This is a genomic window from Paenibacillus sp. PastM-3 (assembly GCF_029893965.1).
In the GTDB taxonomy this organism is placed as follows: Bacteria; Bacillota; Bacilli; order Paenibacillales; family Paenibacillaceae; genus Paenibacillus_AQ.
The window spans coordinates 1-57,671 of record NZ_JARXXP010000015.1; the positions used below are offsets into that span (position 1 = coordinate 1).

The window sequence follows — 57,671 nt, forward strand, 5'->3', positions numbered from 1 at the left end:
TGTTGTTTTGGCATTGTAGAGTTCCGCTCCTTAACTTGATAGGTTTATTCTACAAGCCCTTATTTTTTATGTCCAACTAAGTGTAGACGATCCAGGTCAATTGGCGGGTGAATAAAGGGAAAAATCCCACTAAGTGAGCTGTAGATGGCCAGTTGGCGGGTGAATAAAGGGAAAAATCCCACTAACTGAGCAGGAAGAGGGTAGTTGGCGGGTGAATAAAGGGAAAAATCCCACTAACACGGTCCGTCCGGCCACCAGGGTACCGCTGCAAAAGCTGTAAGAAAAAAAGAGGAGTGCTCCCGGCGTATAGCCGAGGGGCACTCCTCTTTTGGTAGATGAATGATTGCTGTCTATAGCTGATCCTTTGCACCCAGTGGGCAGCGGCTTTTAAACGCCAGCCTTCATGAAGCTCTCCAGCTTATCGCGGGTCGGCAGGCCGTCCATGTCTCCTGGAGACATAACGGCCAGTGCGCCGATGGCATTACCGCGGCGTACGGCTTCGGCTACGGGGAGCTTTTCCAGCATGGCGCTGATTACGCCAACGGCGAATCCGTCCCCGGCACCTACTGTATCTACTACCTCTTCTACCTTAAAGCCGTTTACGTAGCCTTCTTCTCCGGTAGCCGTTTTGTAGTAAGCGCCTTCGGGACCCAGCTTGATTACAACGAGGGATACGCCGCGTTCCAGATAGTAAGCAGCAATTTCCTCCGGAGTTTCAAGGCCGGTCAAAATTTTGCCTTCGCCAAGGCCCGGCAGGAACCAGTCGCAGCGGGTAGCAAGATCATTGATTGCAGCTACCATGGTCTCTTTGTCAGGCCAGAGGGTCGGGCGCAGGTTCGGATCGAGGGAGACGGTTTTGCCGCTCTTTTTCATAAATTCCATAGCGTGCAGTGAGAATTCATGACAGGTCTTCGAGAGCGCTGAAGAGATGCTGGTTACATGCAGGTGGCCGGCGGAAGCGAAATAGGCTTCATCAAAATCAGCCAGGCTCAGCTTGGATGCTGCGGAATTTTTGCGGAAATATTCAACCTTGGGGTCTCCGGTAAGCACCTTGGACTTGATCAGCATTCCGGTAGGAGCTTCCTTTGTAAAAGTAATGCTGTCTGTATCAATATTTTCTCTGCTCAAAGCCATTGCAATGAACTGCCCGAAGTTGTCTTCACCGAGCTTGGTTACATAACCGGTTGTGTGCTCGAGACGGGACAAGCCGGTTGCCACATTGCTTTCTGCCCCGGCCAGCGCCTTCGAGAATGAGGTAACCTCATGCAGCGGCCCTGCTTCATTCGCATAAAACATTGCCATCGGCTCGCCAAAAGTGACAGCACTAAGTTGTTTGCTCATCGTTAAATTCCTCCCCAGGGCAATCCGGAGACTCCCTGTATAATGATTAGTAATTTGAAATTATCACATAAATCGGTTTTGTACAATAAGACAACGCTCTTTCCGACACCTGATTTTTCAGTACAAAAATGTGACAGAACAAAAACCCTTTATAAATAAAGGGTTTAGACAGTTTGAAAGGTAGGGTTATCTGCTGCGATAAAAAAACGTATTGACTGTTAGCACGATTATTATTACTATTTCCATAGAAGGTTTCGTAAGAAGGTTAGTAAATGAGATAAAAAAGTTTATCTAAATAAATATTCTTTTTTTATGTCTGTTTTTCATACTACGTTATAGTGAGAGGAAGTTAATCATGAAGAAAATAAAAGTATTGCAAAACCTTACCTCTGTCGGTGTAGTGGCAGTTATCCGTGCTGACAACGCTGATGATGCATTCAAGATGTCAGCTGCCTGTATCGAGGGCGGACTGACCAATATTGAGGTTACCTTTACAACTCCGGATGCGGATGTAGCAATCAAACGTCTGGTGGCTGAATACGGCAGCCGTGCTGTAATCGGTGCAGGTACCGTGCTTGATCCGCTGACAGCCCGGATTGCTATCCTGGCAGGGTCAGAATTTGTAGTGAGCCCTTCTTTTGAGGAAGAAACCGCCAAGATGTGTAATCTTTACGGCATTCCTTACATGCCGGGCTGCATGACCCTGAATGAGATGAAGGAAGCGCTGAAGCTGGGTGTGGATGTGCTGAAGCTGTTCCCGGGCAGCGCCTTCGGACCGGATTATGTGAAGGCTGTCAAAGGGCCGATGCCGCATGTTAACATCATGCCTACAGGCGGTGTGGATCTGAACAACATGGGTAAGTGGATTGCTAACGGCTGTATCGCTGTCGGCATCGGGGGTAACCTGACCGCTCCGGCCAAGGAAGGCCGCTACGACCAGATTACAGAGCTGGCTGCACAGTATGTGGCTAAGTATAAAGAGGTTAAGGGCCTGTAAAAGTTAGAGAGCAGCACCCGTGAAGATAAAATGATAATCCATTGACATTGACTGCCCTCCGTTTTATACGGTGAGGCAGTTTTTTGTATGTTTGGGATCCCTGCAAAGTACCTGAATCAGCTTCCTGCTAAAGCCCCGCTTTATGGGGTTATTTTTTATTTTTCCTACATCTAAATGAAAATCGTGATGGTTTCCCCGGCTTCCGGGCAATACTTACAGAAAAAGCAGCTTCCAGTCTGCTGATGCTCTGAGAATGCCCCTGAAGATGGAGGGACCCGTCATGCCCGGAAATGACAAGTATAGGACGCTGTACCGGACGTTAAATGAAGAAGAAGCGGAATACGTGCAGATTATTTCATCCGCCAGAGGCTGCAAAGTAACTGCCGGTAAACTGTATGCCCTGCATAGAAACCATAATCATCCGCAGCTTTTTGAACAGGGAGAAATGTATGTAGTGGATGACGATGGTAAGGACAACTACGCTGTGCTGATGCTGTGCACTACTATAATGTTTAAGTAATCCAGGCTGTCTCCGGGTAATCGTACTTATGGGGGCAGCCTGTTTGATTTCATTTTTGTCATAAACTTTTGCGAAAGAGTATTTGAAGATTATGCGCTTCCCTTGTATGCTTAGTAAGGATTATGGGCGGTTTACGGCCGGTTTACGGCCGTGCCCCGGAGCGGAACCGGTGCCGGCCCAAGGCGTATTATGTAAAGTTTGGCATCTCTAAAATATTGATTACAGGCTTGCAACAAATCCGCAGTCTTGCGCGTCAGTAAGATTGCATAGAGAGGGGGAACCTTCGTGGTGGAGCAGGGACTCATCAGAGCCGCTCAAGCGGGCGATCGCGACGCTCTAATCACCCTATTGCGGGAAATTGAAGGACATGTATATAAGACAGCCTTCTACATTTTGCATAATGAGCAGGATGCTCTGGATGCATCACAGGAAGCGCTCATCAGAGTGTATACCAAAATCGGTTCCTACGAGGAGAAGGCCCAGTTCAAAACATGGGTTCAGCGGATCGTGACCAACATCTGTATTGACAAATTCAGGAGAACGAAGCCTACTGTGTCTATCGACGAGCACGAAATGGTGTTCCAGGATAATAAACATAATGTAGAGCGTGAGGTGATGTCGGGTTATCTGGCGGAGGATATACGCGAGGCCATCGACCAGCTCCCTGAGCATCACCGGACGGTGATTGTACTGCGATATTTGCAGGATTTTTCTTACAACGAGATTGCAGACTGTCTCGACCTGCCGCTCAACACAGTGAAATCATACCTGTTCCGGGCCAGGCAACAGCTGCAAAATAGACTTCAGGAGTATCAGAAAGGTGGTGTATCAGGATGAAGTGTACGGAGGTGACAGAATGGATGCACCGCTATTTGGATCATGATCTCAGTCCCGAAGAGACTGTGGAAATGTACCGCCATATCGATAATTGTCCTTCCTGCGCGGAAGTCTTTGACCGGCTGACCCTGCTCTCTGAGCAATTGGAGCAGCTGCCGGATGTTAAGCCTCCTTTTAGTCTGGTTGACTCGATCCTGCCTCAGCTCGAGCAGATCGATTCCGGTATTCGGGGTTCAGATGCAGAAGTTCCGGAGCAAGACAGCAAGGTTGTACCGATGACACGTAAAGGTACTCATGGCAAAGAGGCCAAAGGAACTTCAAGAGCAGCTTCCATGGCAACGCGGACAGGCATTGGCGCAGTTGCTGCTGCGGTTATCCTGCTGTTTGCCGTATTTAATATGCCGGAGCGCTTACCTTCTGCAGATGTGGAAATGTCGCTGAACCAGGCGGCTGAGACAGCTTCGAGCAGCGAACCGCTGAGCAAGATGAATGCTGCCGATAATGCGGATACTACTGCGACCGGAGATGAGGCAGGCGATGCATCCCTGTATCAGATGGAGATCCAGCCTTCTGAAGGTGCAGATGCCTCGAACGGTGGCGCTGCGGCGGATACTGCTGCTCCGTCTCCGGTGGAAGCTGCGCCGACTGCACAATCCGGTGCGGCAGCCCCGGCAGCAACCGAGTCATCTTCCGCCAAGCGGAATACGCCGGCTGCGCGCAACACACAAGCAGCGACGCCGGCTCCAAGGGCGGATGCCAGAGTTAAAAGCGGGAATGCCAACAACGCATCAGACGCCCAGATGTTCAACAGCAGTGAGGCGGATATGCCTGCTGATACAGCGGACACACCTGCGCAGGAACCGCAGCAGCCTCCGGCTAGACAAGAGGCTGGTGCTATGGGACTTCTGCCGGCGCTTGTATCCCCTCACGGCTCGTGGAGCTCTCCGGACGGGCGTTATGCGGCAGAGCTTGCCGGCCAGCAGCTGGTAATATACAGCCTTCCGGCTGACGGACAGCCGGAAGAACGGACTGCGGTAACCTCACTTCCGCTGGAGGGGACCTGGGTATCCGGTTCCTGGTCAGGGGACAGCCTGCAATTTACTTATATAACCATGCAGGATGGTGTTGAAGTTACAGAGGTATATACAGCACCTGCAAGTCAGGCTACTCCGGCGCCATCTGCATCACCTGGCAGTCCGGCGACTGCAACCCCGGCACCGGCAAGTACGGCTCCGGCCAATAAATAATTACTTCGGTGGAACGTTTTGAGGGTACCCCGAATATGCTATGGTGAGAGGACAGGAATTACACGATTTGCGAGTTCCATCGGTATGACCGACGGAAGTGGGGTTTCTAGAGCCTTTTGCTTTCGCCGTTTATATAGATGCGCCGCTGAAACGGAGCAACTTTGGCCCTGGCTGCCGAGGTTGCTCCGTTTTTGCATTTTCGCGCTGGATGCCGGCTCTGGAGTTTTACAGCTGTTAAATTGACTATGCCGCAAGAGTGGCGGTAACAATCAAGACATCAGTCAGCAGTCAACAATGGACTGGAGTCTAAGCTTTTCCCGCAGTCGCAGCCATAGCAGATTCACAAAATTGCTATTATCTTCTACAGATCATGTAAGTACAAAAAAGCATCAAGCGCAACCTATACAGCCCGTTTTCTGTTAAACTAAAGACACGTATGTGTATTTGAGGGTTCGCCCGAATTGAAATGGAAAAGGAAGTGGCAGGATGGATGCCAAAACGGCGGCCAAGGACATCAGACAAGGAAAAATTTCACCGCTCTATGTGCTCTACGGCAGTGAAAAGTTCCGGATGAATGAATTTGCGGCCTTTCTGGAGGATCACCTGATCGCCAAAGAGGATCGTGATTTTGCAGTAATTCCCTTCGACCTTTCAGAGACGCCTGTCCAGGCGGTGGTGGAGGAAGCGGAGACCGTTCCGTTCATGGTGGAACGCAAGCTGCTGCTGGTGAGGGACGCCTCGCTGTTTACTGCGGGCAAAGAAAATACCAAGATCGAACACCGCGTTGAGCTGTTAAGTGATTATATGCAGGCTCCCGCTGATTTTAGCGTAATTGTATTTCTGGTTAATAACGACAAGCTGGATGAGCGCAAAAAGATCGTCAAAGCGGCCAAGGCAGCCGGAACCGTTCTGGCCTTTAATCCGCTGGGTGCAGAAGAGCTGCTCCGCTGGGTAGAGAAGGGGTTTAAGGACCGCGGCTGTGCCGTAGCGCCGGGGACTGCAGAGGCACTGGTAGCCAGTGCCGGTACCGGCCTGCAGGGCTTGTCTGCGGAGATGGACAAGCTGTCCCTGTTCGCCGGAGCCGGCGGGACGGTGGATGCAGCAGCGGTGGAGAGCCTGGTACACCGCGGTACGGAGCAGAATGTATTCACGCTGGTGGAGGATATTGCCAACCTGCGCCTCGACAAGGCGCTGGGTACGCTCTACGAGCTGCTGAAGCAGCGCGAGGAGCCGATCAAGATTGCCGCGCTGATTGCCCGGCAGTTCCGGATCATCCTGCAGGTGAAGGACCTGTCAGCCCTCAGTTACTCCCAGGGCCAGATCGCCTCGCAGATCGGTGTGCATCCGTATGCCGTGAAGCTGGCCGGAGAGCAGGCCCGCAAATTCGACAGCCAGCGGCTGCGCCAGATTCTGAGCGGCCTGGCTGATCTGGATTACCAGATGAAGACAGGTGCTATTGACAAGGTACTTGGTCTTGAAATGTTTATGCTGCGCCTGGGAGCGTAGCTCCCGGCGATGGTGCCGCCTCTGTCCGGCCCAAAGAGCCTGCCTTTACGCTGAATCAGCGGATAAGGCAGGCTCTTTTTTGGGAATATAAACAAAAAAACCTAACCGTATGCAGGATAACGGTCAGGTTCTTATAGTGCTCATTATGAAAGTCGCTAATTAGGCCTGAGCCTTAAGAGCGTTCAATTTCTTCGCCAAGCGGGATTTTTTGCGGGCAGCCGCATTTTTATGAACCAGACCTTTAGTTACGGCCTTGTCCAGCTTTTTGGAAGCAGCTTGGAAAGCAGTTTGAGCAGTTTCAACTTCCGTTCCAGCCAGTGCTACATCAGCAGTTTTCACAGCTGTACGAAGCGCGGATTTCTGGGAAGCGTTCAGAGCACGACGTTTCTCGATCGTCTTGACGCGTTTAACCGCGGATTTGATATTTGGCATTGCATTCACCTCCTGGAAGACATTCGAAATCATCAAATGATTCACAACTTAAAATATCTTAGCACGCCCGGGGGCAAAATGCAACACAAAAAGCGTATGGAAAACCGTTGGATGATCCCCGGGGCCGGCCGGATGAAAAGCTGTGCAGCTGGTCTTACCGGCGATAACGGATTAAACTTTGCCCGGCAGTGCGATTTATCCATGTCATCCTGCATAAACACAGCGCATCTCTCGCACACTACCGACACCAGGATAATCTTCCGCAAAGAGTTTTGCACGAAGGACTCATGGAAGACATGCTCACAAAACTTAGGTGTATGCTTCCGGAGCGAGTTTTGTACGAAGATACCCAAAGGAAGCTTATGCTAACAATACTTTTAGGAGGCTGAACTAGGATGGAACTGGATCTTCAGCTGTATTCGGTACGCACAGACCTGGCGGTGGAGGCGAAGGAACTTGCCCAGGGTCTGCACAAAACACCGATTCCCGGTGTTAATGAAGAAGTGGAGGAAGCGGACGGGATCAAGGTTACACGGCTTGGCGTTGCCACGGCTGCGGGCTCCCAGGCGATCGGAAGGGCGCTTGGAAATTACGTGACACTGGAGGTTCCGGCGCTGCGCGGCGGGGATACCGGGCTCCAGCAGAAGGTGTCAGTCGTGTTCGCGCGTGAATTTGAACAGTTTCTGAGCCGGATCGGGATCAGCAAGGAGTCCTCGGTGCTGATTGTCGGTCTGGGTAACTGGAATGTAACTCCCGATTCGCTGGGACCGCTGGTGGTGGAGAATGCGCTGATCACCCGGCAATTTTATGAGCTCGTTCCTGACCAGGTCTCTCCGGGATACCGCAACGTCAGCGCAATTGCTCCAGGGGTGCTTGGACTTACCGGTATTGAATCCAGTGAGGTCGTGCAGGGGATCGTGGACCGCACCAGGCCGGACTTGATCATTGCCATCGATGCGCTGGCCTCCCGCTCGCTTGAGCGGATCAACACGACAATCCAGATAGCCGATATCGGCATCCATCCAGGCTCAGGCATCGGCAACAAACGCCGCGGGCTGACCAAGGAAATACTGGGCGTTCCGTGCATTGCCATCGGAGTCCCTACAGTGTGCTACGCATCAACAATCGTCAACAACGTACTGGAGATGATGAGCAATCATTTTGGCCAGATGAGAGACGGCAGAGCGCACACCAAAGAGATTATGGGAATGCTGGACGATATTTCGGAGCAGGAACGGCTGCAGCTGGTAAAGGAGGTACTGGAGCCGCTCGGGCACGACCTCATTGTGACGCCTAAGGAAATTGATGAGTTTATTGAAGAGATCGCTAACATTGTAGCCAGCGGCCTGAATGCTGCCCTTCATGATGCGGTGGATCCGGGAAATGTCGGCGCGTACACCCATTGACCTGTTTTTAATATGAAAATTATGTATAGTCCGGATTATCCGTATGAGCAAAGCCCGAGCGGCAGCGCTTATGCGGTTTTTTTGCTCTATTAATTTGCCTCTACCTTGGTTCTACTACTCCATCCACGCTCATAGATTTGAAGTATAAGAGATTACAGAGGGCTGGAGGAGGACATAACAATAATGAACAGAAAATGGTTTCAGCTATGGAATATCGGCAGGCTGCGGGGAAAACTGCTGGACGTTCTGTCGCTGGGGAAGACGATGCTGCTGCTGGCCGGAGGTTCACTTGTTTTTTTCATGCTGCTTGGCGCCGGCGGACTGGCCGGAACGAAGCTGAACTCTTCACCTGTTCCTTCCATGAAAGGTCTGGCGGCATCCCTGTCCAGCGGGTTCTTTATGGAGCTGCTGGGCATGGAGGTGCCGCACCTGCCTAAAGGCGAAGAGCCGTCGGCTTTCTCTGCGCCAAAAGTAACGTCATTCGTGTTCCGCATGCTGACCAGTGTAGACCCCGGCAACCCCAAGAGCCTGCTGTCCCGTGAAGTGCCCGGACTTGCAGCCGATGATCCTTTCCTGCTGCGTGAAGGCTCGGGCGGTACAGCCGGCGCACCTGCAGACTATCATCCGGGGACGGATGAGCTGGCCGGCGCGGAGGATCAGCCAGATCCGGGAGCTGTAGAACCGGACCCTGGGGCAGCCGCTGATCCGGATACGGACAAGCCTGAGGATGATCCTGAAGTGCAACCCCAGCCGACAGCGGCGCCGGATAAGGGGGACTCTGCAGAGCAGGGAGGCAGCAGCGGAGCTGGCCGGGACAACGGTGCGGCCGGGGATACATCTATTAAAAGAGTACTGGTCTACCACTCTCATCCCCGCGAAGCGTATAATCCGCTGCTGGGAGCAGAAAATGACAATCCGAGTTCTGCATCCCCCTCCAAAAACGTGATGCTGGTAGGCTCCTACATTACCGACAGACTGGAGCAGCGCGGAATCGGTACAGTTCATGCCAAGGATGATTATGCGACGGAAGTGCCGGATTACAACTGGAACTTTTCCTATAAATATTCACGGATCACCATCAAGGCGGCCCTGGCCGCCAACCAGGAAATGACCGAGCTGATAGATATCCACCGTGATTCGCAGCGGCATGGCAAAACGACAGCCGTCATTAACGGAAAAAGCTATGCGCAGGTGTATTTCATTCTTGGCCACGCCAATAAAGACTGGAAGAAGAATGAAGCCTTCGCCAATTCCATTCATCAGCTGCTGGAGAAAAGTTATCCCGGGCTCTCGCGCGGCATCTGGGGTAAATCCTCCGGGAACGGGAATAACGGGGAGTATAATCAGTCGCTTTCTCCCAACAGTGTATTAATAGAAGTAGGCGGAATCGACAATAGTGCCGAGGAGCTTAAGCGGACAGCGGAAGTGCTGGCTGATGCGATTGCCGATGTATACTGGGACAGCCATGATGCGGAAAAGGCGGCTGCTCCGGAAAAAAGTACAGGATCTGAGAACTGATAAAGGAGTGAACCGGAATGTCCCGTTTCGGCAAAAAGCTGGTTGTGATCGGCCTGTGGGCCGGTATCGGCATATTGGTTGGTATGCAGTTTGGCGGAAGCGGCGCAGCGAGGACAGCACCGGTCGCTCCCGGCTGGAACGGAGCGGCGGTATTGCAGCAGACGGGGCAAGCCGCCGCTGCTGCATCCGGTACGGTGCAGAGCAGCCCGGCCTATGTCTATGTGCCGGTTGCCGTTGATCCGGTGACCGGCGCCTATACGGCACTTCCTGCGGCACAGCCGCCGGCAGCAGTCCAGACTCCTGCCGGCAGCGGCAGTATGCCGCAGCAGGAGGTGCAAGACTACAGCAGTTTGACTCCTGAGCAGATCCTGATCCCTGAAGTACAGCAGCCTGGCATTGATGTGCTGGCTGACAAAACGGCAGGCCTGCTCCAGCGGGCTTCCCAGAAAAGCATCCGCTGGATCGTCTCCCTGTTCGACTCGGCGGAGTAAACGTCCGTATGCGCACAGCATAATTGCATTATGACGAGAAAAGGCCTCCCCTTAGGCCTTTTTATATCCCCGCCTGCCTTACAGCCGTGGTTATCACGGCACTGTACTCCGCTTTCTTTACTTTCCCGGCTGCACGGGATTGATGGGGGAAGCGCGTACTGTTATAATAAGTGGATTAACATAAGGCTGTCTGTGGGGGTAAGGAATGACTGACGTTCAGAAAAGACAACAACAAATCCGCAATTTCTCGATTATTGCACATATAGACCATGGTAAATCGACTCTGGCCGACCGTATTCTTGAATATACGGGCGCACTCAGCTCGCGTGAAATGCAGGAGCAGGTGCTGGATCAGATGGATCTGGAGCGTGAACGCGGAATCACCATCAAGCTGCAGGCCGTTCGCCTTACTTACAAGGCTGACGACGGCCAGGAGTATCTGCTGAATCTGATTGATACTCCGGGGCATGTTGACTTCACTTATGAGGTCTCACGCAGTCTTGCTGCCTGTGAAGGAGCACTGCTGGTAGTTGACGCAGCCCAGGGGATTGAAGCGCAGACGCTTGCCAACGTATACCTTGCACTGGATAACAACCTCGAAATTTTGCCGGTTATTAACAAGATTGATCTGCCGAGCGCCGATCCTGAACGGGTGAAGCAGGAGATTGAGGATGTCATCGGGCTCGACGCCAGTGAGGCCGTACTTGCTTCGGCCAAGGCGGGCATCGGGATCAAGGAGATTCTGGAGCAGGTCGTCAAGCAGGTTCCGGCTCCTACCGGAAATGCCGGCGAGCCGCTGAAGGCACTGATTTTTGACTCCCACTACGATCCGTACAAAGGCGTTATCGTTTATGTCCGCGTAATGGACGGCAAGATCCGTGCCGGCTCAAAGATCAAGATGATGGCTACCGACAAAACATTTGAGGTTATTGAAGTCGGCGCCTTTATGCCGCGCATGACCATTGTAGACGAGCTTAACATCGGGGATGTAGGCTTTATCGTTGCCGGTATCAAGCATGTCGGCGATACCCGTGTCGGGGATACGGTAACGGATGCCAAGAATCCGACACCGCAGCCGCTGCCGGGCTACCGCAAGATCAACCCGATGGTGTACTGCGGTCTGTATCCGATCGAAACCTCGGATTACAACGATCTGCGTGAAGCGCTTGAGAAGCTGCAGCTGAATGACGCTTCGCTCAGCTTTGAGCCGGAGAGCTCCAGCGCGCTCGGCTTCGGCTTCCGCTGCGGCTTCCTCGGCCTGCTGCATATGGAGATTATCCAGGAGCGGATTGAGCGTGAGTTCAATCTGCCGCTGATTACAACGGCTCCAAGCGTTATCTACCGGATTATGCTGACTAACGGCGAAATGATGCAGATTGACAATCCGTCGAACTATCCGGAAATCGGAACCATTGATTATGTCGAAGAGCCTTATGTCAAAGCTGCAGTTATCGTTCCGAACGATTTCGTGGGAACAGTAATGGAGCTGTGCCAGAATAAGCGCGGGGAATTCGTGAACATGGAGTATCTCGACTCAAACCGGGTAACCATCACTTATCAGATTCCGCTCTCTGAAATCGTATATGATTTCTTTGACCAGCTGAAATCAGGCACGAAGGGTTATGCTTCGTTCGACTATGAGATTTCCGGCTACCGTCAGTCCAATCTGGTGAAGATGGACATTCTACTGAACGGCGAGCAGGTTGATGCCCTGTCGTTCATCGTCCACCGCGACCGTGCCTACAACCGCGGCCGCATTATCTGTGAGAAGCTGCGCGGCATCATTCCGCGGCAGATGTTCGAGGTGCCGATCCAGGCATCAGTCGGAACCAAGGTTGTGGCCCGTGAGACCGTTAAGGCGATGCGCAAGAACGTTCTGGCCAAATGCTACGGCGGTGACATTTCGCGTAAGCGGAAGCTGCTCGAGAAGCAGAAGGAAGGGAAGAAGCGCATGAAGCAGGTCGGCAGCGTAGAGGTGCCGCAGGAAGCGTTCATGGCGGTTCTGAAGATCGACGAATAGGTAAGCTGCGAGGCTTTCCATTTGCGGAACGTACCGTGTAATTAGTAAGGAGACACTGAAGGGAAGCCTGACGGCTTCCCTTTTCTGGCTATATAGATTGGCACTACTAAATAAAATTTAAAGGAGACAGCTATGACCGCTCATAACAATGGCCGTCCCCCTGAGGCTGTATATATTCATATTCCGTTTTGTACGAATAAATGCTTTTACTGTGATTTCAATTCCTATGTGCTGAAGGATCAGCCGGTAATGGATTATCTGCATGCGCTAGACCGCGAGATGGAGCTGACCGTGCAGCAGACTCCGCCGGGAGTGATCAAGACCATCTTTGTCGGCGGCGGGACACCGACGGTGCTGAAGCCGGATGAGATGGCTTATTTTCTGGCATCGGTCCGCCGGCATTTCCCGCAGTGGGATGACAATATCGAATTCTCGATGGAGGCCAACCCCGGCACTACGGATATCGAGAAGCTGACAGTAATGAAGGAAGGCGGGGTCAACCGCGTCAGCTTCGGGGTTCAGGCGTTCCAGAATGAGCTGCTGAGCGGAATCGGCCGGATTCATAACGTCGATGATGTCTACCGCAGCCTGGAGAATGCGCGCAGTGTGGGACTGAATAACCTGTCGGTAGACCTGATGTTCGGCCTGCCGAACCAGAGCGTGGGTATGCTGCGGGAGAGTGTCCGCAAGGCGCTGGAGCTGGATCTGCCGCATTATTCAATCTACAGCCTGAAGGTGGAGGAGAATACGCTGTTCCATACCTTGTTCAATAAGAACAAGCTGCCGCTGCCGAGTGAAGAGGATGAGCTGGAAATGTATCTGCTGCTCATGTCTGAAATGGAGAAGGCAGGTTATATCCAGTATGAGATCAGCAATTTTGCCAAACCGGGCATGGAGAGCCGTCATAATATAACGTACTGGCGGAATGAAGATTATTACGGCCTTGGTGCAGGGGCGCATGGCTACGTCAAACGTCAGCGGCATATCAATATCAAAGGCGTCAATCCCTATAATGAAGCTTCACGCAATGGCCTGCCGCGTCTGGATTCCTTTGAGATTTCGGAGCAGGAGGCAATGGAGGACTTTATGATGGTCGGCCTGCGTATGCGTGCCGGGGTATCAGGCAGTGCGTTCCAGGCCCAGTTCGGCAAAAAGTTGGAGGAAATTTTTGGTGCACCGCTGCATAAACTGCTGCATGCCGGGTTGTTGGAGCGGGACGGTGACACCTACCGGCTGAGCAAGCAGGGAATCCTGTTCGGAAATGATGTTTTCGGGGAATTTGTCGGACTTTTAACAGAGGTTTAATTTTAAAATACCCCTTGAATTGTAATTCACCCTGTTGTATATTTATTCATATTAACAACGAGGGGTGAGTTAAAGTGCTTGTCAAGACGGAAATGATCCGCCAGTCGGCTCCTGCGGGAGAATCTAAAGTGATATGCAGAAATGCTACGGTGGAGGATGTGGAGCCGCTGTACTTAATGATAGAGGAGTACGCCCAGCGCGGAATTATGCTCCCCCGTTCCAGGCAGGCACTAACCCGCCAGATCGACCAGTTCGTCATCGCTGAGATTGACGGCATGTTCGTGGGCTGCGGTTCGCTGTTCAGACTCGGGAATGATCTCGTTGAAGTCCGTTCCATTGGGCTGCGCGATGAAGGCAAGGGCAAGGGTGTCGGCTCCATGATCCTGGATAAGCTGACGGAAGAAGCCAGACGCCAGGGGATTCCCAAGATCATGGCGCTGACCTATGCGGTTGATTTCTTCCTCAGAAACGGGTTCACCGTAGTGGAGAAGGAGATTTTTCCCGAGAAGGTATGGACAGATTGCGTAAACTGCAAGAAGCAGCATGCCTGTGACGAAATTGCCGTAATGAAGAGATTAGATTAAGCAGGCAGCCGCATGCGGCCGCGTTACAATATACAAAAGCCGCTGTCCGTCAGGGAGCCAGTCCCGGGAACAGCGGCCTTTTTTAGGTTACTTGGCATAGATTAGCTTGCGCTGCTGCTCAATAAGCTGTGCAAGCTCAGGTATAGCATAGGCAGGAGGATTAAAAGAGGGAGACAGCGTATTATATATGATGGGCATGGCAGTCCCGTCCTTCAGCTCGATTTCGAGCCAATATTTATCGCCAACCCAGCCTTTGGTTTCCTTATATAGCTGTTCAAACGGAATATATTTCAGCATGGGGAACTCTTTTATAAAAAGATCAGCAGCCTCCGGTGTGAAGTCCATAAGGTGAGTTGTGCCGTCCATTCCGCTGATAAAGCGGACCGCTGTTATTTTGTCTGAGATATCAAGCAGATCATTGAGCGTCCTGGCATCAGGATTACTATCGGCCACGAACAGCCTGTCCCCCGCCCATAAACGGGCTGATGTCTTGTATCCGCTCACTTCATACAGCTCTGTGCCAACTTCCAGCAGAGTGGAATCGCCATCCCTCATCTCAGTACGCGGACACTGGTGGTCGGCTCTGCGGTAGGTGATTTTGCCAAGCTGTTGGCCTTTGACAGCATTGCCGGGCGGACTGTCATAGTCCTCGCTGTAGACAACACCACCCCACTGCAGTACTGAAGCATAATCCACATCACCGTAAAAGCAGTTGTTTTGGCCGGCAGTCCCTTTCAGGTTAAACAAAACAGCAGCGGCCAGGAGCAGCCCGGCTGACAGGATAATCCATCGGTATATTTTTCTATTCATAGAGCAAACCCCCATTTCTTCTATATTTTATATTCAGACGAAAGTCTGAGGCAGAGGTTGCGGAGGATTTCCGGAATCTGGATTAAAAATTGATAAAGCTGTAATCCAAATCCGGACTGAATCTGACTTGACAATCTCAAGGTCAGTTTGGTATTTTTGTATTAGTGGTTAGCACTCATCTGAGTAGAGTGCTAACGAATCGGAGCCACAGCCGATAGGAGGGAATAACATGTTAACTGAACGCCAGAGAATGATCCTTAATGCTATCGTGGATGATTATATTTCTTCCGCAGAGCCCGTAGGCTCGCGCAGCATCTCCAAACGTGGTGATGTGGGCTACAGCCCGGCAACCATCCGCAACGAAATGGCTGATCTGGAGGAATTAGGTTATCTTGAGCAGCCGCACACTTCGGCTGGAAGAATTCCTTCACATAAAGGCTACCGTTATTATGTGGATCATCTGGTGCCGTGGAATTCCGCAGGAACAGCAGAAATGGGCACGATCCGCGCCTTTTTTGCCGAGAAGCTGAATGCTACGGAACAGGTTATCCAGCATGCGGCAATGATTCTTTCCAATATGACGAATTACACTTCCATCCTCTTGGGACCGGAGGTTTTTCATACTTCACTGCGCCATTTTCAGCTCCTTCCGCTTGACGGCAATAATGCTGTGGCGATTATTGTTACCAGCACCGGGCAGGTAGAGAACCGTACGGTTCAGATTCCGCCGGAGATTTCCCTTTCCGAAATGGAAAAGGTAGTAAATCTGCTTAACAGCAAGCTGGTAAACGTACCGCTATACAAGCTGAAGAGCCAGCTCTATTCCGAACTGGGCGAGGAAATGCAGCGTCACATCTCCCATTACGAAGAATTGATGCAGGTGCTTGACCAGGCTCTCGAAAGCGATCATGACCAGCGTATCTATCTGAGCGGGGCAGCCAATATGCTGACCCAGCCGGAGTTCAAAGACGTTGATAAGGTCAAGACGATCCTTGATCTGCTGGAAGAGACGCCGACTTTGCTGAAGATGCTGTCCCCCGCATCCGGCGGAACCGGAATACAGGTCCGTATCGGGACGGAGAATAAGCATGAGGCCTTTGCCAACTGCAGTCTGATTACAGCAACATATTCACTGGACGGCAAGGCACTGGGCAGTATCGGCATTCTGGGTCCGACCCGGATGGAATACGCCCGTGTGATGGGCATCCTCGGGATTTTATCCCGGGATTTGACAGCGATGCTGGCACACTGGTATAAGTGAACAGAGTGTAATTGATTTGCGTGAATGAATTGAAGGAGGTGAAGACAACTTGAAAGAGGAACAGGTTCAGGATCCGAATGAATTGAAAGATGAAGCAGTAAATGAAGCCCAGGCAGCCGATGAGGCTGAAGCCGCGGCAGAGAGCACGGCGGACATCGAGGAGGCTTCAGACGGCGGTGTAGCCGTGAGGCGCCTCCAGGAGCTGGCAGAAGAAGCTCAGGCCCGTACGTTGCGTGTACAGGCGGATTTTGATAACTTCCGCCGCCGCACCCAGAAGGAGAAGGAAGAGCTGGCGCAATATGCAACTTCAAAGCTCGTTACGGAATTGCTTCCGGTACTCGACAACTTTGAGCGTGCACTGGTAACTGCTCCGGGCAACGCTGAATCTGAGGCCTTCACCAAAGGCATCAACATGATTTTCCGTCAGCTGGAAGGGGTATTGAAGTCTGAAGGCCTTGCGGCCATGGAAACAGTAGGACAGCCATTTAACCCTGAATATCATCAGGCGATTATGCAGGTGGAGAGCGAGGAGCACGAGGAAGGCATCGTGACGGAAGAGGTCCAGAAGGGCTATCTCCTGAAGGATAAGGTTCTTCGTCCGGCCATGGTCAAAGTCAGCATGTAGCCTGTCTATATACCTTGGGTAACAACATGCCTGTCACAGAAGATGCTGTGCCGGAAGCTTCCGGCCGTATTGTTATGTGCAGATCCCTATCATTATCAGCGTTATTCAATTAACTATCCATTTACAGGAGCCGGGGCTCCATAATATTTCTGAGGAGGCACATTACAGTGAGTAAAGTTATCGGGATTGACCTTGGAACCACCAACTCTTGCGTTGCCGTTATGGAAGGCGGCGAAGCTGTCGTTATTCCGAATCCGGAAGGCGCGCGCACAACCCCTTCAGTTGTAGGCTTTAAGAAAGACGGCGAGCGGATCGTCGGCGAAACAGCAAAACGCCAGGCAATTACCAATCCGGACCGCACAATCGCTTCGATTAAGCGTCATATGGGTACCAACCACAAAGAAAGCATCGACGGAAAGGATTATTCTCCGCAGGAAATTTCCGCAATGATCCTTCAGAAGCTGAAATCCGATGCTGAAGCTTATCTGGGACAGCCGGTTACCCAGGCCGTTATTACGGTTCCGGCCTACTTCAATGACAGCCAGCGTCAAGCGACCAAGGATGCAGGTAAAATTGCCGGCCTTGAAGTGCTGCGTATCGTGAACGAGCCTACTGCAGCTGCACTGGCTTACGGTCTTGAGAAGTCCGAAGACCAGACCATTCTCGTCTATGACCTCGGCGGCGGTACATTCGACGTATCGATCCTTGAGCTGGGCGACGGTTTCTTCGAAGTCAAGGCTACCAGCGGTGACAACCGTCTCGGCGGCGACGATTTTGACCAGGTGGTTATGGACTTCCTCGTAGCTGAATTCAAGAAGGAACAGGGCATTGACCTGAGCAAGGACAAGGCTGCTGTACAACGTCTGAAGGATGCTGCCGAAAAAGCGAAAAAGGAGCTGTCCGGCGTACTGACCACCACCGTATCCCTTCCGTTCATCACGGTTGTTGACGGCGTGCCTCAGCACTTGGAAGTTAACCTTACCCGCGCCAAGTTCGATGAGCTGACTGCAGGTCTGGTAGAACGCACACTGGGACCTACACGCCAGGCGCTTAGCGATGCCGGCATGACTCCTGCTGACCTGAACAGAATCGTGCTTGTCGGCGGTTCCACCCGTATTCCTGCCGTACAGGAAGCGATCAAGAAGCTTACCGGCAAAGAGCCGCACAAAGGCGTTAACCCGGATGAAGTAGTAGCCCTTGGTGCTGCTGTCCAGGCAGGCGTACTGACCGGTGATGTTAAAGACGTGGTATTGCTCGACGTAACTCCGCTGTCCCTCGGTATCGAAACTGCAGGCGGCGTGTTCACGAAGATGATTGAGCGTAACACTACAATTCCTACAAGCAAATCGCAGGTCTTCTCGACCTTTGCCGACAACCAGCCAAGCGTGGAAATTCACGTATTGCAGGGTGAGCGCCAAATGGCGAACGGCAATAAGACACTGGGACGCTTCATGCTGAACGAGATTCCGCCGGCACCGCGCGGCGTACCGCAGATCGAGGTTACTTTTGACATCGACGCCAACGGTATCGTTAATGTATCGGCAACGGACAAAGGCACGAACAAGAGCCAGAAGATCACGATCACTTCTTCGAGCGGCCTGAGCGATGCTGAAGTAGAACAAATGATGAAGGATGCCGAGCTGCACGCTGAGGAAGACCGCAAGCGTAAAGAACTGGTTGAAGCAAAGAACAATGCTGACCAGCTCGTGTATTCCACAGATAAAGTAATCAAAGATCTTGGCGATAAAGCGGATGCTTCCGAAATCGAGAAAGCAAATGCGGCTAAGGACAAAGTAAAAGCAGCGCTGGAAACCGACAACCTGGAAGAAATCAATGCAGCTACAGAAGCGCTGACCGAGATTGTACAGCAGCTGTCCGTGAAGCTGTATGAACAGGCTGCACAAGAGCAGCAAGGTGCTGAAGGTGCTCCAGAGGGCGCTAAGAAGGACAATGTTGTTGACGCTGACTACGAGGTTGTTGACGACGAGAAGAATCAAGGGTAACCTTAAACGATAAGTCTATTCTGTACGAAGGGAAGGTCAAGACCGGGGCATCCCGTGTTTTGGCTTTCCTTTTAACATGTCAGAGGCTACTTGAGTATTGATGTACGGAGGTGAAGGCAGTGGCAGATAAACGCGATTATTATGAGGTGCTGGGTCTCGGAAGAGATGCATCTGACGATGAAATAAAGAAGGCGTACCGTAAGCTGGCGCGCCAGTATCACCCGGACGTCAACAAGGCCAGCGATGCTGAGGCCAAGTTCAAGGAAGTAAAGGAAGCTTACGACGTTCTGAGCGACGGACAGCAGCGCGCCCGTTATGACCAGTACGGCCATATTGATCCTACTCAGGGTATGGGCGGCGGCTTTGGCGGCGGCGGAGATTTCGGCGGACTCGGCGATATCTTTGATATGTTCTTCGGCGGAGGCGGCGGGCGCCGTGATCCGAATGCCCCGCAGCGCGGCGGCGATTTGCAGTACACAATGACCATTGAGTTCAAGGAAGCGGTATTCGGCAAAGAAACCGATATTACCATTCCGCGTACAGAGTCCTGCGATACCTGCTTTGGCTCCGGTGCTAAACCGGGTACGAAGCCGGAGACCTGTTCCGTCTGCCACGGCAGCGGCCAGCAGGAACTCGTGCAGAATACCCCGCTTGGACAAATGCGTAACCGCCGTCCCTGCTCCCATTGCAGCGGCACAGGCAAAATCATCAAAGAGAAATGCCCGACCTGCGCAGGCCAGGGCAAGGTTAAGAAGCAACGCAAGATCCATGTACGCATTCCAGCCGGCGTAGATGACGGCGCACAGCTGCGTATGACCGGTGAAGGCGAAGGCGGTACACGCGGCGGCCCGGCGGGTGACCTGTACATTGTCATCCGTGTGAAGAACCATGAGTTCTTCGTGCGTGAGAACGATGATATCATGTGCGAGGTTCCGCTGACATTCGCCCAGGCGGCGCTTGGTGACGAGATTGAAATTCCTACCCTGACCGAAAAGGTGAAGCTCAAGATTCCTCCGGGAACCCAGACCGGCACCTTCTTCCGTCTCAGAGGCAAAGGGGTTCCGCATCTGCGCGGCAGCGGCACAGGCGACCAGCATGTGCGGGTAGTCGTTGTAACGCCAAGCAAGCTGAGCGAAGAGCAGAAGGAATTGCTCCGCCAGTTCGCTTCCTACAACGGCGAGAACACGCATGAGCAGGAGCAATCGTTCTTTGATCGTGTGAAGCGCGCCTTTCGCGGTGACTAAGTTTTGGAAATGAGCTTAAGAAACCCCCGGCTTCGTGCGACAACACGGAGCCGGGGGTTTCTAATGTTAGCGGTTGTTATAAAAAAAGGATCGTGCAGGGCCTTGTAGCCGGTGCACGATCCTTTTTGCCTTTCTGCCTGCTGAAGTTGACAGCAGGTGTGTTAACTAAAGACTACTCGATCAAACCGATTTTGTTCAGCAGCTGGTATAGAGCAGCAGCGGCTGCTTCACGGGTTGCCGGAGCAACCGGATTGAAGCTGGAACCTGTATCGCTGCCGATGATGCCGGCTGCGGACAGGGTTTGCAGGCTATCCTTCGCGTAAGGAGCCACTTTTGCGCTGTCCGTGTACGTTGTAAAGGAAGGATTAGCGCTCTTCAGTTCAGTTCCGGTTAATTTGAGCGCTCTGTCCAGAATCACTGCCAGCTCCTGGCGGGTTACATTCTGGGTTGGGGCAAATTTGCCGTTGCCGATACCCAGAATCAGACCTGCCTTGGAAGCAGCGGCCACATCCTGGGCATACCAGGCAGTGGAGCTGACATCAGTGAAGGTAACACTGGCATCAGTACGAAGCCCGAGTGCGCGGGTCAGGAGCGCAGTGAATTCCGCACGGGTCAGGCTGCTCTTCGGCGAGAAGGTCGTAGCCGAAGTACCTTGGATAATCAGCTTGTTGGCCAAGGCTTTGATTGCTTCAGCCGCCGAAGAAGCGGCGATGTCTGTAAATGCTGCGGCCGGCTTGCTTACTGCGGCGTAAGTCGAGAAGCCAGGGCGGCTTACAGTAACAATCGTTGTTCCGTCTGTCTGTGGTTTGAATACAGATGCAACCGGAGTAACTACGCCATCATCCTCGAAGAGAACACCGGCAGTATTCGGCTGAATTGTACCAGGTACAGTAAAGGATCTCTTAATGAAAAGATTCGTCGGTGTGTTCAGGTAAGTGCTGCCTGTTGCACTGGTCCAGGAAGCTTCAAAGGTAATTGGAGTTCCAATTACTGTAGAACCGGCTACGCTGGCTGTCAGCTTGCTGGCAGCTTCCGGAGCCTGCTTGATGTCAAGCTTGAAGTTCTGTCCTGCAGGTGCAGATTTCAGCAAGGATACAGGCAGAGCGACGGCAGAACCATTGACTGTAACTACAACACTGCTGTCGGCATGAATGCCTGCCAGCTGGGTTACCTGGGCTGCTGTCAGGTTCAGTTCAACTGCTGTGTCGGTTGTTGCAGGCAGCGCTATTACGACAGCGGTCTTGGCAGCTGCAGCGTTAGCCAGAGCAGTCTTCAGGTTGTCGTCGGTTACAGTAACAGTAGTCACTTTATCCTTGGACACAGTAACCGGAGTCAGGGTGGCCTGGGTCGTTCCTTCCTCAATCAGTGATGCTGCAGCAGCAGGCGCTGCCGGAGTTACTGGTGTTACTGCACCGCCGCCGCCATTTGAACCGCCGTCAGTACCTGTGCTTGGTGCCGGCTGATTAATGAAGCGGAATGAGGTATAGGTAGTATAGAATTCATCTTCGTATTGATTGATCTTGATAGGCAGTTTGGAATTATCTTCAGCATTGATACCCAGCACTTGAAGCTTATAAACCCCGTCTGTCAGATAGGCAACAGCGGGATTGCCGTTTGCATCAAGAATCGGATCCCCTTCACTGTCATATGGATGATAAGTGGCGCTGATAACTGTAGAGTAATCTCCCGGCTCAAAATATTTATCCGGAGAATCTGTAGCGGCAACCTGGAAATAACCCTTGGTTTTATCGTCCAGGCCTACGAGATCTACTTCATAATAATTGATGTCATCTGCTTTCAGCTTGTAGTTGAGGACAGCTCCTGAGTTGTTGTACATAATCGGTGTTGTAATCTTTGCTTCCTGGATACCAGTGCCCCAGTCAGGCTGATCCACGGATTCATCGACGTTAATTGCGAACGGCAAATGCAGGGTAGGCTGTCCCGGTGCTTCAAGAACGACATTACCTTGCAGCATCTGCGGTTCGGTTTTTGCAGACACATTAACGTTCAGATTGAAGTTGGAAGTACCATAAGCAGAGGCTGTTACTGTTGTCTTATCCAGCGTTGCAGTTACATTCTCAAGATCACCGTAGTTCCAGACTACAGAGGCAGAATAAGTAACCGCGCTGTTGCTTACGTTTTTAAGCTGCAGCTCTTTGGAAGCAACTGCGCCAGGCAGAAGTGTTCCGAAGCTGGTGGATGGATTGTAGTTAATTACGTTTTGTGCCGCAAAATTTTTGTCAAGAATAGTAATGGGCTCAAGCGCCTGTAACAGCGCCGGTGTCTTAATGGCATTCTCTACATTTGCCCGGCCTGGGCCTTGAATATACAGATCCTCAGGCTCACCCTTATAAAGGAGCTGATCTGCAGTATTGGCTAGAGCAGCACGGATATCAAACGGGGTGTATTCCGGATGTGCCTGTTTGATCAGGAGTGACAAGCCCGCCACGTGCGGAGTAGCCATACTGGTACCGCTGCTGCGGTGGTATGCTTCGGTATAATCTCCGCCATATGCCGGATAGGTGGACAATACACCGTCACCAGGAGCGACAATATCAGGCTTGATGCTGAGGTTTCCGTCCACGTTAGGACCCATGGAGGAGAAGTAAGTTATTTCATCACCTGCAGTCATCGTCTGCTTGTACTCATCTCCGAAGGTGAAGTAGACTGGCTTACCATCGTTCGCAAGAATGGCTCTGGCCAGTGCACGTCCCTTGGAGCCTTCAATGTCGAAGGTTGGAATGTAGTCATACCCGTCGCCGAGATTGCTGCCAATGAACCCGTCGCGTCCGCTAATGCTCTCCGTAAGAATAGCCTGGGAGTTAGCGGCATTTCCGTTAAAGATCACGACAGCTCTGGCCCCGTGTTCTTTGGCGATGGCGATTTTATCGACAAATGCCAGATCCCCGCGGGACAGCAGGACAATGGAGCCGCTGATGTCGCGGTCCGGGTAGTCTTCTTCTGCACCAAGGTCGGCGTATACGACTTCAACCGGATCGGTGCCGATAATATCTGTGAAGTTAAACTGTCCGAGCTTGTATGCCATTACATGAGAATCGAAGTACTCGGAATAAGTAACAGTAGTTACAGAATCAGCGATTTCTGCTTTAAAATTACCCGAGAAGGCTTTGATCGGGCTGGTTACAGCACCTACCGAAATGGCCAGCTGCGCAGCCGCAGGAGAGCCAAGGGAGAAATAGCCTGCTTCCCCGTTATTACCGTTGGCAATAACCGCTACAACTCCTGAGAGCACGGCGTTATTGATGGCGATGGAGTCAGGGGAATTCACGTCTTTTTCGGAATCAGAGCCGAGCGACAGGTTGATGACATCCATGCCGTCCTTAACGGCATGCTCAATCCCGTCGATAACCTGGGCGGATGAACCGGAAGAGGTGCTCGGATCATCAAGATTGCGTCCCAGAACCTTGTATGCATACAGCTCTGCACCTGGTGCTACGCCTTTTTGGGCAACATCACCTTTTGCGGCATATTGTCCGATAATCGTACCTGAAACATGCGTTCCGTGGGAGGTCCCGGCATAGCCTGTCTTGTAAGGATCTTCTTCCTTGGTCAAAGGCTCTTCTTCATAAGGATCTTCATCCTGATAAAAGGAGTCATAACCGCCCTTATAGGCCGGGGCAATGTCAGGATGCAGGTAGTCCACACCGGTATCGATAACGCCGACCTTCAGACCTTCGCCTGTAATACCTTGTTCCGCGGCCCAATCCGCATGAATCTGTTCCAGCGGAGCATTATCATTTCTGTAAGTAGCCTCCGTTACAGTTACATCGGGAAGGGCGTACCAGGTGCTGTTCGGATAGATGGAGGTAACGCCGGAGATTTTGGCCAGCTTCGGAATTTCATTGGCCGGGACGGACACTTCAAAGCCGTTCAGTACCGTGTCATACTGGTAGTTGACGGTCAGATCAATGCCGAGATCATCGGCTTTATCAAGTACCTCGGACTGCTGGCTCTTGACGGCAGCTTCCGTAGCAGTCTTGGAGAGCGCGGAGATTCCTTGCTTGGCTGCGTATTTGCCTACTGCTGCGGGCTGGCCGCTCAACTGCACGATAACGCGGACATTGTTTGATGATTTGGTGTCAATCTGTGGTGAAATATACGTCTGATTGGATGTCTGATTAATTGTGGTTGATGATTTAGTCGATGATAGCGTCTGCGGGCTGCCGGCGGCAAAAGCCGCTCCAGGAATCATGCCTGCTGTCACTCCAAGTGACAGGGTGATAACAGACAGCTTGCGAGGTAGTTTATTCCACTCCAAATGTAATCCCCTCCAGATGAGTATGTGTACTGATACAGCTGAATTTTTCCTGCTATAGACAGTAGTCCGATTCTCCTTTCTAGTAATCTCTTTTTATTTCCGTCCCGGCTAGTAGGAAAAATATTAAGAAGATTCTACCATTGGTAAAATGTAAAATCCAGTTAAAAGTAATGTTGTTTTTCAGGGGTTACCGTGAATGAAGTGAAAGATAACATAAATATGCTTTAGAATAAGAATAAAATGGTTATAAAGTACTATTTTGTGAGAGGAAGTTATTATGAATATTGCTTGAGTAAGGTAATGTTACACGTGAAATTAAATAAATCCTGTATTTATGAGTCGAAAGTATTAAAAATGCTGCTTTTATGTAATCAAATAATATATATTTCCATGCTATCTAATGGAATTGTTAACTAAATATAGATATTATCCCGAGAGAGGGAGTGGGAAAAAGTGGACAGACCCGTGCCAGGGAATTATTTCCTGCTGATTAAGATTAAACATAAAAACTGCGTATAAACCATGCAGCATCAATACAAAATAAAAAGGTCAGTTTGTGGTTGGCATATCAGGCAGAAAGCAGGGATTATCCTTGTCAGAAAAAAGCATCCTCGCCTATTTTAAATCTCCCGAAGAAGCTGAAGGCGTCTCCCGGAAGCTTCAGGCTCTGCGCGTAACCGAGCTGTCTATCGACCGCTTCACCCGGTTCAGCGGAGGCGGCCTGCAAAATGCTGTGAATCCGGTGACCGGCAGTCTGGCCCGTATGGATTCCATGACCGCTGTGAGCGCGCATTCAGGTATTTTGTCCGCTGCGCATACCAGCTCAAGCGGGATGAGCCATGGTGGTGACGGAGGGCCTACCGGCAGAAACATTCTGCTGACCGTAATTGTACAGCCGGAATCTTACCAGCAGGCCTTATCCATCATTGAGGAAGCCGGCGGTATGATCTGAACGTGTGTACTTGTTTTTTACAAGGAACCTGAAAGGTGGTAGCTGTTATGGATAGAGAGAACTCAGACATTTTCTCCAAAACGGAAAAGCAAAAGATGCTCTACGAAGCTAAACTGGAGGATGTGCAATTTGCGGCTGCAGAAGCCGACCAGAATGATCTGGAAGCGCTGGACCGCGCGCAGGAAGCTGACAAGCGCCAGCTGAATGCGATCATGAAAAAGAAATAGCCGTCCAATAGTACTGAAAATTAAGGACATTTGCCCCACTGAAAGTGGGGTTTTTTGCGTGCCGGCGTGTATAATAGGGAAATGGACAATGGCAAGGAGGATGTTGATGAATACGTTTATTATGTGGGGCGGACTGGTGCTGCTGGTCGCTTTGCTTACTTTTTTGAATCAGAAGCAGATTTATTCGTCCAAAGTGAAACAGGCATACCGTGAACTGCGAGGGCTTGCGGAAGCCGTCCGTGACGGACGCGCTTCTCCTGCCGATCTGAAGAGATGGGAAACCGCACTGGAAGAGATGGATAAGCATCCGAATGAATTTAACAAGCTGGACGCTGAAATCGGGTTGCGCGGGGTATTCGTCCTGTATCTGGAGCAGTATTACCCGCATGATCCGCGTCTTCCCGCTCTCAAGGAGGCAGCAGGGCACCGGAAGGATTCGGTGTGGGGCCTCAGGTTCGGTGACTACGGGGCCAAGAAGTGAGCGTGAAAAGCAGAATAATAGAATCAAATCTTTTAAATCGTTATAATCCATAGTAGCTTTTCTGCCGTTAATATTGAATATATACCTTATGAATATTTGAAAGCCGCACAATCTCAATTGAGCCGCACAGGGAGATAGTATTATGGAGAATGGATCAGTTCCAGCAGTCACAGAGGCGCTGGTAGTCAAAGCTATGGAAAAGAATCTTGCCCTGATCCGCTTTGATCTTGACCGCAGAGTGGCCTATGTCAATGAAGTGTTTGCCGGTTCAATGAAATATAAATCAGAGGATATGTACGGAATGCATCACCGGGAGTTATGCTTTCCTGAGTTTGTGAACAGTCCGGACTATGAAATCTTCTGGCAGAATCTGCTTTCCGGAACCAGCTTTCAGGATAAGATTGAACGAATGGATTCAGAGGGCAACACTGTGTGGCTCGAAGCAACCTATATGCCTATTTTTGACGAAACAGGCCACCATGTGATCGGCGTAAGCAAGATTGCGACCAATATTACGCACCGGCAGACCGATGTAAACCATGTGGTGGAGCAGATGCAGAGAATGGCTGACAGCCTGAACCGGCGGGCCGAGCAGGGGATTGAACGAAGCCGGGAAATGCTGCTCAGCATCAATAATATTGCCAGGGTATCGAAGGAGAACACCCTTCTCATAAAGAATCTGCAAAACAAGGCTGTGGATATTCAAGGGGTAGTACAAACTATCCGTGATATTGCTTCGCAGACACATTTGCTGGCGCTTAATGCTGCAATTGAAGCAGCGCATGCCGGGGAGTTCGGGCGGGGGTTCGATGTGGTGGCCAAGGAGGTCCGGAAGCTATCGGGTATGGTGCAGGAATCCATTGGCGAGGTGCGGAACAGTGTCAAGGCGATTACGGAGGAAATCGGCAGCATGTCGACTGGTCTGGAGTATGTTCAGGCAAGCGTCAAAGAGAGCCAGAAGCAGATTGAAGTAGCCCTTGAGGAGTTTACAGGCATTGCGGTCTCGGCCAGTGAGCTGGATATCCAGGCGAGGGCGGTTATGAATATTATCTGATTTTATCCAACATGGCAGTATGGTGCTCCTTGAAGCAGGGAGGCCATACTGTTTTTTTATCGAATATTTCTGTTTGCGGAAGGTGCAGTCGTTTTTACTTATTGCTAAAATGCAGGGATGTTATTAGATTTTCGGCTGAATTAGCCGATATAATATTAAATTATATAAAATTTAGAATTTTGCCAGTCATGTTTGGAATGGTTTAAAGGGGGATGAGGTCATGGAGCACATGCATATGCATGGCAGTCATGACAAGCTGCTCGTATTTTTTTCGTATTTGATAGCTGTTGCAGCTTCCTATACGGTTTTGGAGCTGGCGGGCATACTGGGGATATCCAAGGGAAGGCGGCGGGTGATGTGGCTTGTGTTCGGGGCCGTCATCATGGGGATGGGCGTATGGTCTATGCATTTTGTCGGCATGCTGGCCTTGAAACTGCCTGTACCGGTCGCTTATAACCTGATGGTTGTACTGCTGTCTATGACAGTCGCGGTCATTGCTTCGCTGGTTGCCCTGATTGTTATTAGCCACTTCAGGCGTGGAATTGTTCCGCTTCTGGTGAGCGGTCTGCTGCTTGCCTTTGGTATTTTCGGTATGCATTACATAGGCATGTCCGCGATGCAGATTGGAATTTCGTATAGAGCAGACTATGTCGTCCTGTCGTTTGTTGTTGCCCTGGCTGCATCCGTTGTTGCGCTGGGACTGTCTTCCCAGCTGCTCATGAACCGCACGGCAGTGGGCTCGGGAAAGAAGCTGATTAGCGGACTTGTCATGGGCGTCGCTATTGTAGGGATGCATTATACCGGAATGCTTGCGGCAAGCTTTGAGCCTGAGAGCCGTTCCTGGTTAAATACCGGGGTGGTACTGGATCAGAAATGGCTGGCCTATGTCATTGCCGGGGGGACGCTGTTCACGCTGGGCCTGTCTGTTACCGGAGTTTATATTTCGAGCCGTTTTTCCAGAAAAGACACCGAGCTTCTAATCAGTGAAAAATGGTACAGATCGCTCTATGAAAATAATCAGGATGCCATCATATCCATTGATCTTAATTTACGTATTATCGGCTCCAATCCTGCAGCCACAACGATTAGCGGCATCAGCAGCAAGGAGTTCAAAGAGCAGACTCTGGACTCCCTCCTGGGTATGATTGCAGCGGAGGATCAGGAGCTGATCCGGGAAATGTTCATCAGGTCCCTTGCCGGAGAGCAGGTCAGCTATGAAACGGCAATCATGCACAGAAACGGGCAGAAGCTGGATATCGGCATCAGTATCGCTCCGGTTATGGTCGATGGCCTGGTGGCCGGCATTTATGTCATGGCCCGGGATATTACGGAGGAGAAGCAGGCCAAGGAGCAGACCCGCTACCTGGCCTTTCACGATGAGCTGACCGGACTTCCGAACCGCCGGATGTTCAGTCAGCTGCTCTCCCAGACCATTGAAGCACATCATGAAACCCGGGAGCCTTTTGCCGTACTTGTTATGAATTTTGACCGGTTCAAGCTAATTAATGATACACTCGGACATTTGTACGGCGATCTCTTTCTGCAGGAGATGAGCAACAGGATTATAGACAGCTTGGTGAAGGAGCAGATGGCGCTGGCACGGCTGGAGGGCGATGAATTCGCACTGCTCTGCCGGTTCTCAAGGGAAAAAATGAATGTGACGGATATTGTGGAACAGATGATTGCAGCAATCAAGCAGCCGTTCCACCTCAAGGAGCGGGATCTCTACGTTACGGCCAGCATCGGTATTTCTTTTTATCCGGCCCACGGCCAGACTCCGGAAGAGCTGCTCAGAAATGCCGGAACGGCCATGTATGAGGTGAAGAAAAACGGCAGAAACGATTACCAGTTTTTCTCGGACGATCTGAACGGCCAGATTATGGAGCAGCTGGAGCTGGAGTCGGATCTGCGCAAAGGGCTGGCGCGCGGTGAGTTCACGGTACATTTTCAGCCGCAGATCCGGGCAGCAGACAATGAGCGGATTATCGGGGTAGAGGCGCTGGTGCGCTGGAATCATCCGGTAAAAGGCCTGCTCGGTCCAGGCCTGTTCATTCCCGCGGCAGAAGTGACCGGACGGATCGTTGAGCTTGGCAATTTTGTGCTGCGCGAAGCCTGCCGGCAGATGCGGCAGTGGCATGATGCTGGCGGTCCGCGCATTCCGGTTGCCGTCAATTTATCCTCACAGCAGTTTCTTCAGTATAATCTGCTGGAGGATATCCGGGATATTCTCCGGGAAACGGGGCTGGCGCCCGAATACCTTGAGCTGGAGATTACCGAGAGCATGATGATGGATGCTTCCAGAGCCAGCGCTATTCTGAATGATCTGGTGAAAAGCGGGGTCCGGATCAGCCTGGATGACTTCGGGACCGGCTACAGCTCGCTGGGTTATCTGAAGCTGTATCCAATACACAAGGTGAAGATCGACCGTTCGTTCATCAGCGGCATTACCGGCAGCAGCCATGACCGGGCCATTGTGGCGACCATCCTGACCATGGCAGAGCATCTCGGCATGCAGGTGATTGCCGAAGGCATCGAAACGAAGGAGCAGCTGGACATCCTGGTGGAGAGCGGCTGCCGGGATATTCAAGGGTATTATTACAGCAAGCCGTTGGCTGCTGAGGAGCTGGAACGGAAATATCTGCGGCCTGCAGAGCCTGTCGGCAAAATAATCTGAAAAAGCGCGGTCCGCAAAGGCCGCGTTTTTTTATTTTGAGAAATGAACCTTTTCCGCGGACGGATTGTTTATAAGACAGACCTGTTAAAGAAGGGAGGAGCCGGATTGCAAAGCAACCGTGAATTATTTGAAGCCTACAGCAAAGCAGTGTACCGCACCTGTTACTATATGGTGCAGGATGCTGCAGATGCTGAGGATCTGTGCCAGGAAGTGTTTATTACCGTCTTCCGCAGCCAGTGGCAGAATGTTGAGCATACGCGGGCCTGGATCATGAAAATTGCTGTCAATACCAGCCTTAACCATCTAAAACGCTCAAGCAGCTTGCGGCAGAAGCTTGTGCAGAATTTGCATTTGTGGGGCGGGGGCGTAAGTGAGGAGCCGGTAGAACGGCTGGTTGAACAGAAGGAGACGGCGCAGGAATGGGCGCGCTATATGTCCAGACTTCCTGCCAAGATCAGGGCAGTGCTGACCCTGAGGTACATGCATGATTTCAGCCTGGCTGAAATTTCGGAAGCCTTATCCATACCTGTAGGGACCGCCAAATCGAGACAGCACAAGGGCATTAAGATGATGAAGGAAATTCTGGCCGAAGCCGGAATAAAAGATGAGGAGCGGAGGGATATAGGCCATGAAGAAACTGGAACTTATGCTGGAGCGGCAATTAAATAAAGAAGATGCTGTAAATTATCCGGATTTCGAGGGAATGTGGAGCCGGATGGAGCAGGCAGGCCACACTGCACCTGCTGGAATTAGTACAGCAGAGAGGGCTGGCATGTACAGAGGGGGAAAATGGCGTAAAGTTACGTTTGCAGCCTCTCTTAGCGTACTGCTCGCCGCTGCCCCTGTATATGCTGCAATCCAGTATGACTGGGGAAATCTGCTGCACGGCAAAGAAGGGGTTCAGGCTGCACTTGACCAGAATCTGGGCCAGCAGCTTGGCCAGACTATCACAAGGGACGGAGTAACGCTGACGTTACGTACAGCAATTGTCGATGATAACCGCACGGTCATTCTGTACAGTCTGGAAACGGATCAGGCAGACGGACAGTTCTGGAACGTCCAGGAGCTCTCTTTGAAGGATGAAAAAGGCAACAGCGGTGAAGGGGAGTACACTTATCTGCAGTGGGATGAAGCAAACAGCCGCTACAACGGCTATTTTGAAAGTGACTGGACCCCGCAGAAATCAGAGGCTAACGTTACGCTGACTGCCGCTGCTGTGCAGTCCTTTAACCAAACTCAGATGGAAATACCGCTGGACAGCAGTTTGCAGGCCGTACAGGACTTCCCGGTCGGACAGGAGGGTATGGAGAAGCTTGAGATACAGCCTTTTATGCAAAGCGGGGGTAAGCTGCTGCTGTCTTCTGCCGTTACCTTTACCCGGCCGGAGGCCAAGGAATGGACGTTTCCGGAGATTATAGCTTACCGGAACGGTACGGAGATCCGTTCATTGTCCGGAGGTACCTTCGGGACACCTGGGGACAATGGTGAATACACAATGAAGCAAACCTTCAACACAGCCGATGTTCCTGCGGGCGAAACCACCTACAAGCTGCAGTATACCAGACTGGAGCAGAATATTACCGGGCCGTGGACCTTTGACCTGCAGCTGAGCAAACAGCAGATGGAGAGCGGCACAGTCAAAACCGCGCTGGATCTCCCGCTGGAGCCGGGCGATACAGTCAATACGATTGAAAATATGATCGTTACTCCGACACAAATCCGTGTTTCAATCCGGGTGAACGCAAAGTATCCGCAGATTCCTTATCATAAATATGCGCTTGAGGTTGGCGGCAAGACGCTGGAGGGCAGCCTGTACAGGTCACCTAAGGATGATCCCAAGCTCGTGACACTGCGCTTTGAACGTCCGGCAGAGCTTGAGGTTACTCCGGAAACGCCGGTTACCTTTGTGGGCAGCTATAAAGTAACGGTGCATGAGGATGATAAGACACCGCTTCAGCTGACCAACATTTCTGCTGCCAAGCAGACGGTGATCCGCAGTACCGGCGGCTATTCCGTAAAGTGGACCTACTATATGGAGGGGAAAGACCTCTTTGTCGAAACGGAGAGTGAGGATGCCCGTTTCGGCGGAGTCAATCAGACCCATATTAATCTCGGTAAAGAGCGGATCATAGGCAGGCCGGTTACAAGTAATTTTGCCGGAGACGGAAACAACCGGGCCATTGATGTATATAAGGACTTCCAAGGTACCGAAGCCTCCATATACATGTTCTACTATACAACCGATGAACCGGAACGGGAAACGCGCGTGCAGCTGCAGCCGTAGCCGTTGCTGTTATCTCGGATAAAACAAGTAAAGCCGTCCGTACCCTGGCAGCAGGGGCGGGCGTTTTTGCATGCATTTTTGGCGGCGGATGAAACAGGAGTAGCTTTTTGCAGGCCGATCCTTTATCCTTGCAGGACAGAAGCCAAAGGAGAGAATATTTTGAATAGGGAAATAATACGCTGTGCCTGGGTCAACGAAGATCCGCTTTATATTGACTATCATGATAAAGAATGGGGCAATCCCCTGTATGATGACCTCAAGCTGTTTGAGCTGCTGATGCTGGAGGGCATGCAGGCCGGGCTTAGCTGGTATACGGTACTGAAGAAGCGGGAGCATTACCGTAAGGTATTCGCCGGATTTGATCCGGACATCATTGTTCATTATGACGATAACAAAATAGAAGCTCTGATGCAGGACACGGGAATCATCCGCAACCGCCTCAAAATTAATGCTATTGTGAAAAATGCGAAGGTTTATCTGGACATTTGCCGGGAGGAAGGCAGCTTTTCGGATTATGTGTGGAGCTTTGCCGGCGGCGGGCCAGTCATTAACGGGTGGAAGACGCGGGCTGAGGTTCCGGCGACGACGGCGCAGTCAGATTCTATGAGCAAGGCGCTGAAAAAGAAGGGCATGACCTTCGTCGGCTCGACGATCTGTTACGCTTTTATGCAGGCTTCCGGTATGGTGAATGATCATACGATGGACTGTTTTTGCCGGAAATAATGAACCGTGATCTGTATAGCGGGCGTAGTTTTGGCGCTACCTGTGGTAGAAATGGTATACTGATAAATGTTGAATAACTGGATTAGTGAGTTTTGAACGAAGCTAAATATGGAAGTACTGCTTACAAAACTTTTAGGAGGAGCCACACACATGTTATGGCATGAATTAACGGTACATACAACAGAAGAGGCGCAGGAGATGATATCCAATCTGCTGTATGAAGCCGGAGCAGGCGGTGTTTCGATCGAAGAATCGGGAACACTTAATAAAGTAAGAGATACCCGGTACGGTGAACTATACGATGAACCGCTGAACGATATCCCTCCCGGTGAGGCTGTAATTAAAGGCTACTATGCCGAAAATGTATCGATGGACGATGTCATCAACGAGGTTGCTCCGCGGGTTGAGGAGCTGCGTGAATTCGGGATTGATCCCGGCAAAGCGCTGATCTCCTGGAAAACGGTGGACGATGAAGAATGGGCCCATGCCTGGAAAGCATACTTCAAGCCGCTGCGCGTGTCTGACCGTCTGACGATCAAGCCGACCTGGGAAGAATATACACCAGCCAGCCCGGATGAAAAAATTATCGAAATTGATCCCGGCATGGCCTTCGGAACAGGGACGCATCCGACTACGGCGCTGTGTCTGCGTGCGCTGGAGAAGCATATCAGCGGCGGCGAAGAAGTCATTGACGTAGGGACCGGCTCCGGCATTCTGGCGGTAGGTGCGGTTCTGCTTGGTGCTAAGTCTGTGCTGGCGCTTGACCTTGATCCGGTCGCTGTCGAAAGTGCGCGGGAGAATGTGGAGCTGAACAGACTGCAGGCCTCGGTAACGGTAAAAGAGAGCGATCTGCTCTCGCTGCTCGGAGGCGAAGGTGCGGCAGATACTGCGGCAGGGGACATGTGGCCGAGTGCCAGACCCGGCTATACCGGGGCAGCTGCAGAAGCGGACCGGTCTGCGGAGGCAGGGCTTGGCGTTACACTGCCAGTGAAGCTTATCGTCGCCAATATTCTGGCGGAGATTCTTGTGCTGTTCACGGATGATGTGTTCCGTGCGCTGCAGCCGGGCGGCATCTATATTACTTCCGGTATTTATAAGGATAAGGAAAGCCTGGTGTCGCAGGCGCTGGAGGATTCCGGTTTTGAGATTATAGAGATTACCCGTGAAGAAGACTGGGTGGCCATTACAGCCGGAAAGAGGTAGAGATGGATTTTTTAAATGATATATTGGTATATCCACTGCAGCAGCTCCCGTTTTTCCTGATTACGATCGTCATTGCCTTTACTGTGCATGAGTTCGCGCATGCTTACTTTGCCAACAAATTCGGCGATCCGACGGCCAGGCTGCTTGGCCGCATGACGCTTAACCCGGCTGTCCATTTTGACCTGTTCGGAATTATCCTGCTGCTCATTGCCGGCTTCGGCTGGGCGCGTCCGGTTCCGGTGAACCGTGATAACTTCAGCCGTCCGCGGCTGATGGGAATCGTGGTGTCGGCTGCCGGTCCGCTGAGTAATTTTCTGCTGGGGATTATCGGGGCGCTCATCTATACGGTGCTTATGGGTACAGGAACGATCGACTCCATCACCAATGAGCAGCTGCAGCTGGCGATTGTCTGGTTTTTCGGTATTTTTATTAAGACCAACTTCTTTCTCTTTCTGTTCAATCTTATTCCGCTGCCGCCGCTTGATGGTTACCGGATTCTGGAGGATGTCGCACCGCGTCCGGTCCGCGCCAGAATGCAGCAGGCTGAGCAATGGGCCGTCTTTATCTTTTTGCTGGTTATTTTTATCCCTGTTCTTAGTGCCAATACGATTACTCCGCTATATAACTGGGCCATTCAAATCGGTAATCATTTTATCCGGTTATTCCTGAACCTGTTCGGATTCTCCGGGTTCTACTAAGCGCTGGTCATTGCCCTGCAAACGTTGTATGATGGAATATGTTTTTTGTGAAAGATGAACAAAGGATATGAATTTTTAATAGAATGAGGCTAAACTATGCAGCGTTATTTTGTAAGCCCAGAGCAGTTTGGCGCAGAGCAGGTGAGCATTGGCGGTGAAGATGCACGTCATATTGCCAAGGTGATGCGCGGGAAGGCCGGGGATAAGCTGATTGTCAGCGACGGGGTATCCCGCGAGGCTCTGACGGAGATTGCTTCGATTGAAATCGGTGAGGTTGTCGTGAATATTGTGGAACCGCTTGAAATGACGCATGAGCCGCGCATCCAGGTTACGGTAGCCCAGAGCCTGCCCAAAGGCGACAAGCTGGAGACGGTGATCCAGAAATGCACCGAGATCGGTGCTGTGGCTTTTGTTCCGTTTCTTTCGGAGCGGACTATCGTACAGTACGATGAGCGCAAAGAGAGCAAACGGCTGGAGCGCTGGCGCAAAATCTGTAAGGAAGCCGCGGAACAGGCGCACCGTAATATCATTCCTGACGTTCATGCTCCGCTCAGTTGGAAGCAGCTGCTCCAGAGCTTCAGCGGATATGACGCGGTCTACTTCTGTTATGAAAAAGAAGAAGGCTTGCAGCTGCGCAGCGCCGCCGCACCATGGATTGCCGGGTTGCCTGCCGGATCCCGGGGCAGGGTGATGGTTGTTGTCGGTCCTGAAGGCGGGTTCAGTCCGGAGGAATGCCGGGCAGCTGAAGCTGCCGGGGCGGTATCTGTAGGGCTTGGACGGCGAATTCTGCGCTGCGAGACAGCCGGTATGGTTGCTGCAGCCTGCATTTTATATGAATCCGGAGAAATGGGGGGAGCTTGAGCGATGCCATCCGTAGCATTTTATACTTTAGGTTGTAAAGTGAATTTCTATGACACTGAAGCCATCTGGCAGCTTTTCAAAAATGAAGGTTACGAGCAGGTGGATTTCGAGGGAACCGCCGATGTATACCTGATCAACACCTGTACGGTGACGAACACAGGAGACAAAAAGAGCCGGCAGATGATCCGCCGCGCCGTACGCCGCAACCCGGAAGCGATTGTTGCTGTAACAGGCTGCTATGCGCAGACCTCTCCAGGCGAGATTCTGGATATTCCGGGCGTCGATCTGGTCATCGGCAATCAGGACCGTGAGCATATTATGACTCATGTGAAGAACATTCAGGAGTCACGCCAGCCGGTCAATGCGGTGCGCAACATTATGAAGACGCGTGAGTTCGAGGAGCTTGATGTGCCGGGCTTCGCCGACCGGACGCGGGCGTTCATGAAGATTCAGGACGGCTGCAACAACTTCTGCACCTTCTGCATTATTCCATGGTCGCGCGGGCTGTCGCGCAGCCGTGATCCGAAATCGATTGTGGCCCAGGCACATCAGCTGGTTGAGGCGGGCTACAAGGAGTTCGTGCTGACCGGTATTCACACTGGCGGCTACGGCGATGATCTGGACAACTACCGCCTTGCCGACCTGCTCTGGGAGCTGGACAAGGTGGACGGGCTGGAGCGCGTACGGATCAGCTCGATTGAAGCGAGCCAGATTGATGAGAAGCTGCTGGAGGTGCTGAACCGCAGCTCCAAAATGTGCCGCCATCTGCACATTCCGCTGCAGGCCGGCCATAACGAGGTGCTCAAGGCGATGCGCCGCAAATACACTACGGAAGAATATTATGCCAAAATGCAGCTGATCCGCCAGGCTATGCCGGATGTAGGCATCACTACAGACGTCATTGTCGGATTCCCGGGCGAGACGGACGAAATGTTCCGCGCCGGATACGACTTCATGAAGGCTGTGAATTACTCCGAGATGCATGTGTTCCCTTATTCCAAGCGGACCGGTACACCGGCAGCGCGGATGCTTAACCAGATCGACGAGGAGATCAAGAACGAGCGTGTACAACAGCTGATCGATCTCTCCGAGGAGATGCAGCTGGCTTATGCCCGCAGGTTCGTCGGCAAGACCGTCTCGGTTATCGCTGAGCGCTCAGCCAAGGACGCGCCGGGCCGCAGCATCCAGCACGGCTTCAGCGACAATTACCTGCAGGTGTTCTTCGGCGGCGACGATTCACTGCAGGGCGAGCTCTGCCAGGTGAAAATTACCGAAGCGGGCATTAACGAGTGCAAAGGCGAGCTGGTTGGCGTCAGCCGGACTGCGCTTCATCAGACTGCGAACTAGCAGGCCGGCGGGAGAAGGATGCAGCGTAAATGCCTCTGCGGACGGATACCCCGGTAAGATAGAGTATGTTTTCTTTTAATATAGCGTATCCAGCAAGGATTTCCTTTCCCGTCCGGGAGATGAAATCCTTGCTGCTGTTTGGGGTGACGTACGAGACTAAGTCAATCGCTGTGCGGGCGGCTTGTAACAGAGTGCTGCGCTTGAAGCACTGAAGAAAGGGTAAGGATTATGCAAGGGAGGCGGATCTCCGGAAACAAGTTTATCTAACTCATCTACCTAGCTCATCTACCTAGCTCATCTGCCTGGCTGATATATGCAGTTGGAGTAACACTGGCCATTTCAGCGAAACAGCTTGCTGCTCTTCTCTGTCCAGCCAAATAGCTGCATTCCGTACACTTAAAAGTAAAGAAAACTCGCGTACGCCGCATATAACTGCAGTTTGTACAACTAAATCTGCCCGGATCAGCTCAATCTGGTGAATTTGCGGCATTTTAGTTGTACAAAGTACACTTAAACAGGCGAGGCGAGGAAAAATAGAAGTTTTAGTTGTATAAAGTGCAATTAAGTTATAATCACAAATACATTAAGGAGCTATCAACATGGCGCATAAGCAAATTTCAGCGGGCGGCTTGGTATACCGGCGGGGCAGCTCCGGTCTGGAAATCCAGCTGATCGTAGACCGCTACGGCAAAGTGGCGCTGCCCAAAGGCAAGATGGAGGACGGAGAGACGGTAGAGGAGACAGCGCTGCGGGAAATTCGTGAGGAGACTGGCGCTGTCGGCGTTATCAAGGCTCCGATTGATGTCAATAAATACACTTTTGAGCACCACATATACGGAATCGTAGATAAAGAGGTTCATTACTTTCTGGTGGAGGCGGTCGGCGGGATCACCAAGGCACAGGCAGAGGAGATTGACGCTGTGGAATGGCATGAAGCAGAAGCCGCCTGGGAGCGGGGGAAGAGCATGATGTATGCCAACAATGTCCCTATTTTACAGAAAGCGATGGCGCTGCTCTCCCGGACATTTACCGAATAAGCAATCTAGTTAAAAAGTCCTGAATTCGCCGGGAACAGAAAATTAACTGAAAATAGGGTAAACACTTCAGGCGTAATTGTCGATATAGTGGAAGAGTGTGGTAATAACCACCGATAAACTTACTGCCTAAGGAGAGAACAGATGACTGTGTACAGGAAAATGACGAAGATGCTCCTCATTCTGATATTGGTTACTGCCGCAGCTTTTCCGGTAAACGTCTTTGCGGCTACAGGCGACACGAACTCGATTGATTTTGACAGCTCGGCAAAAGTGGAGCTTACGGTTGGACAAACCCCCAAACAGCTTAAAGTATATGCCAACATTGAAGGGTCCTCCTCCAAAAAGGATGTGACAGCAGCTTCAACCTGGGTATCCTCAAATACAAACGCAGTCAGAGTAGTCAACGGGCTGCTGACCCCGGTCGATACCGGAACAGCCATGATTACCGCTACATACCTCAATGCGGTAGCCACCCTGGAGGTGTCCGTTACCCATCCCTTTAAAGATTTGACCCTGGAGCGCAGCTCTGACGGGAATTACAAATTAGGTGACAGCGAAGAAACGCTGCACGTCACGGCCAAAGCCACAGGGGGACAATCGGCTACCTCTGTGAAGGATGTCTCGGCTGATGCCGACTGGAGCAGCTCCAATACAAGCGTGCTGACCATTGATGAAGGCCAGATTACGTTAGTAGGTGAAGGTACCGCGACCATTACCGCCAAATACAAAGGACTTACCGCTACTTTTAAAGCCAAGGTAGAGCTGCCGTATTCAGCTATTGTTCTTAAACAAGATAATGTGGCTGTCAAGGAGCTTGAGCTGCTTGTCGGTGATGATCCGGTAGAGCTGACGGCCGCGACCAAAGCGACCGAGAACAGTCCGGAAAAAGACATTGCCGATCAGGCAGAATGGACAAGCTCCAGCGAAAGTGTGGCAACAGTAGAAGCCGGTATTATTACAGTAGTAGGTTCCGGTAAAGCTGTAATTACAGCAAAATACCTTGGTGTATCCAAGTCGGTGGATGTTTATGTGCGTGCCCCTTATGAGGCAGTGCTGCTGACTCCTTCCGAGGATCAGACGCTTTTCCTGGGTGAGAGCCTGCAGGTAAAGGCGGAGATGAGAAACGCTGTAAACTCGAAGCAAAACCAGTCATCCGATGCAACCTGGACTTCCGACAACTTGCTGGCGGCTACAGTTACTAAAGATGCTGCAGCAGCGACGGTTACTGGTAAGGCGGTCGGTTCGGCGGTTATTAAGGCAGAGAGCTTTGGTGTCAGCAAAACATTGAAGGTAACCGTGCTGCCTACAATCACTGAACTTGTTCTGGAGAAGTCCGAACTGGAAGCTTATACAGCGGACAGCGTCAGCCTGCCGAAGGTCAGCGGAACGAAGCTGGACGGAACGAAGCTGGATCTTAGCCAGGAAGTCGAATGGACCTCGGCTAACGAGGACATTGCTGAGATTAAGGATAACAAGCTGTCTGCCGTCAAGGCGGGAACCGTAACGCTTACAGGAAAGATCAAGAAGGGCAATGTCTCCTCCGGTTCTTCCCCGATTCGTGACAAGAGCGTGGAGCTGAAAGTTACCGTACAGAACAAGGTGCTGGTGCTGATCGGGCCTGAGGATGCACTGGGTCTCGTTATCGGTGAAGAGCAGGGATTGCCGTCTGTAAATGCAGTGCTTGAAAACGGGGAAGAGGTTGATGTTACAAGCACTATTACCTGGGAAATTACCGGAACCAATGCGGTCCTCAAGCAGACAGCGAACGGTAAAGTGATTAAAGGCCTGACCAAAGGGTCGGCCACACTTAAAGGCACTTATTCCAATAAAACGATCAGTGTTCCAGTAACGATTGAGCAGAAGGTTGTGAAGCTCGTTGTTGAGCCGGGCACGGTGGATCTGAATCTTAAGGCTTCCAAAGCGATCAAGGTAACCGGATATTTTGCCAACGGCAAATCGGCGAATTTCTCCGGTGCGATGAACTGGGAATCCTCGAATACTGCAGTGGCCACAGTGAAGGGGACGACAGTCAAAGCTGTAGCTGAAGGTACAGCGACAATAACCGGCTCCTATCAGGGTATCGCCGCTACAGTTAAGATCAACGTAGTGCCTAAGCTGACCAAGCTGACCGTGAATGAAACCAAGCTGGTACTTGCAGCCGGCGCTACCCAGAGCGTAGTGGCAACAGCATTGTATGATACCGGCAAAACAACCATCGTTACGGGCAGTGTGGTCTGGACCAGCTCCAAGCCTTCTGTAGCAAAGGTGAATGCTTCCGGTACAATTACAGCGGTAGGCAAAGGTACAACCTCTATCAAGGGTAAATGGAACAACAAGACGGTGACCGTATCCGTTACCGTAAAATAAAGAAATCTGATCTGCGAAGCGGCGGTTACAGCGCTTTGCAGATTTTTTTTGGCTAAAGCTATAGTAAACCCTAGTAATCCGATGTATAATTCTGAAAAGTACATAACAGGCGTATCCGGGTCAGGCAGAATATGCTGTACGCCACGGGCAAATTTAATTATCGGGGAGATGAAGCGAATGGCGAAGAAAGAGTTATTATCGATCAGATCAATTGTAGCGGTGGGGATCGGCTCGGCCTTATTCGTAATTTTGGGGAGATTTGGTTCGATTCCCTCAGGCATTCCGAATACGAACATTGAAACAACTTACGCGCTGCTTGCATTGTTTTCCCTGCTGTATGGTCCTGTAGCCGGACTGCTGATCGGACTGATCGGTCACACGCTGAAGGATTTTATTTTTTACGGCTCCCCCTGGTTCAGCTGGGTCATCTCCTCCGGACTGGTCGGCCTGATTATCGGCCTGCTGGTTGCCGGCATCTCCATTCAGGATGGTGTATTCGGTAAAAGAGAGATTATCCGCTTTAACCTGGCCCAGATTGTGGCCAATGTCATTGCCTGGTTCGCTGTAGCGCCAACGCTGGACATTCTGATCTATGCAGAGCCGGCGAATAAGGTATACACGCAAGGGCTGGTTGCCGGAGCGGCAAACATTGTAACGGTGGCTGTCATCGGCACGCTGCTCGCAGCAGCCTATGCCAAGACGCGGACCAAGCAGGGAAGCCTGCGGAAGCTGGGTTAAATTGAATATTTAGCAGAAAGCCGGTGACAATCACCGGCTTTTCTGTTGAAATAAAGAGGATGCTATTGGAACGAATTATTGAAAGAGGAAGGTAGAGATGAGCAAAGCCGTTATAGAATTTACAGATTTTAGCTTCACCTACCGGGCTCAGCAGGAGCCTACACTGCGCGGAATCAATCTGAGCATCAGAGCGGGCGAGAAGGTGTTAATTGTCGGCCCTTCGGGCAGCGGTAAGAGCACGCTTGCCCATTGTATCAACGGGCTGATCCCCTTTTACTACCCTGGAGAGACGGCTGGAAGTCTGCAGATCATGGGGAAGGAGCAGCAAGAGCAGAGTATTGCTGCATTATCACAATCGGTAGGAACAGTGCTGCAGGACCCGGACGGGCAGTTTGTCGGGCTTACAGTTGGGGAGGATATCGCTTTTGTGCTGGAGAATGCGGCAGTGCCCCTGCATGAAATGAAGGAGCGGGTAACAGCGGCGGCCAGGGCTGCCGGTATTGAGGAACTGCTGCCGGCTTCGCCGCAGGAGCTCTCCGGCGGCCAGAAGCAGAAGACGATGCTGGCCGGCGTACTCGCCGGCAATGTCGATATTCTGCTGTTTGATGAGCCGCTGGCCAGTCTCGACCCTTTCACTGGTACCCGGACCATAGAACATATTGACCGGCTCCAGCGTGAAACCGGCAAAACAGTGGTCATCATCGAACACCGGCTGGAGGAAGTGCTGCACCGGCCGGTGGACCGGATCATTATTATGAACGATGGGGTTATCGTGGCTGACCTGCCGCCTGCCGAGCTGCTGAGCTCCGGCCTGCTGGCCGGAACCGGGCTCCGCGAGCCGCTGTATCTAACCGCGCTGCGGTATGCCGGTGTGGCGGTAACGCCTGACCTCCAGCCCCAGCATCCCGAGCTGCTCCGGCTGGAGAATGCCGCCGGACGGCTGCAGCAGTGGATTGACGGATACCGGGAGCAGACCACTCGGGCTGAAGCCGTTCCGCTGCTTGAGCTGAAAGAGGTCAGCTTCGGCTATGACCGGGAGACGGCCGTGCTGGACAAGCTGTCGCTGACTGTTAACCGGGGCGAGATGCTGGCTATCGCCGGCAGGAACGGGGCCGGGAAGTCGACTGTATCCAAGCTGATTTGCGGTTTTTATAAGCCTTCCTCGGGAAGCATCCTGCTGAACGGCCGTGATATCGGCCGGGATACAATCAAAGAGCGGGCGGAGCGCATCGGCTTTGTGATGCAGAATCCGAATCATATGCTGTCAAAGACGCTGCTGTATGATGAGGTCGCCTTTGGCCTCAAACTGCGCGATGTGCCGGAGGAGCAGATCCGGGAGCGCGTTCATCATGTGCTGCGAATCTGCGGCCTGCATGAATTCCGCGAATGGCCTGTCTCGGCGCTCAGCTACGGGCAGAAGAAGCGGGTCACCATCGCTTCAATCCTGGTGCTGGAACCGGAGATTATCATTCTGGATGAGCCGACCGCCGGCCAGGACTACCGGCATTATAATGAGATGATGGAATTTCTGCGGGGGCTGAGCAGCCGGGAAATTACGGTAATCATGATTACGCATGATATGCACCTGATGCTGGAGTATGCCCAGCGGGCGATTGTGCTGGCGGACGGGAAGAAGGCGGGCGATGACCGGCCGGAGCGGATTTTGACGAACCGTTCTATTGTAGAGAAAGCTAACCTGAGAGAAACCTCGCTCTATACGCTTGCTCTAAAAGCAGGGCTGCAGCAGCCGGAGGAGCTGGTCCGCACGTTTATCGCTTTTGACAGGGAGGTGCGCCGCGGATGAAGGCCAGAATGCTGACCTATACGAAGCAGGACTCGCCGGTCCACCGTCTGAGCGGAGCAGCCAAGCTGATTGTGTTCATTGCCTGGTCACTGTCGGCTATGATCACCTACGATACGAGATGCCTGGTCGTCATGCTGCTGATCAGTCTTGTTTTGTTTAAAGTTTCAAAAGTGAGGTTTCAGGACTACGCTTTTGTGCTGTATTTCATCCTGTTCTTTTTCCTGCTTAATCATCTGGCGATTTTTCTGTTCTCCCCCTTGGAGGGCACACGGATTTACGGCACCCGCCACGATCTGTTCCACTTGGCCGGACGGTACACCGTTACAGCTGAACAGCTGTTTTACCAGCTTAATATCGCGCTGAAGTATGCCGTTGTCATCCCGGTGGCGCTGCTATTTCTGCTGACGACAGATCCGAGTGAATTCGCCGCGTCTCTGAACCGGATCGGAGTAAACTATAAAATTGCTTATTCCGTATCGCTGGCTCTGCGTTATATTCCCGATATCCAGCGGGACTACGAAAATATCTCCTTCTCGGCACAGGCAAGGGGAATCGATCTTTCCCGCAAAGAGAAGCTGCCCCGGCGCCTCAAAAATATCGTATCGATCCTGCTGCCGCTGATTCTGTCGAGCATCGAGCGGATCGAGAAAATCAGCACGGCGATGGAGCTGCGCGGCTTCGGCAGCGGCCGGAAACGGACATGGTACATGGGCCGCCCCTTTACGGGCAGGGACTATATTGCCTTAGGGCTGATGCTGTCACTGGCTGCGGCAGCGCTGATTATTACTTTTTATGACGGATCCAGGTTTTACAGTATCTTTTAGATGAAAGAATAGATTAGTATCACAGGGCAGTTTGAAGTATAATAGTACAGCGATTCTCCCGGTTAAGGAGAACCGCTGTACGGGCGCCTTTCGGCAGGCAGAAGCAGATTAAATGCGGCTGAGCCGCTGCTCGACTCTGGACCAGAGCGGCAGATAGCACAGCGGCAGCACGGCCAGTGAGCAGACGACATTGAAGATCGTTTGGGCATGGGCGAGCTGGGAGGCGGGGCCGCTGCCGAACAAGGCGGACAGGTCCTGCAGCGGTCCGATGAACGGCAGGAACAGCAGGGCGCCGCCGACGTTGAGCGCCACATGCGAGCCGGCGACGAACTTGCCGGAGGCTGAGCCGCCGATTGAAGCGATGACGGCGGTGACACAGGTGCCGACGTTGGCGCCGAGCACAATGGCGATGCCGATTTCCGGGGGCATGGTGCCTGCGGATGCCAGGCCCATGGCCATCCCGATGACCGCAGCGCTGCTGTGCAGCATCGCGGTCAGGCAGGCCCCCGCGGCCAGGCCCCACAGGGCGCTGGTGGCCGCATGGTCCAGGAACCAGCGGAACATGCCGCTGGCTTCAAGCGCGGGGCCGATCGACTGCATGACGGCGATGCCCCAGAGCACCAGGGCAAAGCCGGCCACCGCCAGGCTGATGAACTGGAGCGGGCCGGAAACCTTGCGGCAGGCTTCCGCGGCCCGCCAGGTGAAGGGCGGCAGCTCGCCGAGGATGACGGCTGCGGCCCAGAGGCAGAGCGCCGCGGTGAACAGCGGCGCCGCTGCCGAGCTGATCTGCAGTCCGATCAGCTCGGTGGTCAGGCAGGTGCCGATGTTGCTGCCGAGGATAATGCCCAGCGTGCGGGCATATGTGAGCAGCCCGGCATTCACCATGCCGATGGTCAGCACGGTTACGGCGGTGCTGCTCTGCAGCAGCGCTGACAGCAGGCTGCTGGCGATAAGACCCTTCAGCGGCGTAGAGGTTGCTTTATGCAGGCTCCGCGTCAACAGCGGGCCGGCGAGCTTCGCCAGCGCCGTCTCCATCAGCTTCATGCCGGCGAGAAATATAACAAGGCCGTATATGACAGGGAACAGCAGGTCACGGATCATAAGGACATGCTCCTTTGAACGGGGGTTGTACACCAATATATGAAAGCAATGCAGTGGACATGTATGAAATTAACAATAGGAACAGGGAGTTGAAGTCATTGGCATCGGTTATTCTGGAACGCGGCCGCAAAAAAAGACTGGAGCAGGGCCACCCGTGGGTGTTCGCCAGCGAGGTAGCCTCAGTGGACGGAGAGGCGCAGGCCGGCGGTTTGGTGGATGTGCTTAACCATCAGGGGAGATATCTGGCGACCGGATATTACAATCCGGCCTCGCAGATCCGGGTGAGAATTGTATCGGAGTCTCCGCTCGCCAGTATGGATACGGCATTTTTCATCGAACGGTTTACAAGCTGCCTGCAGCACCGTGAACGGTTCCTGCCGGGAGCTGACGCATACCGTTTCGTATACGGTGAGGCGGATTTTTTGCCGGGGCTGATTATTGACCGGTTCGGCGATGTGCTGGTTGTGCAGCTGCTGACACTGGGCATGGACAAATGCCGGGACGCAATCGTTGAGGCGCTCGTACAGGTGATGGCACCGCAGGGCATTTATGAGCGCAGCGATGTTTCCGTCCGTGAGCTGGAAGGCCTGGAGCAGAGAACCGGCGTTTTGTACGGGGAATGCCCGCGTCATATTACAGTGACCGAGAACGGGCTGAAGGTGATCGTTGATATCGAAGAAGGCCAGAAGACCGGCTATTTCTTCGACCAGCGCGAGAACCGGGCATCGATTGCTCCGCTGATGAAGGGCTGGGGCGGACGCAGCGGCATTACGCTGCAGGAAGTGGAGAACGAAGACGGAGCTGTGCAGACCCTTCCGGTGAACAAAAGCGGCAAACCGGTCACCTTCCCTTACTGGGACGGAGCAACCGTGCTGGAATGCTTCGCGCATACGGGCAGCTTCACGCTGCATGCCTGCAAATATGGCGCAAAAAAGGTGACCTGTCTTGACGTATCCGCCCATGCGATCGAAAGCGCCAAGGCGAATGTTGAGATCAACGGCTTTACGGACCGTGTAGAGTTTGTTGTAGACGATGCATTTGCCTTCCTGCGCAATCAGGTAAAAGGGCTGGAGGAGCGCTCGGAGCGGGCAACCGGTAAGACGGACGTCAAACCCGGAGGCAAGCCGGCAGCCAAGACGGACACGGCCAAGCCGATGACCGCCGGCGGCGGACGCACCTGGGATGTGGTTATCCTGGACCCGCCTGCTTTTGCCAAAACCAAAAGCGCAGTAGCGGGGGCTGTCCGCGGCTACAAGGACATCAATCTGCATGGCATGAAGCTGGTCAATGAGGGCGGCTACCTGGTAACGGCGAGCTGCTCGTACCATATGCAGCCGCAGCTGTTCCTCGACACCATCGCCGAAGCAGCCAAGGATGCCGGCAAGGTGCTGCGCCTGATCGAATGGCGCGCAGCCGGCAAGGACCACCCGCAGATTCTCGGCGTGGACGAGGGCCACTACCTGAAATTTGCCGTGTTCGAGGTGCGCAGCAAGAAGTAATGAGCTGATGCGGCCGGCGCTGACTTCTTGCGCGCGCGTATAGGCGAAATCAAGAGCAAAAATGCCCTTGATTCTGGCTGACTCCTGTAATAGGCCGGGGACGCTGCAATATACCTACATTCCTGAGAGTACCCCCGGGTACTCTTTTTCTTTTGCAAACCTTTTAGTCCTCAATTGATAGTCATTCTCACTGTCATATATAATTAGCCCTAACTAATAGGGGGCGAACTATATGCTGAACCAAACTGACGCCGCATTTCTGGATGCAGGCGGGCTGTATGCCGGCTGTGGAGGCTGCAGCCGCATACAGCCGGATACAGCCGGATACAGCCGGATACAGCCTGATTCCGGATTTCACCTTGAATAAATAAGGAGGACGACAAAATGGTAGTTTCTATAGATGAATCCAAACGGCCGCTGGCTACGATTAATCTGGGAGACCAGTTTGGCCAGGATACCGTGGACGAATATCTTGCTTACTGGGAGGAGCTACTTACTGGGAGAAGCTGCTTGCGGGGAGTACATTGTTTGGGCTGATCATGATCCAGAAAGGGGAGCGGGGTGAACGGGCGGACCGTGAGGTGACGAAGCATTATACGGACTGGTGCAAGTCACCTAAGGAGCAGATTTCCCGCTGGTGCGCCGGAATTGTTCTCGTAACCGCCAGCTCCAAGCTGCTCGCCTTGTATAAACCGGTAACAGCCCTGTTTACCCAAAAAATATACGGCTGCCCGGGCAAGGTAATCTCCGGAGAAACAGAAGGGCAGGAATGGCTTAAAGTGCTGCTGCAAAAAAATATAGTATTTTGGATGATGTCAAAACAAGGAGACAGCTGCAGCATTGCGGCTGTCTTCTTTGCGTTCTGTACAGGTAAATATTGAGATTTGAAAACAATGGCAAACGTACGTTCTGTTACGAGAGTAGCAAATATGCTATAATGTTGGAACGAATGTAACAAGGGTGCCGGGACTTAAGCACTCTATCTGCGCCACGGAAGGGGTCTACTGCAATGACGGTACGCTTTTTGCTCGGCCGCTCGGGCAGCGGCAAAACTACGAAAATATGGGAGGAAGTCTCCTCACGGCTGGAAGCGGAGCCGCTCGGCGCACCGCTGATTGTGCTAGTGCCGGAGCAGGGCTCGTTCAGTGCGGAACGAGGGCTGCTGAGTACGGGGAAAGCGAAGGGCAGCATCAGGGCCCAGACGCTCAGCTTCTCCCGGCTGGCTTACCGGGTTAAGCAGGAAACAGGGGGCAGCGCTGGCCTGCCGATTAGCGAGGAAGGCAAAAAAATGCTGCTCTACAAAATTATCAGCCGCCGCAAGGATGAGCTGAAGCTGTTCGGCGCATCCGGCGACCGGCCGGGCTTTGTTGAGCGGCTGAGCAGCCTGCATACCGAGCTGAAGCGCTGCTGCCTCGGGACGAATGACCTGGAGGAGCAGCTGTCCAGAATGCGGGACTCTTCGGGCAGCCCGATTCTCGCCGGCAAGCTGGAAGATCTGCAGCTTGTATTCAGCGATCTGGAGCGGGCAATGGCGGGACTGTATATCGATGAAGAAGACAGGCTGGCCGAGCTGGCCGCCCATATTCCCGATTCTTCTTATATCCGCGGCGCCGAAGTCTGGGTAGACGGATTTCATGGCTTTACTCCCCAGGAATTTTTGGTGCTGCGCGAAATCATGCTGCATGCTTCCAAGGTGACTGTGGCGCTGACCCTGGACAAAATTTATCCGCCCGGGCTGCAGCCGCATGAGCTGGAGCTGTTTCATCCGCCAGCTGTTACGTATATCAAGTTGCGTGGAATGGCGGAGGAGGCGGGGCTTGAGGTGTGGGATGAGCTGCTTGCTCCTCCTGTATTGCCGCGGTTTGCGGACAGTCCCGCCCTGGCCCATCTGGAACGGGGCTACGGCCGCCGCTGGAAGTGGAACGGCGAAGCCGGCCGGGTTGGCAGGGAACTGTCAGTAACGGCAGCTTCCTCCCGTAGAACGGAAGTAGAAGGCGCATTGCGGGAAATGCTACGCCTGGCCCGCGAAGAAGGGGCCAGATATGGCGAAATGGCTGTATTTGTGCGGAATATCAGCGACTACGAGGCACTGATTGCCCCGTTATTTATAGATTACGGCATTCCCTTTTTCCTTGACCGGAAGGCAAGTGAGCTGCATCATCCGCTGGCGGAATTCATCCGCTCTGCGCTCGATACCGTGCGCCGCCGCTGGCGTTACGAGGATGTGTTCCGCTGTGTGAAGACGGAGCTGCTGCTGCCGCTGGACGGCAGCCTGACCCGTGAGGATATGGATCAGCTTGAGAACTATGTGCTGGCTTGCGGCATTCAGGGCTACCGCTGGACGAACGGTAAGCCGTGGAAGGGGATACCTAGTCTGTCGCTCGAAGGGGACAGAGTTGTGAATGAGGCGCTGCTGGCAAAAATGGAAGCCTGCCGTGAAGCAATCACCGGGCCTCTCTACGCCTTTGAGACACGGGTCAAGCGGAGCCGTACCGGTCTTGAGCTGTGTACGGCCGTTTATCAGCTGCTGCAGGAAACGGATATCGCGCGCAAGCTGGAGCGGCGTAGTAGGGCAGCCCTTGAACAGGGTGAGCCGGCGTCTGCCCGTGAACACAGCCAGCTGTGGGATGCGGTGCTTGACCTGCTGGACCAGATTGCTGAAATGATGGGCGGAGAACGGCTGGAATTTGAGCTGTTCGCCGGAGTGCTGGAAACCGGCCTTACTGAACTTAGAATGGGACTTGTACCGCCGTCTCTGGATCAGGTGCTGGTCGGAACGATGGACCGGACCCGGACGACCGGCGTGAAATACGCGTTTCTGCTTGGCTTCAATGAAGGAGTTGTACCGGCACAGTTCAAGGAGGACGGAATCCTCTCCGAGGGCGAGCGGCTGGTGCTGGAGAATGCCGGCATGGAGCTTGCGCCGGGAGCGGCGCGCAAGCTGCTGGACGAGCGTTTCCTCGTCTATAATGCGCTAACAACAGCCAGCCGTAGACTATGGATCAGCTATGCGACTGCAGATGATGAAGGCAAGGCACTGCTGCCTTCCGAGATTATCCGTCAGCTGCACATTATGTTCCCTGAAGGGTTGACTGAGCATATCATGTCAGGCTTCCCTTCTGCGGTACAGCCGGACGATGCTGAAGGGGAAGCCCGGCATCTCAACTTCATCGGCCAGCCGGAGCAGACACTGCGCATGCTGATTATGCAACTGCGTCAATGGAAGCAAGGCGTGGACATACCCGGCATCTGGTGGGATGCCTACAACTGGTATATTAGCGGAGGAAGGGAACGGCGGCTGCCGCTCCTGCGCCTGCTTGGGGCGCTGTTCTACCGCAACAGCGGGATTCCGCTGCGGCGGGAGACAAGCCTGCGGCTGTACGGCGGTTCAACGCTGCGGGGCAGCGTATCGCGGATGGAGAAGTTCGTGGCCTGCTCGTTTTCCCATTTTGCCTCGTACGGCCTGAGGCTCAAGGAGCGCCAGCTTTACAAGCTCCAGGCACCGGATATCGGCCAGCTGTTCCATGCGGCATTGAGCGATATGGCTAAAAACCTGCAGAAACAGGGCAAGGACTGGGGCAGCTTATCGGCCGAGGAATGCCGGAAGGAAGCGGGAGCGACGGTGGACAAGCTTGCCCCGCTGCTGCAGGGAGAAATCCTCATGAGCACCAAACGGTACGGATATATTTCCCGCAAGCTCAAGAATATTGTCGGGCGCGCCTCGATCATTCTCGGCGAGCATGCCCGCCGGGGCAGCTTTGAGCCGGCCGGGCTGGAGCTGGATTTCGGACCGGGCAAGGATCTGCCGCCGCTGAGAATCACCCTGCCTAACGGCTGTGTGATGGAGGTTGTCGGCCGGATTGACCGGGTCGATAAAGCGGAAAGCGAGCAGGGCGTGCTGCTGCGGGTGATCGATTACAAATCCAGCCAGAAGGATCTGAAGCTGCATGAGGTGTATTACGGCTTGTCGCTGCAGATGCTGACCTATCTCGATGTGCTGCTTACCTATTCGGAGCAGTGGCTGGGCCGGGCGGCGCTTCCGGCCGGAACGTTATATTTTCATGTGCATGATCCCTTGCTGTCGTCACCGAACGGCCTTAACCGGGAACAGGCGGCGCAGGAGCTTCTCAAGCGGTTCAAAATGAAGGGGCTGCTGACCGCCGATCGTGAGGTCGTCTCGCTGATGGATACAACGCTGGACAAGGGCTATTCCTCAATCGTGCCGGTGGCGCTAAAAAGTGACGGCAGCTTCTACAGCAGTGCATCCGTTGCTACGCCTGAGCAATGGGGTCAGCTTTTGACCGCAGTACGCAGCAATATTACAGAGATCGGGACGCGGATTACCGAAGGGGATGTGGCTATCCAGCCTTACCGGATTCAGCAGGAGACAGCTTGTACCTTCTGCTCGTTCCGGCCGGTCTGCCAGTTCGATGAGGCGGTAGAAGGCAACGGCTATAACAATCTGGGCAAACCGGGCAAGGATACCGTCTGGGAGCTGCTGTCGAATAAAGGAGGAGAGAAGCCGTGAGGATCAGAGCGGAAATAGAGACGAAGCCGGAAGGCAGCTTCTGGAGTGATGACCAGTGGCGGGCGATCGCCGAAAGCGGTGACGATATACTGGTTGCTGCTGCGGCAGGCTCAGGCAAAACGGCCGTACTGGTGGAGCGGATTATCCGCAAAATCAGTCGCGCGGAAACCGGCTTCAGTGTGGACCGTCTGCTCGTCGCCACGTTCACTAAAGCAGCTGCATCGGAAATGCGCCAGCGGATCCGTGAGGCGCTGGAACAGAAGCTGGAGGAGGCGGAAGGCGCTGCAGGCGGGCAGAGCCTGGAGGTAGATCATCTGCGCCGCCAGCTTGCCCTGCTGGGCAGAGCTTCCATTACAACGCTGCATTCCTTTTGCCTGGAAGTCATCCGCAGATATTATCAGATCATCCCGATCGATCCGGGCTTCCGGATTCTGAATGAGCATGAGGCGGAAATGATGCGCCAGGAGCTGCTGGAAGAGCTGCTGGAGGAAAAATACGGGGAAATGAATGAGGAAGAGGAAGACCCTGTATTTGTGCAGCTGGCAGACTGGTTCAGCGGGGAACGCAGCGATGATGCGGTGCATGCGCTAATACAGCGGCTGCATGATTTTTCGCGCAGTCATCCGTGGCCCGATCAGTGGCTGCGTGACACTGCGGCTGACTTTGCGCTGCCGGACACAGAGAGTCTGGGAGGTACCCCCTGGGTGCAGAGCATTCTGGCAGAAGCGAAGCTGACACTGGACGGCGCTGCCAGCCAGCTGATGCAGGCCAGGGAAATCGCCCTGCAGCCGGGCGGACCTGCCCCGTATGCGGATAATCTGGCCGAGGATCTGGCTATGGTGCAAGGGATGCAGGAGGCTCTGGCCTCGCGGCCCTGGGCGGAGCTGTATGATGTGTTTGTGGAAATCTATTTCGGCAAGCTGAAGGCCTGCCGGAAGGATTCAACCGATCCCGGGCTGCAGGAGATGGTTAAGGAGCTTCGCGACAATGTGAAGAAGAGTCTGCTGGAGCTGCAGAAATCCCTGTTCGGCCGTCCCGCTGACGCTTTTCTGGCAGAGCTGCATGAGGCGGCTCCGCTGATGCATGAGCTGGCGGAGACGGTTATCGCCTTCGGTGAGCGTTACCGCCAGGAGAAGGCAGGCCGGGGGCTGGTCGACTTCAGTGATCTGGAGCATTACTGCCTGCAGATTCTGCGCCATCCTGATTCGCAGCCGGGCCATTCGCTTCCTTCGGATGCCGCGGTGGAATACCGTGAGCAGTTCGATGAGGTGCTGCTCGATGAATATCAGGATACGAACAGTGTGCAGGAGGAAATTGTCCGGCTGATTGCGCGTGAGGCGCCGGGCAACCGGTTCATGGTCGGCGACATGAAACAGAGCATCTACCGGTTCCGGCTCGCCGAGCCGGGGCTGTTCCTGGACAAATACAACAGCTTCAGCGCAGCGGGCGGCGTTGAAGCAGAGAACGAGTCTGCTGCAGGCGCAGGAGACGGGGCCGCCGCGAGCGGCATGGTCATTGACCTGGCCCGCAATTTCCGCAGCCGGATGGAGGTCGTGAATGCCGTTAATATGGTGTTCCGGCAGATTATGGACAAGACGGTTGCCGAGATCAGCTATGATGAACGGGCAGAGCTCGTATACGGGGCGAATTTTCCCGGTGCGGCCGAGAAGGGGCCGGAACCTTATTTTGCCCCAGAGCTGCTGCTGATCGATAAGGGATCTTCCTCCGGCGGACGGACAGAAGAAACCGGGGAAGACGGTGAGCTCCCGGCCCAGGAGAATGAGGCCATTGAGAGTGAAACGGCCCAGCTGGAAGCGCGGGCCATTGCCCGGCGCATCTCGCAGATGACCGGGATGACCGGCGGCGCACCGCTGCTGATCTATGATAAATCACAGAAGCTGATGCGTCCGGTCGTATACGGGGACATCGTCATTTTGCTGCGCTCAGCGCGGATCTGGACACCGCTGATGATTGAAGAGCTGCGCCTGGAGGGCATTCCGGCCTTTGGTGACCAGAACAAAGGTTATTTTCAGGCTACCGAAGTGGAAATTGCCCTTTCATTGCTGCAGATCACTGATAATCCAAGCCAGGACATTCCGCTGGCCGGTGTGCTCCGCTCGCCCGTTGTCGGCTTGACCGAGGAGGAGCTGGCCGCTGTCCGTCTGTGCAGCAACGGGACTTTCTATAACGCACTCACAGCTGCGGCCGGGGGGCAAACGGCCGGGACCGGGACCGGGACAGATGCTGATCTGGCTCAGGCGGAGATTGCGGCAACACTGGAACGTTCCGACTCTGTAGATTCTGGCGCAGATTCTGTAGCACAGATTCTACCGGAGCTGCGTGAGAAGCTGCAGCATTTCCTTAACCAGCTTGAGGGCTGGAGAAATGCCGCAAGACAGGGGAGTCTGAGCACGCTGATCTGGCGCATTTACGGGGAAAGCGGTTATCTGGAATGGGTCGGCGGTCTGCCGGGCGGCTTCCAGCGCCAGAACAACCTCAAAGCCTTGTATGACCGGGCTGTCCAGTTCGAAAATGATACGACTGCCCGCGGCTTGTTCCGCTTTCTCGTCTTTATCAACCGTCTCCGTGAAAACGGGGGTGACCTTGGGGTTGCCGCAGGAACCGGTGAAGAAACCGGCGGGGTAAATATCATGACGATCCATAAGTCCAAAGGTCTGGAATTCCCGGTTGTCTTCATCGCCGGGATGGCGAAGCAGTTTAACCGCCAGGATCTGCATTCCCCGTTCCTGATGCATAAGGAGCTGGGCTTCGGCCCGCGCTTTGTGGAGCGGGAGACGAGAGTCAGCTATCCGACGCTTCCGTATCTGGCGATCAACCGCCGGTCCCGGCTGGAGCTGCTGGCTGAGGAGATGCGTGTCCTTTATGTAGCCTTGACCCGGCCGCGTGACAAAATGATTCTCGTCGGCACGCTGCGCGATGTGCCGCGGACCGTAACCGCCTGGGCAGGAACGCAGAATCGTGAGGAGCTGCTGCTTGCCGATCATCTGCTGGCCAGGGGCCGCAGCTATCTGGATTGGGTCGGCCCGGCGCTGATCCGCCATCCTGCCGCAGCCATTCTGCGTAAGCTGGCTGGCATAGAGGGGACGGGATCAACGGTGCTGCACGGCGACAGCTCCAACTGGAGCATTTCCGTGCAGAATGCCTCAGCATTAAGCTCAAGCTCTCCTTTTGCCGCGGAAGACGATGCAGCCAAAAACGAGGAGAAGCGGCAGGTGCTTGAAGCGCTGCGCAAAGGCAAAGCGGTAACCGACTACGCTACAGCAGCGGCCGGAGAGATTGCAGCGAGACTCGAATGGCAGTATCCGCTGGCCGCGGCCTCCGCTATTCCGGCGAAGACATCGGTTACGGAGCTGAAATCGATGCTCTCGCTGCAGGATCAGCCTTCCTTTGATCTGCTGGAGGAACGGGCTGAAGCCGGCGGACGGAAGGACCGGCCGGGCACAGCCCAGGCCTCGCGTGCGGACAGTCTTCATCTGCGCCGCCCCAAATTTATGGAGAAGCGCGGCCTGACAGGTGCGGAACGCGGTACCGCCTACCATACGGTAATGCAGCACATTCCTCTGGATGGTCCGGTTGACCGTGCTGTACTGGAAGCAACGCTGGAGCGCCTTGCCAGAGTTGCCATTTTGAGCGGTGAGCAGGCTGAGGCGGTTGAACTGGATGACGTGGAAGCTTTTTATAGAAGTGAGCTGGGCCGCAGACTGCTGGATGCCGAGTGGAAGCAGAGAGAGCAGCCGTTCAGTTATATGGTTCCGGCCGCTGAGGCTTATGAGGGACTTGATTATTATGATCAGGCGGCAGCGGAGACTCCGGTGGCAGGCGGGGGTGCGCTTGCAGAAGCCGTGCTGATCCAGGGGGTTATCGATTGCCTGTTCCGCGAGAACGGGCGGCTGATCCTGGTCGATTACAAAACAGATTCCGTACTGGAGCATACAGGCGGGCTGGACGGGCTGAAGGAGAAATACCGTTTCCAGCTTGAGCTGTACCGCAAAGCACTGCAGGACATCACAGGCGAGACGGTCAGCGAGATCTGGCTGTACTTTTTTGACGGCGGGCATGCTGTGAGTCTGTAAATCTATTAAATATATTTTGATACAACGAATACCGCAAAGTTGGCGGGGAAAAGAGGGCGGAAATGCGCATATTGCATACAGGCGACTGGCACTTGGGCCGTACGCTGGAAGGCCGGAGCCGGCAGAAGGAGCAGGAGCAGTTCATTGACGAGCTGGTGGAAATTGCCGACGCCGGGCAGGCGGATCTTATTTTGATGGCGGGGGATGTCTATGATTCGGTCAATCCTCCGGCGGCGGCTGAGCAGCTGTTCTATGATGCGGCAGCCAGGCTGACTGCGGGCGGCAGGCCGCTTGTGGTCATCTCGGGCAACCATGACCAGCCGGAACGTGTGGCCTCCGTCTCCCCGCTGGTGCGCAGACAAGGCATTACACTGGTCGGTATGCCGACATCGGAGCCGGTAACGGTGCATGCGGTGCGGACAGGCGAAATTGCCAAAATCGCTGCCCTCCCGTATCCCTCGGAAGCCCGTCTGGGTGAGCTCCTCGCCGGGGAGAGCGGGGAAGACGAGCTGCGGCTGGCATACAGTGCCAGAGTCGGCAGGCTGATGAAGCTGCTGGGCCGGGAGTTTACGCCGCAGACAGTAAATTTGGCCATGAGCCACATTTATGTGCTGGGTGGTGTGGAGAGTGATTCGGAGCGTCCGATCCAGGTCGGCGGTGCGTACACGGTAGATCCGTCTGCCTTGTCCTGCGGCGCCCAGTATACAGCGCTCGGGCATCTGCACCGCGCCCAGCGGGTTAAAGGGGACGGGATGATCCGTTACAGCGGATCGCCGCTGGCCTACAGCTTTTCCGAAGCAGGCCAGGCCAAGTCGGTAACGATGGTGGATGTTGCACCCGGAGGTGATCCGGTGTTTGAGGAAATTTATCTCAGCTGCGGCCGTCCGCTGGTGAACTGGAAATCCTCTGGCGGGCTGCAGGAGGTCTACAGCTGGCTTGATGAGGGCCGTGACGCCAATGCTTTTATCGATCTGGAGCTGCGGCTGACGGAAGCGATGTCGCTGAATGATATCCAGCGTCTGCGCAAGGCGCGGGAAGGGATTATTCATATCCGTCCGGTCTATCCGCAGATGGAGCTTGAACTCGAGCAGACAGCCCGGTCGCGCATGCCGGTCCAGGAGCTGTTCCGCAAATTTTACCAGCGGCAGACCGGCGGCGCGGAACCGGAGGATGAATTGATCCGGCTGTTCCTGGAGCTGGCGGAAGAAGAGGACCGGCGCCAGCCGGAGGAAGGGGAGGTGGGCTGACGTGAAGCCGATTCTATTAAAATTGTCCGGATTGCAGAGCTACAGGGAGCAGCAGGAGATAGATTTTGCCAGTCTGACCGAGACAGGGCTGTTCGGGATTTTTGGCCCGACAGGCAGCGGCAAGTCCAGCCTGCTGGATGCCATAACGCTGGCGATGTACGGCAAGGTGGAGCGTGCGGTGAACGGTACGCAGGGAATCATGAACCATTCCGAGGATCAGCTTAGCGTAGCCTTCACCTTTGAGCTGGTCTCCTCTTCAGGCCCCCGCCGCTTCAGGGTGGAACGGAAGTTCAAACGTACCGGCGATCAGTCCGTCAGCAATACGATCAGCCGATTTATTGAGCTTACGGACGATGGCGATCATGTCCTGGCAGACAAGCTGGCTGATGTTACCCGCTGTGTGGAGGAGCATATCGGGCTCAAGATGGACGACTTCACCCGTGCGGTCGTGCTGCCCCAGGGCAAATTCGCCGAGTTCCTGTCGCTGCGGGGGGTTGACCGCAGACAGATGCTCCAGCGCTTGTTTCACCTGGAGCAGTACGGGGACCAGCTGGCGCTGAAGCTCAGCCGCAGGGTCAAGGACAATGAGGCCGCGCTGCGGGCGCTGGAGGCTGAGCAGCAGGGGCTTGGCAACGCCGGCAAAGCGGATGTTGAGGCGGCGGAAGTGCGGCTTACGGAAGCGGTCCGCCGCGCGGAGGAGTGCCGCAGGCTGCTGGAGGAAGCCCAGCAGCGCTCAGACCGCTTCGCGAAGATCCGCGAGCTGCAGGAGGAGCGTACCCGCCGCGAGGCCAAGCGGCAGGCGCTGCTTGCCCAGGAGGATTCTATCCTCCTCCTGGAGCAGAAGCTCGGCCAGGCTGACGAGGCTGAGCAGCGGCTGCCTGTGCTGACCGCCTGGCGCAGCGCGGAAGCCGCCTGGAAGAGCCGGCTGGCCCGAGCGGAGGGCCAGGAGGTGACTGCCGCTTCCGTTGAGCGGGAAGCGGCGGGGCTTGCCGCAGCCGAGGCTGCGGCTCAGGCTGCGCTGCTGGCGGAGGAGCCTGCGCTGCGCGAAGGCGCAGACACCTACCGCCGCGCGCTGGAGCTCGAAGCCGAGCTCGCCGGGCTGCGGCAGGAGCGAGCCGCTGTGCTGGAGCGCAGCGGGACGCTCTCCGGCGCGCTGGGCGCAGCGCAGGAGCGGATGGCCCGGGAGCGGGAGCTTTTGGCCCGCGGCCAAAAGAAGCAGCAGGAGCTGCAGCAGAGCCTGCTGCCGCTGGCGGTCCGCTCCCAGGAGCGGCAGTCTCTGCAGGAGGCCATGCAGAGACTGCAGGGGCTGCGCTCAGCCGAGACCCAGTGGGACTCGGCTGAGCGCGAGCGCCAGGGCCGCGCGGCGGTGCTCGCCGCAGCGGAGGCGCGCCTTGCCGCGGCCGAGGGCCGGCGGCAGGAGCTGGCGGCGCAGCGCAGCGGGCTGGTCGCCTCGGCAGCGCTGCACCTGGAGGACCTGCGGGCTGCGGAAGCCGCCGCAGGGG

45 protein-coding genes (1 of these 45 running past the window's edge) are annotated in these 57,671 nt (G+C 53.7%); 40 read left to right on the forward strand and 5 right to left on the reverse strand.

Features of this window, described 5'->3' with window-relative positions; translation table 11 throughout:
- Positions 1 to 387 precede the first annotated feature (387 nt).
- Positions 388 to 1,341 carry a sugar kinase gene (locus M2108_RS19630; protein ID WP_277471192.1) on the reverse strand — a complete coding sequence of 318 codons (954 nt, stop codon included), beginning with the start codon at positions 1,339 to 1,341 and terminating at the stop codon, positions 388 to 390.
- Positions 1,342 to 1,696: 355 nt separating this feature from the next.
- Here M2108_RS19630 and M2108_RS19635 point away from each other — a divergent pair, with 355 nt between their 5' ends.
- From M2108_RS19635 to holA, 5 genes are all read left to right on the forward strand, one after another.
- Complete coding sequence (locus tag M2108_RS19635) at positions 1,697 to 2,338, forward strand: bifunctional 2-keto-4-hydroxyglutarate aldolase/2-keto-3-deoxy-6-phosphogluconate aldolase (protein ID WP_039876193.1); 642 nt, start codon at positions 1,697 to 1,699, stop codon at positions 2,336 to 2,338.
- A 280-nt stretch (positions 2,339 to 2,618) separates the two neighbouring features.
- Positions 2,619 to 2,858 carry a hypothetical protein gene (locus M2108_RS19640; protein WP_277471190.1) on the forward strand — a complete coding sequence of 80 codons (240 nt, stop codon included), beginning with the start codon at positions 2,619 to 2,621 and terminating at the stop codon, positions 2,856 to 2,858.
- A gap of 285 nt (positions 2,859 to 3,143) precedes the next feature.
- Positions 3,144 to 3,695 carry an RNA polymerase sigma factor gene (locus M2108_RS19645; protein WP_068724820.1) on the forward strand — a complete coding sequence of 184 codons (552 nt, stop codon included), beginning with the start codon at positions 3,144 to 3,146 and terminating at the stop codon, positions 3,693 to 3,695.
- Complete coding sequence (locus tag M2108_RS19650; RefSeq protein ID WP_277471189.1) at positions 3,692 to 4,942, forward strand: zf-HC2 domain-containing protein; 1,251 nt, start codon at positions 3,692 to 3,694, stop codon at positions 4,940 to 4,942. Before M2108_RS19645 ends, M2108_RS19650 begins: the two co-directional genes overlap by 4 nt.
- Before the next feature lie 486 nt (positions 4,943 to 5,428).
- On the forward strand, positions 5,429 to 6,448 hold the full coding sequence (holA, locus tag M2108_RS19655; protein ID WP_277471188.1) for a DNA polymerase III subunit delta: 1,020 nt from the start codon (positions 5,429 to 5,431) through the stop codon (positions 6,446 to 6,448).
- A 159-nt stretch (positions 6,449 to 6,607) separates the two neighbouring features.
- On the opposite strand, the gene rpsT is transcribed toward holA, so the two are convergent.
- Positions 6,608 to 6,880 carry a 30S ribosomal protein S20 gene (gene rpsT / locus M2108_RS19660; RefSeq protein ID WP_277471187.1) on the reverse strand — a complete coding sequence of 91 codons (273 nt, stop codon included), beginning with the start codon at positions 6,878 to 6,880 and terminating at the stop codon, positions 6,608 to 6,610.
- Between the two features lie 395 nt (positions 6,881 to 7,275).
- Here rpsT and gpr point away from each other — a divergent pair, with 395 nt between their 5' ends.
- From gpr to M2108_RS19690, 6 genes are all read left to right on the forward strand, one after another.
- Positions 7,276 to 8,286 (forward strand): GPR endopeptidase, encoded by a 1,011-nt coding sequence (gene gpr / locus M2108_RS19665; RefSeq protein ID WP_277471186.1) that lies wholly within the window; start codon positions 7,276 to 7,278, stop codon positions 8,284 to 8,286.
- Positions 8,287 to 8,469: 183 nt separating this feature from the next.
- Positions 8,470 to 9,804, forward strand: a complete 1,335-nt coding sequence (locus tag M2108_RS19670) for a stage II sporulation protein P (RefSeq protein ID WP_277471185.1) — start codon at positions 8,470 to 8,472, stop codon at positions 9,802 to 9,804.
- 17 nt (positions 9,805 to 9,821) lie between these two features.
- The gene (locus M2108_RS19675; protein WP_277471184.1) at positions 9,822 to 10,295 is read left to right on the forward strand and encodes a hypothetical protein; all 474 of its coding nucleotides are present in this window, start codon (positions 9,822 to 9,824) and stop codon (positions 10,293 to 10,295) included.
- A gap of 205 nt (positions 10,296 to 10,500) precedes the next feature.
- Positions 10,501 to 12,315 carry a translation elongation factor 4 gene (lepA, locus tag M2108_RS19680; RefSeq protein ID WP_277471183.1) on the forward strand — a complete coding sequence of 605 codons (1,815 nt, stop codon included), beginning with the start codon at positions 10,501 to 10,503 and terminating at the stop codon, positions 12,313 to 12,315.
- A 132-nt stretch (positions 12,316 to 12,447) separates the two neighbouring features.
- The gene (gene hemW / locus M2108_RS19685) at positions 12,448 to 13,620 is read left to right on the forward strand and encodes a radical SAM family heme chaperone HemW (protein WP_277471182.1); all 1,173 of its coding nucleotides are present in this window, start codon (positions 12,448 to 12,450) and stop codon (positions 13,618 to 13,620) included.
- 92 nt (positions 13,621 to 13,712) lie between these two features.
- Positions 13,713 to 14,204, forward strand: coding sequence for an N-acetyltransferase (locus tag M2108_RS19690; protein ID WP_277471200.1), 492 nt, complete (start codon positions 13,713 to 13,715; stop codon positions 14,202 to 14,204).
- A gap of 87 nt (positions 14,205 to 14,291) precedes the next feature.
- Here M2108_RS19690 and M2108_RS19695 read toward each other — a convergent pair whose 3' ends face one another.
- A complete protein-coding gene (locus tag M2108_RS19695; protein WP_277471181.1) occupies positions 14,292 to 15,014 on the reverse strand; it encodes a hypothetical protein in 723 nt (240 codons plus the stop codon).
- A 229-nt stretch (positions 15,015 to 15,243) separates the two neighbouring features.
- On the opposite strand from M2108_RS19695, the gene hrcA reads away from it, so the two are divergent.
- The 4 genes from hrcA (at position 15,244) to dnaJ (ending at position 20,147) form a co-directional block, all read left to right on the forward strand.
- The gene (hrcA, locus tag M2108_RS19700; RefSeq protein ID WP_068724831.1) at positions 15,244 to 16,275 is read left to right on the forward strand and encodes a heat-inducible transcriptional repressor HrcA; all 1,032 of its coding nucleotides are present in this window, start codon (positions 15,244 to 15,246) and stop codon (positions 16,273 to 16,275) included.
- Between the two features lie 49 nt (positions 16,276 to 16,324).
- Entirely contained in the window at positions 16,325 to 16,900 is a 576-nt protein-coding gene (gene grpE / locus M2108_RS19705; RefSeq protein WP_277471180.1) for a nucleotide exchange factor GrpE, read from the forward strand.
- Between the two features lie 167 nt (positions 16,901 to 17,067).
- Positions 17,068 to 18,903, forward strand: a complete 1,836-nt coding sequence (gene dnaK / locus M2108_RS19710) for a molecular chaperone DnaK (protein WP_277471179.1) — start codon at positions 17,068 to 17,070, stop codon at positions 18,901 to 18,903.
- Positions 18,904 to 19,022: 119 nt separating this feature from the next.
- On the forward strand, positions 19,023 to 20,147 hold the full coding sequence (gene dnaJ, locus M2108_RS19715) for a molecular chaperone DnaJ (RefSeq protein ID WP_277471178.1): 1,125 nt from the start codon (positions 19,023 to 19,025) through the stop codon (positions 20,145 to 20,147).
- 172 nt (positions 20,148 to 20,319) lie between these two features.
- Here the strand turns inward: dnaJ and M2108_RS19720 are convergent, their stop codons facing one another.
- A complete protein-coding gene (locus tag M2108_RS19720; protein ID WP_277471177.1) occupies positions 20,320 to 24,426 on the reverse strand; it encodes a S8 family serine peptidase in 4,107 nt (1,368 codons plus the stop codon).
- A 592-nt stretch (positions 24,427 to 25,018) separates the two neighbouring features.
- Between M2108_RS19720 and M2108_RS19725 the strand changes: the two genes are divergently transcribed.
- From M2108_RS19725 to M2108_RS19805, 17 genes are all read left to right on the forward strand, one after another.
- Positions 25,019 to 25,378 (forward strand): hypothetical protein, encoded by a 360-nt coding sequence (locus tag M2108_RS19725; protein WP_090712375.1) that lies wholly within the window; start codon positions 25,019 to 25,021, stop codon positions 25,376 to 25,378.
- A 47-nt stretch (positions 25,379 to 25,425) separates the two neighbouring features.
- Entirely contained in the window at positions 25,426 to 25,605 is a 180-nt protein-coding gene (locus tag M2108_RS19730; RefSeq protein ID WP_277471176.1) for a YfhD family protein, read from the forward strand.
- A gap of 106 nt (positions 25,606 to 25,711) precedes the next feature.
- Positions 25,712 to 26,086, forward strand: coding sequence for a hypothetical protein (locus M2108_RS19735; protein ID WP_277471175.1), 375 nt, complete (start codon positions 25,712 to 25,714; stop codon positions 26,084 to 26,086).
- A gap of 142 nt (positions 26,087 to 26,228) precedes the next feature.
- The gene (locus M2108_RS19740) at positions 26,229 to 27,140 is read left to right on the forward strand and encodes a methyl-accepting chemotaxis protein (protein ID WP_277471174.1); all 912 of its coding nucleotides are present in this window, start codon (positions 26,229 to 26,231) and stop codon (positions 27,138 to 27,140) included.
- Between the two features lie 220 nt (positions 27,141 to 27,360).
- Positions 27,361 to 29,814 (forward strand): EAL domain-containing protein, encoded by a 2,454-nt coding sequence (locus tag M2108_RS19745; RefSeq protein WP_277471173.1) that lies wholly within the window; start codon positions 27,361 to 27,363, stop codon positions 29,812 to 29,814.
- Positions 29,815 to 29,919: 105 nt separating this feature from the next.
- Positions 29,920 to 30,483, forward strand: a complete 564-nt coding sequence (locus M2108_RS19750; RefSeq protein WP_277471172.1) for an RNA polymerase sigma factor — start codon at positions 29,920 to 29,922, stop codon at positions 30,481 to 30,483.
- Complete coding sequence (locus M2108_RS19755; protein ID WP_277471171.1) at positions 30,443 to 32,098, forward strand: DUF4179 domain-containing protein; 1,656 nt, start codon at positions 30,443 to 30,445, stop codon at positions 32,096 to 32,098. The genes M2108_RS19750 and M2108_RS19755 overlap by 41 nt, the downstream gene beginning before the upstream one ends.
- Positions 32,099 to 32,257: 159 nt before the next feature.
- Entirely contained in the window at positions 32,258 to 32,821 is a 564-nt protein-coding gene (locus M2108_RS19760; protein WP_277471170.1) for a DNA-3-methyladenine glycosylase I, read from the forward strand.
- Positions 32,822 to 32,971: 150 nt separating this feature from the next.
- Positions 32,972 to 34,024, forward strand: a complete 1,053-nt coding sequence (gene prmA / locus M2108_RS19765; protein WP_277471169.1) for a 50S ribosomal protein L11 methyltransferase — start codon at positions 32,972 to 32,974, stop codon at positions 34,022 to 34,024.
- Positions 34,025 to 34,026: 2 nt separating this feature from the next.
- Positions 34,027 to 34,722, forward strand: a complete 696-nt coding sequence (locus M2108_RS19770; RefSeq protein WP_277471168.1) for a site-2 protease family protein — start codon at positions 34,027 to 34,029, stop codon at positions 34,720 to 34,722.
- A 96-nt stretch (positions 34,723 to 34,818) separates the two neighbouring features.
- Positions 34,819 to 35,583 (forward strand): RsmE family RNA methyltransferase, encoded by a 765-nt coding sequence (locus M2108_RS19775; RefSeq protein WP_277471167.1) that lies wholly within the window; start codon positions 34,819 to 34,821, stop codon positions 35,581 to 35,583.
- A 3-nt stretch (positions 35,584 to 35,586) separates the two neighbouring features.
- Positions 35,587 to 36,930: a tRNA (N(6)-L-threonylcarbamoyladenosine(37)-C(2))-methylthiotransferase MtaB gene (mtaB, locus tag M2108_RS19780; protein ID WP_277471166.1), complete on the forward strand. Its 1,344-nt coding sequence runs from the start codon at positions 35,587 to 35,589 to the stop codon at positions 36,928 to 36,930.
- 599 nt (positions 36,931 to 37,529) lie between these two features.
- Positions 37,530 to 37,967 carry an NUDIX hydrolase gene (locus M2108_RS19785; protein ID WP_277471165.1) on the forward strand — a complete coding sequence of 146 codons (438 nt, stop codon included), beginning with the start codon at positions 37,530 to 37,532 and terminating at the stop codon, positions 37,965 to 37,967.
- A 141-nt stretch (positions 37,968 to 38,108) separates the two neighbouring features.
- Positions 38,109 to 40,334 (forward strand): Ig-like domain-containing protein, encoded by a 2,226-nt coding sequence (locus M2108_RS19790; RefSeq protein ID WP_277506313.1) that lies wholly within the window; start codon positions 38,109 to 38,111, stop codon positions 40,332 to 40,334.
- A gap of 177 nt (positions 40,335 to 40,511) precedes the next feature.
- Entirely contained in the window at positions 40,512 to 41,072 is a 561-nt protein-coding gene (locus M2108_RS19795) for an ECF-type riboflavin transporter substrate-binding protein (RefSeq protein ID WP_277471163.1), read from the forward strand.
- Positions 41,073 to 41,169: 97 nt separating this feature from the next.
- Positions 41,170 to 42,876 carry an ABC transporter ATP-binding protein gene (locus M2108_RS19800; protein ID WP_277471162.1) on the forward strand — a complete coding sequence of 569 codons (1,707 nt, stop codon included), beginning with the start codon at positions 41,170 to 41,172 and terminating at the stop codon, positions 42,874 to 42,876.
- Positions 42,873 to 43,700 carry an energy-coupling factor transporter transmembrane component T family protein gene (locus tag M2108_RS19805; protein ID WP_277471161.1) on the forward strand — a complete coding sequence of 276 codons (828 nt, stop codon included), beginning with the start codon at positions 42,873 to 42,875 and terminating at the stop codon, positions 43,698 to 43,700. The genes M2108_RS19800 and M2108_RS19805 overlap by 4 nt, the downstream gene beginning before the upstream one ends.
- A 108-nt stretch (positions 43,701 to 43,808) precedes the next feature.
- On the opposite strand, the gene M2108_RS19810 is transcribed toward M2108_RS19805, so the two are convergent.
- Positions 43,809 to 44,801, reverse strand: a complete 993-nt coding sequence (locus M2108_RS19810; protein ID WP_277471160.1) for a Na/Pi cotransporter family protein — start codon at positions 44,799 to 44,801, stop codon at positions 43,809 to 43,811.
- Between the two features lie 98 nt (positions 44,802 to 44,899).
- On the opposite strand from M2108_RS19810, the gene M2108_RS19815 reads away from it, so the two are divergent.
- The 8 genes from M2108_RS19815 to M2108_RS19850 form a co-directional block, all read left to right on the forward strand.
- Positions 44,900 to 46,300, forward strand: coding sequence for a class I SAM-dependent rRNA methyltransferase (locus M2108_RS19815; RefSeq protein WP_277471159.1), 1,401 nt, complete (start codon positions 44,900 to 44,902; stop codon positions 46,298 to 46,300).
- Positions 46,301 to 46,532: 232 nt separating this feature from the next.
- Complete coding sequence (locus M2108_RS19820) at positions 46,533 to 46,667, forward strand: hypothetical protein (RefSeq protein WP_277471158.1); 135 nt, start codon at positions 46,533 to 46,535, stop codon at positions 46,665 to 46,667.
- Positions 46,668 to 46,684: 17 nt separating this feature from the next.
- Positions 46,685 to 46,837 carry a hypothetical protein gene (locus M2108_RS19825; RefSeq protein ID WP_277471157.1) on the forward strand — a complete coding sequence of 51 codons (153 nt, stop codon included), beginning with the start codon at positions 46,685 to 46,687 and terminating at the stop codon, positions 46,835 to 46,837.
- A complete protein-coding gene (locus M2108_RS19830) occupies positions 46,825 to 47,181 on the forward strand; it encodes a hypothetical protein (protein ID WP_280777154.1) in 357 nt (118 codons plus the stop codon). The genes M2108_RS19825 and M2108_RS19830 overlap by 13 nt, the downstream gene beginning before the upstream one ends.
- Positions 47,182 to 47,309: 128 nt before the next feature.
- A complete protein-coding gene (gene addB / locus M2108_RS19835; RefSeq protein ID WP_277471155.1) occupies positions 47,310 to 50,828 on the forward strand; it encodes a helicase-exonuclease AddAB subunit AddB in 3,519 nt (1,172 codons plus the stop codon).
- The gene (gene addA, locus M2108_RS19840; RefSeq protein ID WP_277471154.1) at positions 50,825 to 54,922 is read left to right on the forward strand and encodes a helicase-exonuclease AddAB subunit AddA; all 4,098 of its coding nucleotides are present in this window, start codon (positions 50,825 to 50,827) and stop codon (positions 54,920 to 54,922) included. The genes addB and addA overlap by 4 nt, the downstream gene beginning before the upstream one ends.
- Positions 54,923 to 54,984: 62 nt before the next feature.
- Positions 54,985 to 56,169, forward strand: a complete 1,185-nt coding sequence (locus M2108_RS19845; RefSeq protein WP_277471153.1) for an exonuclease SbcCD subunit D — start codon at positions 54,985 to 54,987, stop codon at positions 56,167 to 56,169.
- 1 nt (position 56,170) lies between these two features.
- On the forward strand, positions 56,171 to 57,671 hold the start of the coding sequence (locus tag M2108_RS19850; protein WP_277471152.1) for an AAA family ATPase. The gene runs 1,931 nt beyond the window's last position; the window shows 1,501 of its 3,432 coding nt (coding positions 1–1,501); the start codon lies at positions 56,171 to 56,173; its stop codon lies beyond the right edge, outside the window.

Coding starts and splice junctions, on each gene's coding strand:
- M2108_RS19640 (WP_277471190.1), top strand. CDS start 2,619: ATGCCCGGAAATGACAAGTATAGGACGCTGTACCGGACGTTAAATGAA.
- holA (WP_277471188.1), top strand. CDS start 5,429: ATGGATGCCAAAACGGCGGCCAAGGACATCAGACAAGGAAAAATTTCA.
- M2108_RS19735 (WP_277471175.1), top strand. CDS start 25,712: ATGAATACGTTTATTATGTGGGGCGGACTGGTGCTGCTGGTCGCTTTG.
- M2108_RS19790 (WP_277506313.1), top strand. CDS start 38,109: ATGACTGTGTACAGGAAAATGACGAAGATGCTCCTCATTCTGATATTG.
- M2108_RS19795 (WP_277471163.1), top strand. CDS start 40,512: ATGGCGAAGAAAGAGTTATTATCGATCAGATCAATTGTAGCGGTGGGG.
- lepA (WP_277471183.1), top strand. CDS start 10,501: ATGACTGACGTTCAGAAAAGACAACAACAAATCCGCAATTTCTCGATT.
- M2108_RS19630 (WP_277471192.1), bottom strand. CDS start 1,341: ATGAGCAAACAACTTAGTGCTGTCACTTTTGGCGAGCCGATGGCAATG.
- M2108_RS19770 (WP_277471168.1), top strand. CDS start 34,027: ATGGATTTTTTAAATGATATATTGGTATATCCACTGCAGCAGCTCCCG.
- M2108_RS19635 (WP_039876193.1), top strand. CDS start 1,697: ATGAAGAAAATAAAAGTATTGCAAAACCTTACCTCTGTCGGTGTAGTG.
- hrcA (WP_068724831.1), top strand. CDS start 15,244: ATGTTAACTGAACGCCAGAGAATGATCCTTAATGCTATCGTGGATGAT.
- M2108_RS19670 (WP_277471185.1), top strand. CDS start 8,470: ATGAACAGAAAATGGTTTCAGCTATGGAATATCGGCAGGCTGCGGGGA.
- M2108_RS19820 (WP_277471158.1), top strand. CDS start 46,533: ATGCTGAACCAAACTGACGCCGCATTTCTGGATGCAGGCGGGCTGTAT.
- hemW (WP_277471182.1), top strand. CDS start 12,448: ATGACCGCTCATAACAATGGCCGTCCCCCTGAGGCTGTATATATTCAT.
- M2108_RS19825 (WP_277471157.1), top strand. CDS start 46,685: ATGGTAGTTTCTATAGATGAATCCAAACGGCCGCTGGCTACGATTAAT.
- M2108_RS19745 (WP_277471173.1), top strand. CDS start 27,361: ATGGAGCACATGCATATGCATGGCAGTCATGACAAGCTGCTCGTATTT.
- M2108_RS19805 (WP_277471161.1), top strand. CDS start 42,873: ATGAAGGCCAGAATGCTGACCTATACGAAGCAGGACTCGCCGGTCCAC.
- addB (WP_277471155.1), top strand. CDS start 47,310: ATGACGGTACGCTTTTTGCTCGGCCGCTCGGGCAGCGGCAAAACTACG.
- M2108_RS19675 (WP_277471184.1), top strand. CDS start 9,822: ATGTCCCGTTTCGGCAAAAAGCTGGTTGTGATCGGCCTGTGGGCCGGT.
- M2108_RS19785 (WP_277471165.1), top strand. CDS start 37,530: ATGGCGCATAAGCAAATTTCAGCGGGCGGCTTGGTATACCGGCGGGGC.
- M2108_RS19690 (WP_277471200.1), top strand. CDS start 13,713: ATGATCCGCCAGTCGGCTCCTGCGGGAGAATCTAAAGTGATATGCAGA.
- mtaB (WP_277471166.1), top strand. CDS start 35,587: ATGCCATCCGTAGCATTTTATACTTTAGGTTGTAAAGTGAATTTCTAT.
- M2108_RS19730 (WP_277471176.1), top strand. CDS start 25,426: ATGGATAGAGAGAACTCAGACATTTTCTCCAAAACGGAAAAGCAAAAG.
- M2108_RS19695 (WP_277471181.1), bottom strand. CDS start 15,014: ATGAATAGAAAAATATACCGATGGATTATCCTGTCAGCCGGGCTGCTC.
- rpsT (WP_277471187.1), bottom strand. CDS start 6,880: ATGCCAAATATCAAATCCGCGGTTAAACGCGTCAAGACGATCGAGAAA.
- M2108_RS19740 (WP_277471174.1), top strand. CDS start 26,229: ATGGAGAATGGATCAGTTCCAGCAGTCACAGAGGCGCTGGTAGTCAAA.
- gpr (WP_277471186.1), top strand. CDS start 7,276: ATGGAACTGGATCTTCAGCTGTATTCGGTACGCACAGACCTGGCGGTG.
- M2108_RS19775 (WP_277471167.1), top strand. CDS start 34,819: ATGCAGCGTTATTTTGTAAGCCCAGAGCAGTTTGGCGCAGAGCAGGTG.
- M2108_RS19755 (WP_277471171.1), top strand. CDS start 30,443: ATGAAGAAACTGGAACTTATGCTGGAGCGGCAATTAAATAAAGAAGAT.
- M2108_RS19845 (WP_277471153.1), top strand. CDS start 54,985: ATGCGCATATTGCATACAGGCGACTGGCACTTGGGCCGTACGCTGGAA.
- M2108_RS19800 (WP_277471162.1), top strand. CDS start 41,170: ATGAGCAAAGCCGTTATAGAATTTACAGATTTTAGCTTCACCTACCGG.
- M2108_RS19650 (WP_277471189.1), top strand. CDS start 3,692: ATGAAGTGTACGGAGGTGACAGAATGGATGCACCGCTATTTGGATCAT.
- M2108_RS19810 (WP_277471160.1), bottom strand. CDS start 44,801: ATGATCCGTGACCTGCTGTTCCCTGTCATATACGGCCTTGTTATATTT.
- prmA (WP_277471169.1), top strand. CDS start 32,972: ATGTTATGGCATGAATTAACGGTACATACAACAGAAGAGGCGCAGGAG.